General features: G+C 75.2%; 54 protein-coding genes, 2 tRNA genes and 1 riboswitch (1 of these 57 only partly in view). Of the genes, 30 read left to right on the top strand and 26 right to left on the bottom strand.

The window, feature by feature from the left end; genetic code table 11:
- Positions 1-110 precede the first annotated feature (110 nt).
- Positions 111-929: a tyrosine-protein phosphatase gene (locus tag ACGFXC_RS01355; protein WP_393708329.1), complete on the bottom strand. Its 819-nt coding sequence runs from the start codon at positions 927-929 to the stop codon at positions 111-113.
- Positions 930-1,273: 344 nt separating this feature from the next.
- Positions 1,274-1,438: riboswitch (cyclic di-AMP (ydaO/yuaA leader) on the top strand.
- A gap of 4 nt (positions 1,439-1,442) precedes the next feature.
- Here ACGFXC_RS01355 and ACGFXC_RS01360 point away from each other — a divergent pair.
- From ACGFXC_RS01360 to ACGFXC_RS01395, 8 genes are all read left to right on the top strand, one after another.
- Positions 1,443-2,450: a LysM peptidoglycan-binding domain-containing M23 family metallopeptidase gene (locus ACGFXC_RS01360; RefSeq protein WP_393708330.1), complete on the top strand. Its 1,008-nt coding sequence runs from the start codon at positions 1,443-1,445 to the stop codon at positions 2,448-2,450.
- Positions 2,451-2,613: 163 nt separating this feature from the next.
- A complete protein-coding gene (locus tag ACGFXC_RS01365; protein WP_393708332.1) occupies positions 2,614-3,399 on the top strand; it encodes an SGNH/GDSL hydrolase family protein in 786 nt (261 codons plus the stop codon).
- Positions 3,400-3,582: 183 nt separating this feature from the next.
- Positions 3,583-4,824, top strand: a complete 1,242-nt coding sequence (locus tag ACGFXC_RS01370) for an MBL fold metallo-hydrolase (RefSeq protein WP_393708334.1) — start codon at positions 3,583-3,585, stop codon at positions 4,822-4,824.
- Between the two features lie 354 nt (positions 4,825-5,178).
- Entirely contained in the window at positions 5,179-6,942 is a 1,764-nt protein-coding gene (locus tag ACGFXC_RS01375) for an ATP-binding protein (RefSeq protein WP_393708335.1), read from the top strand.
- Between the two features lie 47 nt (positions 6,943-6,989).
- Positions 6,990-7,454 (top strand): roadblock/LC7 domain-containing protein, encoded by a 465-nt coding sequence (locus ACGFXC_RS01380; protein ID WP_393708337.1) that lies wholly within the window; start codon positions 6,990-6,992, stop codon positions 7,452-7,454.
- Positions 7,451-7,873, top strand: a complete 423-nt coding sequence (locus ACGFXC_RS01385) for a DUF742 domain-containing protein (RefSeq protein WP_393708339.1) — start codon at positions 7,451-7,453, stop codon at positions 7,871-7,873. Before ACGFXC_RS01380 ends, ACGFXC_RS01385 begins: the two co-directional genes overlap by 4 nt.
- Positions 7,851-8,456, top strand: a complete 606-nt coding sequence (locus tag ACGFXC_RS01390; RefSeq protein ID WP_393708340.1) for an ATP/GTP-binding protein — start codon at positions 7,851-7,853, stop codon at positions 8,454-8,456. The genes ACGFXC_RS01385 and ACGFXC_RS01390 overlap by 23 nt, the downstream gene beginning before the upstream one ends.
- Entirely contained in the window at positions 8,453-8,998 is a 546-nt protein-coding gene (locus ACGFXC_RS01395) for a GAF domain-containing protein (protein ID WP_393708342.1), read from the top strand. The genes ACGFXC_RS01390 and ACGFXC_RS01395 overlap by 4 nt, the downstream gene beginning before the upstream one ends.
- Before the next feature lie 27 nt (positions 8,999-9,025).
- On the opposite strand, the gene ACGFXC_RS01400 is transcribed toward ACGFXC_RS01395, so the two are convergent.
- Together ACGFXC_RS01400 and ACGFXC_RS01405 are read right to left on the bottom strand one after the other, a co-directional pair.
- Entirely contained in the window at positions 9,026-9,925 is a 900-nt protein-coding gene (locus tag ACGFXC_RS01400) for a transketolase family protein (RefSeq protein ID WP_393708344.1), read from the bottom strand.
- An 11-nt stretch (positions 9,926-9,936) separates the two neighbouring features.
- Positions 9,937-10,638, bottom strand: a complete 702-nt coding sequence (locus ACGFXC_RS01405) for a transketolase (RefSeq protein WP_393708346.1) — start codon at positions 10,636-10,638, stop codon at positions 9,937-9,939.
- A 137-nt stretch (positions 10,639-10,775) separates the two neighbouring features.
- Here ACGFXC_RS01405 and ACGFXC_RS01410 point away from each other — a divergent pair.
- A tRNA-Pro gene (locus tag ACGFXC_RS01410) sits at positions 10,776-10,852 on the top strand.
- A gap of 130 nt (positions 10,853-10,982) precedes the next feature.
- Here ACGFXC_RS01410 and ACGFXC_RS01415 read toward each other — a convergent pair.
- Both ACGFXC_RS01415 and ACGFXC_RS01420 read right to left on the bottom strand, forming a co-directional pair.
- Positions 10,983-12,209, bottom strand: a complete 1,227-nt coding sequence (locus ACGFXC_RS01415; RefSeq protein WP_393708348.1) for a cytochrome P450 — start codon at positions 12,207-12,209, stop codon at positions 10,983-10,985.
- A 201-nt stretch (positions 12,210-12,410) separates the two neighbouring features.
- A complete protein-coding gene (locus ACGFXC_RS01420) occupies positions 12,411-14,480 on the bottom strand; it encodes a phosphocholine-specific phospholipase C (protein WP_393708350.1) in 2,070 nt (689 codons plus the stop codon).
- Between the two features lie 292 nt (positions 14,481-14,772).
- On the opposite strand from ACGFXC_RS01420, the gene ACGFXC_RS01425 reads away from it, so the two are divergent.
- Complete coding sequence (locus tag ACGFXC_RS01425; RefSeq protein ID WP_393708352.1) at positions 14,773-16,611, top strand: ABC transporter ATP-binding protein; 1,839 nt, start codon at positions 14,773-14,775, stop codon at positions 16,609-16,611.
- Between the two features lie 35 nt (positions 16,612-16,646).
- On the opposite strand, the gene ACGFXC_RS01430 is transcribed toward ACGFXC_RS01425, so the two are convergent.
- The 5 genes from ACGFXC_RS01430 to ACGFXC_RS01450 all read right to left on the bottom strand — a co-directional run bounded on the left by ACGFXC_RS01430 (position 16,647) and on the right by ACGFXC_RS01450 (position 20,817).
- Complete coding sequence (locus tag ACGFXC_RS01430; RefSeq protein WP_393708354.1) at positions 16,647-17,291, bottom strand: DUF305 domain-containing protein; 645 nt, start codon at positions 17,289-17,291, stop codon at positions 16,647-16,649.
- Positions 17,292-17,355: 64 nt separating this feature from the next.
- Complete coding sequence (locus ACGFXC_RS01435) at positions 17,356-17,766, bottom strand: DUF6153 family protein (protein WP_393708355.1); 411 nt, start codon at positions 17,764-17,766, stop codon at positions 17,356-17,358.
- Between the two features lie 87 nt (positions 17,767-17,853).
- Positions 17,854-18,630, bottom strand: coding sequence for a class I SAM-dependent methyltransferase (locus tag ACGFXC_RS01440; protein ID WP_393708357.1), 777 nt, complete (start codon positions 18,628-18,630; stop codon positions 17,854-17,856).
- A gap of 162 nt (positions 18,631-18,792) precedes the next feature.
- Complete coding sequence (locus tag ACGFXC_RS01445) at positions 18,793-19,983, bottom strand: NUDIX domain-containing protein (protein ID WP_393708358.1); 1,191 nt, start codon at positions 19,981-19,983, stop codon at positions 18,793-18,795.
- Between the two features lie 210 nt (positions 19,984-20,193).
- Positions 20,194-20,817, bottom strand: coding sequence for a LysE/ArgO family amino acid transporter (locus ACGFXC_RS01450; RefSeq protein WP_393708359.1), 624 nt, complete (start codon positions 20,815-20,817; stop codon positions 20,194-20,196).
- Positions 20,818-20,886: 69 nt separating this feature from the next.
- Between ACGFXC_RS01450 and ACGFXC_RS01455 the strand changes: the two genes are divergently transcribed.
- From ACGFXC_RS01455 to ACGFXC_RS01465, 3 genes are all read left to right on the top strand, one after another.
- Positions 20,887-21,792 (top strand): LysR family transcriptional regulator ArgP, encoded by a 906-nt coding sequence (locus tag ACGFXC_RS01455; protein ID WP_393708361.1) that lies wholly within the window; start codon positions 20,887-20,889, stop codon positions 21,790-21,792.
- A 134-nt stretch (positions 21,793-21,926) separates the two neighbouring features.
- Positions 21,927-23,009 carry a magnesium/cobalt transporter CorA gene (gene corA, locus ACGFXC_RS01460; protein ID WP_393708363.1) on the top strand — a complete coding sequence of 361 codons (1,083 nt, stop codon included), beginning with the start codon at positions 21,927-21,929 and terminating at the stop codon, positions 23,007-23,009.
- A gap of 117 nt (positions 23,010-23,126) precedes the next feature.
- Complete coding sequence (locus tag ACGFXC_RS01465; RefSeq protein ID WP_393708365.1) at positions 23,127-23,555, top strand: VOC family protein; 429 nt, start codon at positions 23,127-23,129, stop codon at positions 23,553-23,555.
- On the opposite strand, the gene ACGFXC_RS01470 is transcribed toward ACGFXC_RS01465, so the two are convergent.
- The 3 genes from ACGFXC_RS01470 to sigK all read right to left on the bottom strand — a co-directional run bounded on the left by ACGFXC_RS01470 (position 23,556) and on the right by sigK (position 26,352).
- Complete coding sequence (locus ACGFXC_RS01470) at positions 23,556-24,692, bottom strand: class I SAM-dependent methyltransferase (RefSeq protein WP_393708367.1); 1,137 nt, start codon at positions 24,690-24,692, stop codon at positions 23,556-23,558. It lies immediately after the preceding gene.
- A 356-nt stretch (positions 24,693-25,048) separates the two neighbouring features.
- Positions 25,049-25,768, bottom strand: coding sequence for an anti-sigma factor domain-containing protein (locus ACGFXC_RS01475; RefSeq protein WP_393708369.1), 720 nt, complete (start codon positions 25,766-25,768; stop codon positions 25,049-25,051).
- Complete coding sequence (gene sigK / locus ACGFXC_RS01480; RefSeq protein ID WP_393708371.1) at positions 25,765-26,352, bottom strand: ECF RNA polymerase sigma factor SigK; 588 nt, start codon at positions 26,350-26,352, stop codon at positions 25,765-25,767. The genes ACGFXC_RS01475 and sigK overlap by 4 nt, the downstream gene beginning before the upstream one ends.
- 248 nt (positions 26,353-26,600) lie before the next feature.
- Here sigK and ACGFXC_RS01485 point away from each other — a divergent pair, with 248 nt between their 5' ends.
- Positions 26,601-27,437: a chitosanase gene (locus ACGFXC_RS01485; RefSeq protein WP_393709575.1), complete on the top strand. Its 837-nt coding sequence runs from the start codon at positions 26,601-26,603 to the stop codon at positions 27,435-27,437.
- Here ACGFXC_RS01485 and ACGFXC_RS01490 read toward each other — a convergent pair.
- Positions 27,410-28,843, bottom strand: a complete 1,434-nt coding sequence (locus ACGFXC_RS01490) for a glycosyltransferase family 87 protein (protein WP_393708373.1) — start codon at positions 28,841-28,843, stop codon at positions 27,410-27,412. The genes ACGFXC_RS01485 and ACGFXC_RS01490 overlap by 28 nt on opposite strands.
- Before the next feature lie 311 nt (positions 28,844-29,154).
- On the opposite strand from ACGFXC_RS01490, the gene ACGFXC_RS01495 reads away from it, so the two are divergent.
- Both ACGFXC_RS01495 and ACGFXC_RS01500 read left to right on the top strand, forming a co-directional pair.
- Positions 29,155-30,264: a molybdopterin-dependent oxidoreductase gene (locus tag ACGFXC_RS01495; RefSeq protein WP_393709577.1), complete on the top strand. Its 1,110-nt coding sequence runs from the start codon at positions 29,155-29,157 to the stop codon at positions 30,262-30,264.
- The gene (locus tag ACGFXC_RS01500) at positions 30,261-30,659 is read left to right on the top strand and encodes a hypothetical protein (RefSeq protein ID WP_393708375.1); all 399 of its coding nucleotides are present in this window, start codon (positions 30,261-30,263) and stop codon (positions 30,657-30,659) included. Before ACGFXC_RS01495 ends, ACGFXC_RS01500 begins: the two co-directional genes overlap by 4 nt.
- A gap of 28 nt (positions 30,660-30,687) precedes the next feature.
- Here ACGFXC_RS01500 and ACGFXC_RS01505 read toward each other — a convergent pair whose 3' ends face one another.
- Genes ACGFXC_RS01505 through ACGFXC_RS01515 form a run of 3 tightly spaced genes read right to left on the bottom strand, consistent with a single transcriptional unit; the run spans position 30,688 to position 32,710 of the window.
- Positions 30,688-31,335: a class I SAM-dependent methyltransferase gene (locus ACGFXC_RS01505; RefSeq protein WP_393708377.1), complete on the bottom strand. Its 648-nt coding sequence runs from the start codon at positions 31,333-31,335 to the stop codon at positions 30,688-30,690.
- Positions 31,332-31,964 carry a DUF2064 domain-containing protein gene (locus ACGFXC_RS01510; protein WP_393708379.1) on the bottom strand — a complete coding sequence of 211 codons (633 nt, stop codon included), beginning with the start codon at positions 31,962-31,964 and terminating at the stop codon, positions 31,332-31,334. Before ACGFXC_RS01510 ends, ACGFXC_RS01505 begins: the two co-directional genes overlap by 4 nt.
- Positions 31,961-32,710, bottom strand: a complete 750-nt coding sequence (locus tag ACGFXC_RS01515; protein WP_393708380.1) for a glycosyltransferase family 2 protein — start codon at positions 32,708-32,710, stop codon at positions 31,961-31,963. The genes ACGFXC_RS01510 and ACGFXC_RS01515 overlap by 4 nt, the downstream gene beginning before the upstream one ends.
- 123 nt (positions 32,711-32,833) lie before the next feature.
- On the opposite strand from ACGFXC_RS01515, the gene ACGFXC_RS01520 reads away from it, so the two are divergent.
- Both ACGFXC_RS01520 and ACGFXC_RS01525 read left to right on the top strand, forming a co-directional pair.
- On the top strand, positions 32,834-33,559 hold the full coding sequence (locus tag ACGFXC_RS01520; protein ID WP_393708382.1) for a response regulator: 726 nt from the start codon (positions 32,834-32,836) through the stop codon (positions 33,557-33,559).
- Entirely contained in the window at positions 33,556-34,719 is a 1,164-nt protein-coding gene (locus tag ACGFXC_RS01525; RefSeq protein ID WP_393708384.1) for a sensor histidine kinase, read from the top strand. The genes ACGFXC_RS01520 and ACGFXC_RS01525 overlap by 4 nt, the downstream gene beginning before the upstream one ends.
- A 336-nt stretch (positions 34,720-35,055) precedes the next feature.
- Here the strand turns inward: ACGFXC_RS01525 and ACGFXC_RS01530 are convergent, their stop codons facing one another.
- Positions 35,056-36,120: an NAD-dependent epimerase/dehydratase family protein gene (locus ACGFXC_RS01530; RefSeq protein ID WP_393708386.1), complete on the bottom strand. Its 1,065-nt coding sequence runs from the start codon at positions 36,118-36,120 to the stop codon at positions 35,056-35,058.
- A 178-nt stretch (positions 36,121-36,298) separates the two neighbouring features.
- Between ACGFXC_RS01530 and ACGFXC_RS01535 the strand changes: the two genes are divergently transcribed.
- Positions 36,299-36,652 carry a DUF805 domain-containing protein gene (locus ACGFXC_RS01535; RefSeq protein ID WP_393708388.1) on the top strand — a complete coding sequence of 118 codons (354 nt, stop codon included), beginning with the start codon at positions 36,299-36,301 and terminating at the stop codon, positions 36,650-36,652.
- A 184-nt stretch (positions 36,653-36,836) separates the two neighbouring features.
- The gene (locus ACGFXC_RS01540; RefSeq protein WP_393708390.1) at positions 36,837-39,056 is read left to right on the top strand and encodes an NADP-dependent isocitrate dehydrogenase; all 2,220 of its coding nucleotides are present in this window, start codon (positions 36,837-36,839) and stop codon (positions 39,054-39,056) included.
- A 72-nt stretch (positions 39,057-39,128) separates the two neighbouring features.
- Here ACGFXC_RS01540 and ACGFXC_RS01545 read toward each other — a convergent pair whose 3' ends face one another.
- From ACGFXC_RS01545 to ACGFXC_RS01560, 4 genes are all read right to left on the bottom strand, one after another.
- The gene (locus ACGFXC_RS01545; protein WP_393708391.1) at positions 39,129-40,052 is read right to left on the bottom strand and encodes a formylglycine-generating enzyme family protein; all 924 of its coding nucleotides are present in this window, start codon (positions 40,050-40,052) and stop codon (positions 39,129-39,131) included.
- A gap of 30 nt (positions 40,053-40,082) precedes the next feature.
- Complete coding sequence (locus ACGFXC_RS01550; protein ID WP_393708393.1) at positions 40,083-41,501, bottom strand: sulfatase; 1,419 nt, start codon at positions 41,499-41,501, stop codon at positions 40,083-40,085.
- 200 nt (positions 41,502-41,701) lie between these two features.
- Positions 41,702-42,181 carry a hypothetical protein gene (locus ACGFXC_RS01555; RefSeq protein ID WP_393708395.1) on the bottom strand — a complete coding sequence of 160 codons (480 nt, stop codon included), beginning with the start codon at positions 42,179-42,181 and terminating at the stop codon, positions 41,702-41,704.
- Between the two features lie 160 nt (positions 42,182-42,341).
- Positions 42,342-43,127 carry a hypothetical protein gene (locus ACGFXC_RS01560; RefSeq protein WP_393708397.1) on the bottom strand — a complete coding sequence of 262 codons (786 nt, stop codon included), beginning with the start codon at positions 43,125-43,127 and terminating at the stop codon, positions 42,342-42,344.
- 670 nt (positions 43,128-43,797) lie between these two features.
- Here ACGFXC_RS01560 and ACGFXC_RS01565 point away from each other — a divergent pair.
- Complete coding sequence (locus ACGFXC_RS01565; protein WP_393708399.1) at positions 43,798-44,604, top strand: transcriptional regulator; 807 nt, start codon at positions 43,798-43,800, stop codon at positions 44,602-44,604.
- A gap of 26 nt (positions 44,605-44,630) precedes the next feature.
- Here the strand turns inward: ACGFXC_RS01565 and ACGFXC_RS01570 are convergent, their stop codons facing one another.
- Positions 44,631-45,470, bottom strand: a complete 840-nt coding sequence (locus tag ACGFXC_RS01570) for an arylamine N-acetyltransferase (protein ID WP_393708400.1) — start codon at positions 45,468-45,470, stop codon at positions 44,631-44,633.
- A 336-nt stretch (positions 45,471-45,806) separates the two neighbouring features.
- Here ACGFXC_RS01570 and ACGFXC_RS01575 point away from each other — a divergent pair, with 336 nt between their 5' ends.
- Together ACGFXC_RS01575 and ACGFXC_RS01580 are read left to right on the top strand one after the other, a co-directional pair.
- Complete coding sequence (locus ACGFXC_RS01575) at positions 45,807-47,417, top strand: glycoside hydrolase family 71 protein (RefSeq protein WP_393708402.1); 1,611 nt, start codon at positions 45,807-45,809, stop codon at positions 47,415-47,417.
- A gap of 186 nt (positions 47,418-47,603) precedes the next feature.
- The gene (locus tag ACGFXC_RS01580; protein WP_393708404.1) at positions 47,604-48,761 is read left to right on the top strand and encodes an aminotransferase class V-fold PLP-dependent enzyme; all 1,158 of its coding nucleotides are present in this window, start codon (positions 47,604-47,606) and stop codon (positions 48,759-48,761) included.
- On the opposite strand, the gene cobF is transcribed toward ACGFXC_RS01580, so the two are convergent.
- The gene (gene cobF, locus ACGFXC_RS01585; RefSeq protein ID WP_393708406.1) at positions 48,748-49,500 is read right to left on the bottom strand and encodes a precorrin-6A synthase (deacetylating); all 753 of its coding nucleotides are present in this window, start codon (positions 49,498-49,500) and stop codon (positions 48,748-48,750) included. The two genes, ACGFXC_RS01580 and cobF, sit on opposite strands and share 14 nt — an antisense overlap.
- Positions 49,501-49,518: 18 nt before the next feature.
- Between cobF and ACGFXC_RS01590 the strand changes: the two genes are divergently transcribed.
- The 4 genes from ACGFXC_RS01590 to ACGFXC_RS01605 are packed head-to-tail and all read left to right on the top strand — an operon-like array spanning position 49,519 to position 52,776.
- Positions 49,519-50,274, top strand: a complete 756-nt coding sequence (locus tag ACGFXC_RS01590) for a (Fe-S)-binding protein (protein WP_393708408.1) — start codon at positions 49,519-49,521, stop codon at positions 50,272-50,274.
- Positions 50,271-51,740, top strand: coding sequence for a lactate utilization protein B (locus ACGFXC_RS01595; RefSeq protein WP_393708410.1), 1,470 nt, complete (start codon positions 50,271-50,273; stop codon positions 51,738-51,740). Before ACGFXC_RS01590 ends, ACGFXC_RS01595 begins: the two co-directional genes overlap by 4 nt.
- Positions 51,737-52,381 carry a lactate utilization protein C gene (locus ACGFXC_RS01600; RefSeq protein WP_393708412.1) on the top strand — a complete coding sequence of 215 codons (645 nt, stop codon included), beginning with the start codon at positions 51,737-51,739 and terminating at the stop codon, positions 52,379-52,381. Before ACGFXC_RS01595 ends, ACGFXC_RS01600 begins: the two co-directional genes overlap by 4 nt.
- A 5-nt stretch (positions 52,382-52,386) precedes the next feature.
- Positions 52,387-52,776 carry a VOC family protein gene (locus ACGFXC_RS01605; protein ID WP_393708414.1) on the top strand — a complete coding sequence of 130 codons (390 nt, stop codon included), beginning with the start codon at positions 52,387-52,389 and terminating at the stop codon, positions 52,774-52,776.
- A 59-nt stretch (positions 52,777-52,835) separates the two neighbouring features.
- On the opposite strand, the gene ACGFXC_RS01610 is transcribed toward ACGFXC_RS01605, so the two are convergent.
- Positions 52,836-53,342 (bottom strand): DUF309 domain-containing protein, encoded by a 507-nt coding sequence (locus tag ACGFXC_RS01610; protein ID WP_393708416.1) that lies wholly within the window; start codon positions 53,340-53,342, stop codon positions 52,836-52,838.
- Positions 53,343-53,451: 109 nt separating this feature from the next.
- On the opposite strand from ACGFXC_RS01610, the gene ACGFXC_RS01615 reads away from it, so the two are divergent.
- From ACGFXC_RS01615 to ACGFXC_RS01625, 3 genes are all read left to right on the top strand, one after another.
- Positions 53,452-53,525, top strand: a tRNA-Pro gene (locus ACGFXC_RS01615).
- Between the two features lie 153 nt (positions 53,526-53,678).
- A complete protein-coding gene (locus ACGFXC_RS01620; protein WP_393708417.1) occupies positions 53,679-54,041 on the top strand; it encodes an STAS domain-containing protein in 363 nt (120 codons plus the stop codon).
- A gap of 19 nt (positions 54,042-54,060) precedes the next feature.
- Positions 54,061-54,489 carry an ATP-binding protein gene (locus ACGFXC_RS01625; protein WP_393708419.1) on the top strand — a complete coding sequence of 143 codons (429 nt, stop codon included), beginning with the start codon at positions 54,061-54,063 and terminating at the stop codon, positions 54,487-54,489.
- A gap of 33 nt (positions 54,490-54,522) precedes the next feature.
- On the opposite strand, the gene ACGFXC_RS01630 is transcribed toward ACGFXC_RS01625, so the two are convergent.
- Positions 54,523-54,643 carry the end of a hydrolase gene (locus tag ACGFXC_RS01630; RefSeq protein WP_393708421.1) on the bottom strand. The gene runs 476 nt beyond the window's last position, so only the last 121 of its 597 coding nucleotides appear in the window; the start codon falls outside the window, past its right edge; the stop codon is at positions 54,523-54,525.

Consider the following 54,643-nt stretch of genomic DNA (forward strand, 5'->3'; position numbering starts at 1 on the left):
GTCGACTCGGGGTCCGGCGCGGGCGGCCGCGCGGGGGCCCGGGGCCGCACCGGGCCCCGGCCGGGCCGGGCCCCCGGAGGGCGGGCCCCCCGGCCCGGCCGGGGCCCGGTTCAGTCCAGCAGCCGGTCGCGCAGCCGTTCCAGGGCGGCCGGGGTCAGGCCGAGCCCCTCGGCGAGGTAGCGCTCCGTTCCGCCCCACCGCTCGTCGATCGTCCCGAAGGCCGCGAGCAGGTACGCGGCGCGCGCGTCGAAGAGCGGCGCCAGCAGTTCCATCACCTCGGGGGAGCGGTCCTCGGCCGCGTCGCCGTCGCGCCGCACGCGGTAGCGGTTGTGCGGGGCGTTCGACTCCAGGTAGTCCGCCACGATCGCCTCGCGCCCGACGCCGAGCGCGAGCAGGGTCACCGCGATGGACACGCCCGCCCGGTCCTTGCCCGCCGCGCAGTGCATCAGCGCCGGAACGCTGTCCTCGGCGAGCGCGTGCACCACCCGGGCGTGTTCGGCGGTGCGGGAGGCGATCATGGTCCGGTAGGACTGGGCCATCCGGGCCGCCGCCCTGCCGTCGCCGAGCGCGGTGCGGAGCTGGCCGAGGTCCCCTTCGCGGACCATCTTCCAGAACTCCCGGCCGTCGGCCGGGTCCGTCAGCGGGATGTTCACGTTGCGGACACCCGGCAGTTCGACGTCCGGGCCCTCCAGTGCCATGTCCGCCCCGTTGCGGAAGTCGAAGACGGTGTGCAGACCGAGGGTCCCGAGGAACTCGGCGTCGGTATCGGTGGCATGTGCGAGATGTCCGCTTCGGAACAGTCGTCCCGGCCTGACCCGCCGCCCGTCGGCGCCGGCCAGGCCGCCCACGTCGCGGAAGTTGCGGACGCCGGTCAACTCCGGTGCGGGACCGGGCCCGCCGGGCAGGGGCTGGGGTATCTGCTGGGTCACGTGTGCTCCTCCGCGTGTTCCTGGTGGTCCTGGTGGTCCGGGTGGTGGCGAGTGTCCGAATTGATGGCTTTGGGGCCAACTTGCCATGGACGGAAGCCAGATCGCGCCGGGCCCCGTGAGCCAGATCATACGGTGACCGTCCGTGCCTGATCGCGAAATGCGAATTCCCTTGCCAGGGCGGCTGTTGCGCCTCCGGAATGGACGCAGGGTGACGGGAATTCCGTTGATCCCTCATACCTGCGATTGCGTCAGGGAATTCGCGGCTTGTTGTGCACGGCCCCGCTCGATTACCTTCGCGATCGATCCGGGTGGACCGCCTAATCCTGCCGCCGCCCGGGAACCGCACCCGACCATCGACGCTCGCGGCAGGAGCGGGGGAACCAGGTAAGCCGCCGTTCCGGATCATTTCCGGACGGCTCGGGGTGAAGTCGTACGCGTGGACCGCGGGTACGGCCGGAGATCTCCAGTCCGAACCCGACAGCTCACCTCGCAGGCGACGGAGAGGAATTCGCCATGCCCGCACAGGGTAAGCACCGCCGCCCGAAGTCCCGATCCCTGTCCCGCGGTCTCGCCGTGGCCGGCACCGGCGGCGCCGCCCTCGCGCTGCCGCTGCTGGGTGCCGCCGGCGCGCACGCCGCGACCCCGGCCGCGACGCCCGCACAGGCCGGGCTGTCCGCGCCGCTCCCCACGGCCCTCCCGGCCGCCACCGCCGCTCCGGCCACCACCGCCGCTCCGGCCGTCTACACCGTCGTGCCGGGCGACTACCTGTCGAAGATCGCCGCCGAGCGCCACCTCTCCGGAGGCTGGGAGAAGCTCTACGACGACAACCGCGAGGCCGTCGGGGCCAACCCCTCCCTCATCCACCCGGGCCTCAGGCTGACGCTCGGCGCCCCCGCTCCCGCCGCCGCCCCGAAGGCCCCTGAGGCCCCGGCCGAGGGATCCTCGACCAAGGCTCCGGCGGCCGACGAGGCGCCGTCCGGCAAGGCCGCCGCGGGCGACACCGCCCCGGCCCCGAAGGCCGCCGCCCCGCAGGGGCAGCGCAGCCGGGTCCCCGCCCAGCGTCCGGCGCCCGCCGCGTCCCCGGCCCCGGCCGAGTCCACCGCCCCCTCGAACGGCTCCGGTTTCGTCGCCCCGGTCGGCGGCGGCACCTCCACCCCGTACCACCAGAGCGGCAGCATGTGGTCCTCCGGCTACCACACGGGCGTCGACTTCATAGCGAGCACCGGCACCACCGTCAAGGCGGTCGGCGCGGGCACCGTCGTTTCCGCTGGCTGGGGAGGTGCGTACGGCAACCAGGTGATCATCAAGCACGCCGACGGCAAGTACTCCCAGTACGGCCACCTCTCCCAGCTGTCCGTCTCGGCGGGCCAGAGCGTCACCGCCGGGCAGCGCATCGGCCTCTCCGGCGCCACCGGGAACGTCACCGGCCCGCACCTCCACTTCGAGATCCGCACCGGACCGTCGTACGGCTCGGACATCGACCCGCTGGCCTACCTCCGCTCCAAGGGCGCGAACGTCTGACGGCGGCCGCCGCGGCGGCACGAACGCGCGCGGGGCCGGGGCCAGAGGGGGGTCCCGGCCCCACGTGTACTTATTCCTTATCTCCCGCGTGGTATAGATCACGGTCCGTCAACCCCTCATTACGTTGGCGTAGGTTGGTTGCGGGGGTGAAGGATGGTGTCCCGTGGCAGCGACGACGACGACACTCAAGACCATCGGCTCGTACGCGGCGATCGGGGACAGCTTCACCGAGGGGGTGGGGGACCCGGGACCCGGGGATTCGTATCTCGGCTGGGCGGACCGGCTCGCGGTACTCCTGGCCGACCGGCGCGACGAGCACGACTTCCGGTACGCGAACCTCGCGGTGCGCGGCAGACTCCTCGACCAGATCGTGGCCGAGCAGGTCCCCAGAGCCAAGGAGCTCGCCCCCGACCTCGTCACCTTCTGTGCGGGTGGCAACGACATCATCCGGCCCGGCAGCGACCCGGACGACGCGGCGGAGCGGTTCGAGGCGGCCGTCGCCGACCTCACCGGTTCCGTGGGCCTCGTCATGATCACCACCGGTTTCGACACCCGGGGCGTACCGGTCCTGAAGCACCTGCGGGGCAAGATCGCCACGTACAACGCCCACGTGCGCGCCATCGCCGACCGCTACGACTGCCCGGTGCTCGACCTCTGGTCGCTGAAGTCCGTACAGGACCGCCGGGCCTGGGACGGCGACCGGCTCCACCTCTCTCCCGAGGGACACACCCGCGTCGCCCTGCGCGCCGCGCAGGTCCTCGGCTACGAGGTCCCCGCCGATCCGGACCAGCCGTGGCCGCCGACCCCGCCGCGCGGATCGGTGGACGTCACCCGGGACAACATCCAGTGGGCGCGCGAGTACCTCGTGCCCTGGATCGGCCGCCGGCTGCGCGGGGAGTCCTCCGGCGACCACGTCGCGGCCAAGCGCCCCGACCTGCTGCCGCTCTAGCGCGGGCGGGGACGCGGACGGGGCGGGGACGGGCGGGGGCCCGGGAGGCCGGCGCGGGGGCGGGCGCACGCACCCCGCGCGACACGCGGCCCCGAGACGGAATCCTCGGGGCCCGGTGTGCGTTGGGATGGTCGTAGACGTACCACCGTGCCACTCCATCCTGCACCTTTCCCAGGAGGCGCCTTGACCGGCTCCCTTCCCTTGCGTCCCCGGCTGCGCGCCCTGCGGCCCGAAGCCTTCGGCGCGGATCCGTCCGGCGCCCGGCTGGAGCGGATCCTGCGCTCGCCGAACTTCGCCGACGGCGTGTTCCAGAACCCCGTGGGGGCCCGGACCAGGCCCTCCGGGTCGATGGTCGAGTTCGCCAAGATCTACTTCCACAAGGAACAGCGGCTGCGGCGCAACCCCGGCGCGCCCATCCCGGTGTACCCGACCACCCTGGCCGAGCTGGCCAAGCCGCCGGTCAGCGGGCTGCGCCTGACCTGGATGGGACACTCCAGCGTCCTCGCCGAGATCGACGGGCGCCGGGTGCTCTTCGACCCGGTGTGGGGCGAGCGCTGCTCCCCCTTCCCCTTCGCCGGACCCAAGCGCCTGCACCCGGTACCCGTACCGCTGGCCGCCCTCGGCGCGGTCGACGTCGTGGTCATCTCGCACGACCACTACGACCACCTCGACCTCCCGACGATCAAGGCCCTGGCCGGTACGGACACGGTCTTCGCCGTTCCGCTCGGCGTCGGCGCGCACCTGGAGCGCTGGGGCGTGCGCCCCGACCGGCTGCGCGAACTCGACTGGAACGAGACCACCGAGGTGGCCGGGCTCTCCCTGACCGCCACGCCGGCCCGGCACTTCTGCGGCCGAGGCCTGCGCAACCAGCAGTTCACCCTGTGGGCCTCCTGGGTCGTCGCGGGCGGGGAACACCGGATCTTCCACAGCGGAGACACCGGCTACATGCCCAGTACGCCGGACGGCACGGCGAGCTTCGCGAGCATCGGGGCGGAGCACGGCCCCTTCGACGCCACGATGATCCAGATCGGCGCGTACTCCGAGTACTGGCCCGAGATCCACATGACCCCCGAGGAGGGGATGCGGGCGCACCTGGACCTCCAGGGCGGCGAGCCGCACGGGGTGATGCTCCCGATCCACTGGGGCACCTTCAACCTCGCGCCCCACCCGTGGGACGAGCCCGGCGAGGGCTCCGTGAGCGCCGCCGACCAGGCCGGCCAGAAGATCGCCCTGCCGATCCCGGGCCAGCCCTTCGAGCCCGGCGCGGCCGACGCCCCGGAGACGGCCTGGTGGAGGCCGTTCGTCGCCGGGGGCCCGGTGGTGGCGAGCGCCCCCGCCCGGGCGCAGGTTCCGGCCGGACCCGTCGCACCGGGTCCCGACCCGGCCCCGGCCGGGCAGGGCGAGCCGGAGGCCGTGGGCTCGTAGCGGCCCGAGCGCCTCGCCCGCGGAAGACGGTGGGGGCGGGGCGGAGGCGGGAGCGAGCCGTGGGGTCCGGGAGCTCGGTGGGGGGCCGGGGGCGCCCGGGCCGACTGGGGCGCGGGGGGTGGCGGGGGCGTGAGGGCGGCCGTGCGCGCCGTACGCCCCCGGGGTGTCCTCGCGTACGCGCTCCCGGCGCATTCGGGCTGCCGTACGAGCGCTCCACCGGGAGCGGGAAGCACCCCGCCGAAGTTCCCCAACTGGGCTCCGGCTGCGGGAGGGTGCGGTCTAGCGTGGGTATCCGGTGATCAACACCGGACCCCGGGACCCCTGGGGGCCGGGCCCCACGTACCGAGGACGCCGATGTCCGGACCCCGCGCCGCCCGTCACTCCCCGTCGAGACACGCCGCCACCGGACCCGGCCGGCAGATACGCCCCCAGCTGCTGCGCGCGGCCCTCCTGCCGACCCTCGCCGCCGGGTTCAGCGGAGCCGCCGCGGTGATCTTCACCCTCCAGCTCGGCGGGGGCGCGGGAGCGCGCGACGCCCGGCTGTGGCCGGTGCTCGCCGGCTGCGCCCTGCTCGTCGTGGGAGCCCTCGCCGCCGCCCTCCTCGGAGCCCAGCGGGCCGCCAGGACCGTCCGCGACCGCTGCGAGGCCCTGCGCCGCTCCAGCGTGCGCGGCCGCCAGGAGCTGCGCACGGCCGCCGAGCGGCTGGAGCGCGGAGAGAGTCCGGGCCGGCCCGTGCGCGGCGCCGCCGGCGGCCCGCCGCCGGCCACCGACCCGGCCGGGGTGGACGAGTTCTGGCTGCTTTCCCAGGAGCTGCGGGGCGCCCGCGAACACGCGCACACGACGCTGGTGCGGCTCGCCGTCCCGGTCCCTCCCAGCGACAGCGACCGCAAGGTCGAGGTGTTCGTCAACCTCGCGCGCCGCCTCCAGTCGCTCGTGCACCGCGAGATCGCCCTCCTCGACGACCTGGAAGACACCGTCGAGGACCCCGACCTGCTCAAGGAGCTCTTCCACGTCGACCACCTCGCCACCCGGATCCGCCGCCACGCCGAGAACCTCGCCGTCCTCGGCGGGTCCGCCTCCCGGCGCCAGTGGACCCGGCCCATCGACCTGAGCGAGGTGCTGCGCTCCGCCGTCGCGGAGGTCGAGCAGTACACCCGGGTCAAGGTCGTGCCCCCGGCGGGCGGCACCGTGCGCGGACACGCCGTCGCCGACGTGGTGCACCTGCTGGCCGAACTCGTCGAGAACGCCACCGTGTTCTCGGCGCCCGACACCGACGTCGTGGTGCGGGCGGAGCAGGTCACCGCCGGGGTCGCCGTCGAGGTGGAGGACCGCGGGCTGGGCATGCCGCCCGAGGAGCAGCACCGGATGAACGCGCTGCTCGGCGACCCCGACCAGGTCAGCGTCCGGCACCTGCTGGCCGACGGGCGGATCGGCCTCTACGTGGTGGCGGCGCTGGCCCGCCGCCACGGCATCGCCGTCGAGCTGAAGTCCAACATCTACGGCGGGGTGCTCGCCGTCCTCGTCCTGCCCCGGACCCTGCTGGGGGCACGCGCCCCGGGCACCGCCGACGCGGCGGGCGGGTCGCGGGCCACCTCCTGGGGGACCGGCGGGAGCGGCGCGCTCCCACCGCTGGAACCCGTACGGGTCCCCGCGCCGGTCCCCTGGCCGGAGGGGGAGCGCGCCGGGGGCGCGGAGGCGGGACCCGGCCCCGACGCGGAACCGGACCGGTGGCCCGGCGCGTGGCGGGCGCAGCCCCCGGCCGGGGACGACGCCCGCGCGGGGGCCGCGCCGGCGCACGTACCGCCGCCGGCCGCCGCGCCGGCGCCCGCCGACGTACCTCCACCGCCCGCCGTACCTCCACCGCCCGCCGTACCGTCGCCGCGGGCCGGGTCCGCCGCCGCGGCTGTCGCGCCACCCGGTCCCGCGCTGCCGGAGCACGGCGACGGGGAGCGGCCCACGCTGCCCCGCCGCCTGGCCCAGCACCACCTCGCGCCCCAGCTCCGCGAGGCCCCCGCCCCCCGGCGGACCCCGGAAGGCGAACAGCCCCTGCACGACCCGGGTCTGATGGCGGCCTTCCAGCGCGGCTTCGGACTCGCCCAGTCCGAGCAGCAGGCATGAACCGGGCCCCGCGCCCGGACCCCCACCCCAGCAAGGAGCACATCCCCATGGCCGGCGAAGTGGCGACCACGACGAGCACCCTTTCGAACCTCTCGGACGTCTCGAACCTCTCGGACCTCGACTGGCTGCTCGGCGGCCTGGTCCAGCGGGTCCCCTACACCCGCAGCGCGGTGCTGCTGACCGCCGACGGGCTCGTCAGCTGCGTGCACGGCCTCGATCCGGACAGCGCCGACCACCTCGCGGCCCTGGCCTCCGGGCTCTACTCGCTGGGCCGCAGCGCCGGCGTCCGCTTCGGGGACGGGCCGGAGGTCCGGCAGGTGGTGGTCGAACTGGACACGGCCCTCGTCTTCGTCTCCGCGGCGGGCTCCGGGACCTGCCTGGCGGTGCTCGCGGACCGCGAGGCGGACGCGGGGGTGCTCGGCTACGAGATGGCGATGCTGGTCAAGAGCGTCCGCCCCTACCTGGCCGCCCCGCCGCGCCGGCCCGCGCACGCCGTCGACGCGGAGCGATGAGGGCCCCGACGCGGGGGGAGAGCGGCTGCGGCGCACCGCGCGAGACGCCCTGGCTGGACGGTTCGGCGGGCCGGGTGACGCGCCCGTACACGGCGAGCGGCGGCCGCACCCGAGCCGCCGTCCACCTCGACCTGCTGTCCCTGGTGACCGCCACCGGGACCCGCCCGCGCGCCGCGCTCGGAGCCGAGCACGCCCTCGCGCTGCGGATCTGCGCGGGCACGGCGGCCGTCACGGTGGCCGAGGTGGCCGGGCAGCTGCGGCTGCCGGCGGTGGTGGTGAAGGTGCTGCTGTCCGACCTGATGGAGTGCGGGGCCGTCTCGGTGCGGGCGCCCCGGTTCCCGGGCGGCAGCGGCGGGTTCGCCGACGACGACCAGACCCTGCTCCGGGCGGTGCTCGATGGCCTGCGCCGGCGGCTGTGACGCCCCGGCCCCGCCCGCGACCCTGAAGATCCTGGTCGCGGGCGGGTTCGGGGCGGGGAAGACCACCTTCGTGGGCGCGGTCAGCGAGATCGAACCGCTGTGCACGGAGGAACTGCTGAGCGGGGCGGGCGAGGGCCGCGACCCGCTCGACGGGGTGGAGGCGAAGACGACGACGACCGTCGCGCTGGACTTCGGCCGGCTCACCCTCGACGGGCGGCACGTCCTGTACCTGTTCGGTACGCCCGGCCAGCGGCGCTTCTGGTTCCTGTGGGAGGAGCTGTGCGCGGGCGCGCTGGGGGCGGTGGTGCTCGTCGACACCCGCCGCCTCGCGGACTGCTTCCCCGCCGTGGACTTCTTCGAGCGGCGCGGGATCGCCTTCGTCCTCGCCGTCAACGAGTTCGACGGCGCCCACCGCTACACCGCCGAGGAGGTCCGCGACGCGGCCGGTCTCGGCCCGCACGTCCCCGTCGTACGGTGCGACGCGCGGCTGACCCGGTCCGCCACCACGGCCCTCGCGGCCCTGGTCCACCACCTGCTGTCCACCGCAAGGCACGACCGTCCGGATCCGGGGGAACCGTCATGACGTACTACGAATCGACCGGCCACCTGTTGCTGACCCCGGTGGACCGGGAGGCCCCGGCGCGCACCGTCCGGCTGCGCGAACTGGGCCTGGGGGAGCGGGCGGACACGGAGCTCGACGCCTTCGCGGCGCGGGTCGCGCGGACGCTGGGGGCTCCGTACGCGGGCGTCAACTTCATCGGGGAGGAACGGCAGTTCTTCGGCGGCCTGCACCACGGCGCGGGCGCCGCCCAGGGCGGTTACCCGGCGCGGGTCCTGCCCCGGGACCACGGCTACTGCCCGCACGTGGTGGTGCGGCGCCGGGCGCTGGTCCTGGAGGACGTACGGGACTTCGCGCGCTTCGCGGGCAACGCGGTGGTGGACGGCAGCGGGATCCGTTCCTACCTGGGGGCGCCCCTGACCGACCGGCGGGGCATCGTCCTCGGTACCGTGTGCGCGGTGGACGTGGTGCCGAGGCGCTGGGGGACCGAGGGGCTGGGCACGGTCAAGGCGCTCGCCGCCGAACTGGTGGCGCTCGTCCACCGGCGCGAGGACGGGCACGCCTGACGGCCCCGCCCGGCCCCTGCCCCGCGTTCAGCGCAGGAACCCGGTGATCCGCTGCCGCAGCGAGGCCGCGTCCAGTCCGTGCGCGGCGACGTGCTCGGCCATCGTCCCGTACCGGCGCAGCTCGGCCCGGCCCACCCCGAGCGGCAGGATCCGGTGCGGGACCTCCAACAGGGCCTGCCCGGCGGCCGCCGCGGAGGTGCCGGCCAGGTAGGGCTCGACCAGTACGACGTCCGGCGCGGCGCGCCCGACGGCGGAACGCAGGGCCGCGTCGTCGAAGGGCCGCACGGTGGCCGCGTAGAGCACGGTGACGTCGAGCCCCTCGGTCGCGGCCAGGACCCCGTCCAGCAGCGGCCCGACGGCGACGACCACGCCCGCCCCGCCCTCGCGCACGGTCTGGAAGCGCAGGCCGGCGCCGACCGGCCGCGCCTCGGCGTTCGACTGGTCGGTGAGCCGGACGTACACCTTCTCGTCCCCGGCGGCGTACGCGTGCCGCAGCAGCGCCTCGGCCTCGTCGGGGTGACCGGGCACGTGGACCGTCCAGCCGTCGAGGGTGTCCAGCAGGGCCACGTCACCGGGCGCCATGTGGGTGAACCCGCCGGCCGGCCAGTCGTAGCTGGCGGCGGAGCTCACCAGGACCCCGCCCGTGCCCTGGTGCCCGAAGTCGAGCTTGACCTGCTCGAAGGCGCGCTCCACGAGGAAGCTGGCGAAGGTGTGGACCACCGGCCGCAGCCCGGTCAGGGCCAGCCCGCCGCCCACGCCGAGGAGCAGCTGCTCCCGGATCCCGACGTTGACCACCCGGTCGGGGTGGCGCTCCTGGGCCGGACGGAACTGGGCCATGGAGATCTCGGCGAGCACCAGGGCCAGCCGCCGGTCCTCGTCGAGCAGCTCCGACGTGACGGAGACGAACCGTTCGCGCATGGTGTCCATGACGCCCCTCCTCAGAACTTCTTCTCGACGCGGGCGACGACGGCGTGCGGCCGGCCCGGATGCGGTGCGGTGAAGGCGGCGTGCAGAGCCTCGTGGTCCCGGCCGTCGACGGTGAGCGCCGACCAGCCGGAGGCCTCGAAGCGGGAGGCGATCCCGCCGGGCCAGCCGTGGGTGGCGGAGTCGTTGTCGATCACCAGGGTGTGCAGCCGGTCCAGTCCGGCCGGGCCCGCGTACGCGATGGCCTCGTGGTTGCTGCCCTCGTCGAGTTCGGCGTCCCCGATCAGCACCCACACGGCCGGATCGTCCAGCCCCTGGGCGCGCAGCCCGAGCGCACTGCCGACGGCGAGCGGCAGCCCGTGTCCGAGGGAGCCGCTGGCGATCTCGACCCCGGGGACCAGGACCCGGTCGGGGTGGTGCCCGAGCGGGGAGTCGTAGGACCCGAATCCGCTCAGCCACTCGACGGGGAAGAACCCCTTGGCGGCGAGCACGGCGTAGTAGGCCATCGGCCCGTGCCCCTTGGACAGCAGGAACCGGTCCCGCTCCGGATCCCCGGCGGTCCCGGGCCCCACGCGCAGCACCCGGTCGTAGAGCACCCACAGCGCGTCGAGCGTGGAGGTGGCGGCGGGCCCGTGCTTCTCGGCCCCTGTCATGAGCGCGATGAGCCGGCCCAGATCCTCGTAACGGAAATCGACGTCCGCGGTTGCCTGTGACATGCGGCAATCCTGCTTCCTCAAGCCGACTTGAGGTCAAGCGCCCCCCGGCCCACGAAACCCGCGCGCGACCACCCCGGGAAGTGCGGTATTGTTCTCGTGCTGGTCCGCCCAGGGGAAACCCCAGGTCAACGGACCATCGGGACGTGGCGCAGCTTGGTAGCGCACTTGACTGGGGGTCAAGGGGTCGCAGGTTCAAATCCTGTCGTCCCGACCATGTGGAAACACAGGTCGGAGGCCGTTCTCTCACTGACGAGAGGACGGCCTTTCGTGCGTCCGGGGTCGTGGGGGTGGCGGCCGCTCCGGCTGTTGTCGCACGCGTCGATGCGTATCCTCTGCCGTTCGGGTCAGGGGGTGGGTTGGGGGACCGGGGTGAAGAGGAGGGGGAGGGAGACCGGGCCGCGGGTGTAGAGGCCGGATTCCCGGTAGCGCGAGCCCGGGGCGTGGCGGACGCCGTCGAGCAGGGGCAGGAGCAGCGCGGCGACGGTTTCCATCTCGGCGCGGGCGAAGGCCGCCCCGACGCACTGGTGGAGTCCGGCGCCGAAGGCGAGGTGTTCGGCGGCCGCGCTGAAGGAGCGGGCGGTGCCCAGGTCCGGGCGGTGGATGTCGAAGGCGTCGGGGTCGGTGAAGGCCTCCGGGTCGCGGTTGGCCGCGCCGATCATGCAGAAGACGGTGGCGCCCGCCGGGACGGTGGTGCCCGCGAAGACGGCGGCCCGTTCCGCCCGGCGGGGAACGAGCTGGACCGGCGGGGTGAAGCGCAGGGTCTCGGCGATGGCGGCGGGGAGCAGGCCTGGGTCGCGGCGGACCTGCGCCAACTGCTCCGGGTGGTCGATCAGGTGCTTGAAGAGCAGGGCGAGCGTCTTGTCGGCCGGTTCGGTGGCGGCGGCCAGGACGTTGATGATCAGTGCGGTCACGTCGCGGTCGCTCATGGCGACGCCGTCGAACTCGGCGGTGCACAGCCGGGATATCAGGTCGTCGCCGGGGTGGCCGCGGCGGTGCCGGATGACGGGGAGCAGATGGGCCTCCAGCCGCTCCGCGCAGTCCAGGCAGTGCCGTCGGCGCTCGGGGGTGAGCGTCAGGGCGGTGATGAACTCGGCGACGCCGGCGTGCCAGAGGGCCACCTGCCGCCAGTGCGCCCGCTCCAGCCCGAGGACGTCCAGCGTCACGCGGACGGCCAGTGGTTTGCCGAGGTCGTTGACCAGGTCCATCCGCCCCCGGGGCAGGAAGGGGGCCATGAGTTCGGCGGCGTTGGCGTGGACGGCGCGGATCTGGTCTGCGAGGGCCTGCCCGGTGAATGCGCGGATGACTATCTTCCGCTTGGCGGTGTGCTCGGCCCCGGTCATCTGGGCGAGGACCGGCCCGCGCATCACCGGCTCGGCGCGTGCCTGGAGCGTCTCGGTGGAGAACGCCTCGTGATCGGTCAGGACCCGCCGCACGTCCCGGTGGCGGGAGAGGAAGTAGCTGTCGATCGCGGGCTCGTGGTGCACCGGCGTGCGTTCCCGCAGCCGCGCGAAATGGCGGTAGGGGTCGGCCGCGAACTCCTCGGACAGGACGCTGAACTGGGGCTGTGCCACGACGACGGGACCTCTCGGCTGCGCTGCGCGGTGCGGGGAGCGGCCGATCATCCCATCGTGGCGGCCGCTCGCCAAACCGCGGCCTCGTGGCCGGGGCCCGGGGCGGGGGGGCGGGGGGGGGCCCGGCGGGGCCCGCGGGGGGGGGGGGGGGGGGGGGGGGGGGGGGGGGGGGCCCCGGCCCCCCGCGGCGGGAGGTGCGGGTTACGAGGACTGCTCGGTGAGGATGGCCGGGTCCGACAGACCGGCCGCCCCGGTCTCCACCTTGCCGGCGAAGCGGCGCTGGAAGTCGGGGGTCTCGGACGCGGTGACGCTCACGTCGTACCAGCGGCGGGTGTTCTTCAGGGAGACCGTGTACGTGACGGTCGCGCCCTTGGCCACGGTCAGGCGCTTCGGGCCGCCGCCGTAGGCGTTGGTGACCGTGAGGGTGGCGGTCGTCGCGCCCGCGTTGGTGAGGGTGAGGTCCAGGTTGCCGGTGGCGGCGTTGTGGCGGGCGGTGACCTCGGGACCGGCGGTGGTGCCCGGGTTGCGGAAGCCGCGCAGGAAGCCGTTGGGCCCGTGCACGGTCAGGTCGGTGACGCCCGCCGAGTAGCGGGTGTTCCAGGTGTCCGCGATCGACTTGCCGGCCTCGGTGGTGTAGGTCCAGGGAGCGTCGGTGCGGTTGGCGGAGGTGACGTAGAACTGCGCGCCAAGGTCCGTGCCGCCGCTGAAGGTGAGCCGGAACTTGGCCTCCGCGATCAGCGCCGCGCCGTCCACGTACGGGGCGTACTTCAGCGGGCGGGTTGGGATCGCGCCCTTCTCCTGGCGCGGCATGGCCGCCACGGCCGGCGGGGTGGCCATGAAGTCGGGGTGGCGGTCGCGGTCCTGCGGCTCCCACATGCCGGTGTCGGGCAGCGGCGCCCGGCCGGTGTCCTTGCGGGCGAAGTCGAAGGCGGAGGTGAGGTCGCCGCACACCGCGCGGCGCCAGGGCGAGATGTTGGGTTCCTGCACGCCGAAGCGCTTCTCCATGAAGCGGATCACGGACGTGTGGTCGAAGGTCTCGGAGCAGGAGTAGCCGCCGGTGCTCCAGGGCGAGACGACGAGCATCGGCACGCGCGGGCCCAGGCCGTAGGGCCCGGCGACGTAGCCGGCCTTGCCGGGGAAGACGTCGAGGGTGGTGGAGACGGTCGACAGGCCTTGACCGGAGTTCGCGGGGGCGTACGGCGGCACGACGTGGTCGAAGAAGCCGTCGTTCTCGTCGTAGGTGATGAACAGGGCGGTGCGGGCCCACACGTCCGGGTTGGAGGTCAGCGCGTCGAGGACCTGCGCGATGTACCAGGCGCCGTAGTTCGAGGGCCAGTTGGCGTGCTCGCTGAAGGCCTCGGGGGCGGCGATCCAGGAGACCTGGGGCAGCGTGCCCGCGGTGACGTCGGCGCGCAGCCGGTCGAAGTAGCCCTCGCCGGTGCGGGCGTCGGTGCCGGTGCGGGCCTTCTCGTGGAGCGGCTCACCGGGCTTGGCGTTCCGGAAGCTGTTGAAGTAGAGGAGCGAGTTGTCGCCGTAGTTGCCGCGGTAGGCGTCGTTGATCCACCCCCAGGAACCGGCGGCGTCGAGCCCGTTGCCGATGTCCTGGTAGACCTTCCAGGAGATCCCGGCCTGCTCCAGGCGCTCGGGGTAGGTGGTCCAGCCGTAGCCGGCCTCGGCGTTGTTCAGGACGGGCCCGCCGCCCTTGCCGTCGTTGCCGGTGTGGCCCGACCACAGGTAGTAGCGGTTGGGGTCGGTCGAGCCGATGAACGAGCAGTGGTAGGCGTCGCAGATGGTGAAGGCGTCGGCGAGGGCGTAGTGGAACGGGATGTCGTCGCGCGTCAGGTGCGCCATGGTGGCGGGGGTCTTCGCGGGCACCCAGTTGTCGTACTTGCCCTTGTTGAAGGCGCTCTGGCCGCCCGCCCAGTCGTGGTTGAGGCCCTGGAGGAACTCCATGCCGAGGTCGTCGGACGGGGGCCGGAACGGCAGCGTCTCCTTGCCCGCGTTGTCCGTCTGGTGGAAGACGGACTTGCCGCTCGGCAGGGTCACCGGGCGCGGGTCGCCGAAGCCGCGGATGCCGCGCAGGGCGCCGAAGTAGTGGTCGAAGGAACGATTCTCCTGCATCAGGACCACGATGTGCTCGACGTCGGCGATCGTGCCGGACGTGCCCTGCGCGGGGATGGCGGCGGCGCGCGCGATGCTCTCGTTCAGCATCGTCAGGGCGGCGGTGCCGCCCGCGAGCTGCAGGAAGCGACGGCGGTTGAGTTCTGCCATGGTGGAACGACCTCTGCGGTTGCGGGTGGTTGAGCGCCCCCAGCAGAGCGCGCCCGGGGTACCGGACAGGGAGCCTCGCGTGACGGGCGCGGATACGCCAGGCGAACGGCAGCCGGATTCCGGCGGAGTCCGGCCAGAACGCCGCCCGGCGGGGTGTGGTCCGGACCGGGTGCGGGAGGCGGGGGCGGTGCGGGCACCGGGCGAGGAAGGCGCGAAAACGCTTGGACCGGGCGGGCGTCCGTGCGGGACACTCCGGATTCTGACCTGAACGTCCGACAAGGCAAGGGTTGGGATGGGAACGCCCGAATCGCACGAAAGTTCACCCCGCAGGGGCCCCGTGCTCCTCGCGCTCCGCTTCTACGGACGGGAACTGGCCAGGCTCCGCCTGCTGACCGGACCGGCCATGCTGTTACCGGCACTCGGAAACATCGGCATCAACTACATCGCACCGCTGGTCGTCGCGAAGCTCGTCGGCCGCATCGCGGGCGGCGGGGACACCGGCTTCGCCGCGACCCTGCCCTACGTCCTCGCCTTCGCGGGCGTCCTGCTGTTCTCGGAGGGACTCTGGCGCGTCGGGCTGCACTGCCTCAACCGCCTCGATGCCCGCGGCATCGAGAACCTGTACGTGATCGGCATGGACGAGCTGTTCGCCAAGGACGCCGCGTTCTTCCACGACAACTTCGCCGGCTCGCTCACCAAGCGCGTCCTCAGCTTCGCCACCCGCTTCGAGGAGTTCGTCGACACGCTGACCTTCTCCGTCATCGGCAGCCTCGTCCCGCTGCTGTTCGGATCGATCGTGCTGTGGCGATACGAACCGCTCCTCGTCGTCGCGCTCCTGACGCTCATCACCCTGACGGGGCTCTGCGTGATGCCCCTGGTCCGGCGCCGCCAGGCGCTCGTCGACGCGCGCGAGGAGGCCATCGCCCGGGTGTCCGGGCACGTCGCCGACAGTCTGACGAACATGGAAACGGTCCGCGCGTTCGCCGCCGAAGGGCGCGAGGCCGCCGAACACCGCTCCCGCGTCGCCCGGTCGCGCCTGCTCATGCTGCGCTCCTGGGACTACGGAAACCTGCGCATCGACACGCTGGTCGCGCCGATGTCCGTACTGACCAACGCGCTGGGCCTGCTGCTCGCCGTCACCCTCGGCGGAGGAGAGCACGGCGTGGAGGCGGTCGTCGTCGCCTTCACCTACTTCTCCAACGCCACGCGGATCATGTTCGAGTTCAACCAGATCTACCGCCGGCTGGAGAGCTCGATGACGGAGGCCGCGCAGTTCACCGCGCTGCTCCAGACCCCGCCGACCGTACTCGACCCGCCCTCGCCCGAGCCGCTGCGGCGCGCCTGCGCGGAGGTGCGCTTCGAAGGGGTCACCTTCGCCCACGGGGGCGCCAAGCCGCTGTTCGAGGGGCTCGACCTGACCGTGCCCAGTGGCCACCGGGTCGGTCTCGTCGGCCGGTCCGGCGGGGGCAAGACCACGCTCACCCGGCTGCTGCTGAGGATGACCGACATCGACGGCGGCCGGATCCTGATCGGCGGCCAGGACATCAGCCGGCTGCGCCAGGCCGACCTGCGCGGCCTGATCGGCTACGTGCCCCAGGACCCGGCGATGTTCCACCGCACGCTGCGGGAGAACATCGCCTTCGCCCGGCCGGACGCCACCGACGCCGAGATCCGCCGGGCGGCGCGGGCAGCGCACGTCACGGAGTTCGCGGACGCCCTCCCGGAGGGCTTCGACACCATGGTGGGCGAGCGCGGCATCAAGCTGTCCGGCGGCCAGCGCCAGCGGGTCGCCCTCGCCCGGGCGATCCTGCGCGACGCCCCGGTGCTGCTGCTCGACGAGGCGACCAGTGCCCTGGACTCCGAGAGCGAGGTACTCGTCCAGGAGGCGCTGTGGCGGCTCATGGAGGGGCGGACGGCGCTGGTGGTGGCGCACCGGCTGAGCACCGTCGCCGGGATGGACCGCCTGGTGGTCCTCGACCACGGCCGGATCGTGGAGCAGGGCACCCACCACGAACTCCTCACCGCGGACGGCGCCTACGCGAAGCTCTGGCAGCACCAGTCGGGGGGCTTCCTCGACGACGACCCCGCACCGTCCGGCGCGACGCCGGGGGACGAGGCCGCCCGGCGGTGACGTGGGCCCCGCCCCCCGGCGGGGCCCACGGCCGGTCAGTCCTTCGTGAGCAGGGTGTTCATGCGGGTGATCTCGGCGCTCTGGGAGCCGATGATGGCGGCCGCCATGTCCTTCGCGGGCCCGTGGGCGCCGTCGCGCTGTTCGGTCCGGGCCATGGCCACGGCGCCTTCGTGGTGCTTGACCATCAAGGTGAGGAACGCCCGGTCGAACTCCTGGCCCGAGGCCTTGGTCAGCTGGTCCATCTCTCCGCCGGTCATCATCCCGGACATGGCGTGCCCGCCGTGGCCGGCGTCGGCGGCGGGGACCTGTTCGCCCCAGGAGCCGAGCCAGCCGGAGAGGGTCGCGATCTCCGGGTCCTGAGCCTTCTTGATCTCCTCGGCCAGGGCCTTGACCTCGGCCGATCCGGAACGGGTGGCGGCCAGCGCGGCCATCTCCACCGCCTGGCGGTGGTGCGGGATCATCCCCTGGGCGAAGGCTGTGTCGGCGGCGTTGTTCCCGCCCGGACGGGGGGAGGCGGCGCCCAAGGACGGTGCGGCGGAGGCGGAGTGGCCGTCGTGCGCGGGGCTCTCGCCCGCTGCGGAGCCGGAGCCCGAGCCGCCGCAGGCGGCGAGGACGAGGGCGGCGGCCGCGGTCGCGGCGAGGGCGCCGGCGCGGCGGACCGGGGAACGGTGGGTGGTCATGGTCGTGCTTCTCCTGTGCTGGGAACGTGAGGACGGGCTCGTCGGCGCGCACGCCGGAGCCGTCTCATATGCGCAGGAGCTGGAGTTCGCTGAGGGAGGGAGGGGCCCGCCCGCACACCGCCGGGCCCCCCGGGAGCCCGTGCGCGGCCGCGTTGGCGGCGGCCGGGGTGCCGGGGGCCGCCGCCGGGGCGGTCAGGACGGGGGCGCCGGCGGTACCGGGCGCCGCGCAGGCGGGATCCGCGTGCCGGCCGTGGCCCGCGCCGTCATCGGCGCAGGCGCAGGGAGCCCCGGGTACGGGAGCGGACGCCGTGGGGGAGGAACCCGCCCGGGCGTGCGCGGCGTGCCCGGCGGCCGAGGGGGCCGGGCCGGGGCCCAGACCGTGCATGGCCAGGATCCCGGTGAGCAGGGCGAAGAGCAGGAGCAGGCGCGCGGGCGGCCGCAGGGCCCCCGCCGCCGATCCCGCCCGTGTCCTCATGCCCGCATCGTAGGTGACCGCGTCCGGATACTCCAAAGGGGTAGGGGGTATGTGGCCGCCGCTACGGGGTGCCGCTACGGGGTGCCGCTACGGGGTGGCGCGTACGAGGACCAGCGAGCCCTCGTAGGTCGGCAGCCGGCGCAGGTGCCCGTGGCGGTCGTCCCAGGCACCGGAGTCCAGATCGCGGCGCAGGGAGTCGGTGAACCGGCGCCGGACCCCGTCGTCCACGAAGCTCCACGCCGAGCAGGCCTGGCGGGCCGCCGGGTCCAGCAGCATCTCGGGGCGGCCGTAGTACGCCTCGTTGAAGCCGTCGGTGCAGTCCAGCGGGATGGGCACGGACTCCACGGTCCCGGTGCCGCCGAGGGCGGCGGCCATGTCCTCGATCGGCGGATAGCGCCGGGCCTCGGTGTCCAGCACCTCGGGCGCGTACGCGTAGAGCCAGAAGTCGCGCACGAGCTTCGGATCGCAGGTGAGGATGACGACCGGGCCCCGCGTCACGCGCCGCATCTCGCGCAGCCCGGCCTTGACGTCGCTCCACTGGTGCACGCTGAAGAGGGTCATCGCACCGTCGAACTCGCCGTCGGCGAAGGGAAGTTCCTCGGCGATCGCGTCGACCGCGCGGGACAGCCCGGCCGGACGCCGGTCCCGCATCGCGCGGGAGGGCTCGACGGGCGTGACCGCGCGGGCCGCTCCCTCGTACGAGCCCGCGCCCGCCCCCACGTTGACGACGTTGCGGGCGCCGCCGAGGGCCTCGGCGATGAACCGGGCGATGCGGGGGTCCGGGCGGCGGTGGTCGGAGTATCCGGAGGCGGTGCGGCCGTAGTCGACGTCCCCGGCGCTGCCGTCCGCTCTGCGCTCGTTCATGGGCCTACCTCGCATGGTGAAGGAGTCGGAGGAGCGGCACGGCGCGATCCGCCCTGCCCGTTCCTCACCATCGTGCATCTGCCATGCTGATTTCGGCAACGACCTGGCAACTGCTTGGCCGAATAGCCGAAGAGGGTTGCATCTGTTTGTCGGATGTGTCGGTCAGGAGGGGTCGTGGGCCGCGCCCGCCCGGCCCACGGGACGGCCCTCGTGGAGCTCCAGCGGGCCGCTGCCCGACGCCAGGGCCCGCAGGCAGGCCTTGATCTGGCGCCGCAGCTTCGGTTTGACCAGGCCCCGCAGGTCCCCGCGCTGCGCGGTGCGCCAGTCCAGCAGCTCGACGGGCCGCAGCCGGATCCGGGCGAGGACGTCGGGGCCGAGGACCCCGCCGTCGTACAGGAAGCGGATCCGGGCCGGGAAGCCGGGCCGGTGGGCCCAGTTGACGGCGAGGAGGCGGCCGGGTTCCAGGTCCAGGCCGATCTCCTCGCGGACCTCGCGTGCGGCGGCGGCGCGCGGGGTTTCGCCGAGGTCGCTGTCGACGCCGCCGCCGGGCAGCAGCCAGCGGCCCGGTTCGCCGTAGCCGGGGCGGACGAGCAGCACCCCGCCGGCCCGGTCCGTGAACAGGACGTTCGCGGCGGTGAGGGCCTTGGGGCGGGCGGCGCGGTGGGCGGCCTCGTCGTAGCCGCCGGCGTTCTCCAGGGCCACCCGCACCGCCGGGTCGAGGCCCGCGGGGGAGCCGGGCTGGGGGACGCCGTCGACGAGGTGGGCCAGGGAGCCGGTGCGCAGCGCGGCCACGGCCGCGCTCAGCCTCGCCCCGACGCGGTCGGGCAGCCGCCGGACGGCCTCGTCGGGGGTGAGCCAGTGGGCGGCGGCGCCCCGGCCGCCCGAGCGGGGCAGGGCGGCGGCCGCGCGGTCCTGGGCGAGGGGGCCCACGAGGTGGACGTGGACCACGCGCGAGCGGCCGGGCGGGCCGGGCGGGCAGGAGTCCACGGCCAGCAGCCGGCCGACGACGGCGGCCGGCCCCAGCGCCCCGAGCGCGCGGGCGAGCCCCGCTTCGGGCGTCTCGGTGCCCCGCACGGCGGCGCCGGGCAGTTCCGGGCGGTCGTGGGGAGAGGGGGTGAGTACGAGGACCCGCCCGAGGGAGTCCAGGACGACCGCGCTCGCGGTGACGAGCGGAGCGGACCGGGCCGGATCGCCCGCGCCCACCTCGTCGGCGGCCCCGCGCGGCCGGGCGGCGCGCGAGGCGGGAGCCGTCCCCGCCGGTCCGGACGCGGGGGGCCCGGACGCGGGCCGCCCGGCCGGAGGCGCTCCCGGCGGGGACGGAGCGGGTGCGGCCGGGGACGGGCGGTCGTGCACGGTACGGCTCCTCTGACGGCGGCGGGCCGGGCGCCCGCCCACCAGGCATCCCTACCACGCCCGCCGCCCCCCTCCGCGCCGCCCCGGCCGGACCGGCCCGCCCGGCTCCGGGCACCGGCGCGACCGCCGGCTCCCGGTCCCCGCCCGCCCGCCGGCCCCAGGCCCCCCCCGGGCCAGGCCCGCCCCCCGGGTCTGGTGCGGGCCTCGGGGTCAGGCGCGGGTCAGGAGGAGGGCGCCCATCGTGACCATCGTGGCGGCGACCAGGCCGTCCAGCACCCGCCAGGCCCCCGGCCGGGCGAGCACGCCGCCGAGCAGCCGGGCTCCGTAGCCGAGGGCGCCGAACCAGATCAGGCTCGCCAGCGCCGCCCCGATGCCGAAGGCCCACCGCAGGTCGCCCCGGCCGGCGGCGAGCGAGCCGACCAGCAGGACGGTGTCCAGGTACACGTGCGGGTTGAGCCAGGTCATGGCCAGGCAGGTCAGTACCGCCGTCCGGACGGAACCGGCCGGGGCGCCGCCGGGGGTGAGGGCCGCGTCCGGGGCGGGCCGCAGCACCCGGCGCGCCGCGAGCACCCCGTAGGAGACGAGGAAGAGGCCGCCCGCGACGGCGACGGCGGTCAGCGCGGCCGGCCAGGCGGTGACGAAGGCGCCGACCCCGGCCACGCCGAGGGTGATGAGGACCGCGTCGGACACGGCGCAGATGGCCACCACGGCGAGCACGGCGTGCCGGCGCGCTCCCTGACGCAGGACGAAGGCGTTCTGGGCGCCGATCGCGACGATGAGGGAGAGGCCGGTGCCGAAGCCGGCCAGCGCAGCTGTGGTGATGCCGTTGTTCATGTGCCGACCGTAGGCAGCGCGTGGCGTATCAGTACAGCTAAAGATTTTTACGTACCCTTAGCGTTCGTGATGGAAGAGCTTCCCCTGGAACAGGTACGGACCCTCCTCGCGGTCGTCGACGAGGGCACCTTCGACGCCGCCGCCGCGGTCCTGCACGTGACGCCCTCCGCCGTCAGCCAGCGCGTCAAGGCCCTCGAACAGCGCACCGGGCGGGTGCTGCTGATGCGGACCAAGCCGGTCCGCCCGACCGAGTCGGGGCAGGTGGTGATCCGCTTCGCCCGGCAGCTGGCCCGCCTGGAGCTGGACGCGCGCACCGAACTGGGCCTGGGCGCCGCCGGCGGCCCGGTCCCCGTACGCCTGCCGATCGCGGTCAACGCGGACTCGCTCGCCACCTGGTTCCTGCCCGCGCTGACCCGGGTGCCGCAGGATCCGCCCGTCTGCTTCGAGCTGTACCGGGAGGACGAGGCCCATACGACGGCCCTGCTGCGCGAGGGCCGCGTGATGGCGGCCGTCACCTCCTCGCCGGACCCGGTCGCCGGCTGCACGGTGCGCCCCCTGGGGCTGGCGCGCTACCTGCTCGTGGCCAGCCCGGCCTTCGCCGCCCGGTACCTGACGGGCCGCCTGGACCGGGACCTGCCCGGGGCGCCGCTGATCGTCTTCGACCGGCGCGACGCGCTCCAGGACGCCTACGTACGGGGGCTCACCGGCGGCGCCGCGGGCGCCTCCCCGGCCCGCCACCAGGTGCCCACCTCGGAGGGCTTCCGCGACGCCGTGGCCGCCGGACTGGGATGGGGGCTGGTGCCGCAGCCGCAGGCCGAACCGCTGCTGGCGAGCGGGGCGCTGCTGGCACTGGCGCCGCGCCGCCCGCTGGACGTACCGCTGTACTGGCAGCAGTGGAAGCTGGACTCGCCGGCCCTGGCCCTCGTCGCCGGAGTGGTCGCGCAGAGCGCGCGCGAGGCGCTGCGTCCGGTCTAGCGGCCCGGTGCAGCGGCCCGTCCGGCGGCCCGGGCCCCGGCCCGTGCGGCGGTGCCCGCAGGCGTGCCCGCCGCCCGGGGCGCGCGATGGCAGACTGGCCGCTGATCCGCCCGAAGGGGAGTACGTCCTTGTCCATGTTCAGCAACCTGCGCCGGGCCGTGCGACGCGGCTACCGCAGGGCCGTCGACCTCAGCCACCCCGCCCGCTCCCCGCTCGGCAGCGCCGTCGTCAACTGCCTCGTCTACCGCGACGGCATCCGCCAGGAGGACTGCGCCGAGGTCGAGGAGGCGCTGCGCCGGGTCCGCAAGAGCGGCGACGGCTTCGTCTGGATCGGCCTGCACGAGCCCTCGCAGGAGGAGCTGGCCGGGCTCGCCGCGCTGTTCGCCCTGCACCCCCTCGCCGTCGAGGACGCCGTCAACGCCCATCAGCGCCCGAAGGTGGAACGCTACGACGACACCCTCTTCGCGGTCTTCAAGACCGTCCGCTACGTGGAGCACGAGGAACTGACGGCGACCAGCGAGGTCGTCGAGACCGGCGAGCTGATGGCCTTCATCGGCGAGGACTTCGTCCTCACCATCCGGCACGGCGGCCGCGGCACGCTCGGCCCCGTCCGGGAGGCCCTGGAGGCGCAGCCGGAGCAGCTGGCGAAGGGTCCGGCCGCGGTGCTGCACGCCATGGCCGACCACGTCGTCGACGACTACGTCGCCGTCACGGAAGCCGTGCAGAACGACATGGACGCCGTCGAGACGGCCGTGTTCAGCGAGGACGGCGGCCGCGGGGACGCGGGCCGGATCTACCAGCTCAAGCGCGAGCTGCTCGAACTGCGCCGGGCCGTGGCCCCGCTGGGCCGGCCGCTCGACATCCTGGCCACGCAGCCGATACCGGTCATCCCGTCCGAGGTCCGCGCCTACTTCCGAGACGTCCACGACCACCTCGTCCGCGCCACCGAGCAGATCGGCGCCTACGACGGCCTCCTCGACTCCGTGCTCCAGGCACACCTCGCCCAGGTGACGGTCGCCCAGAACGAGGACATGCGCAAGATCACGGCATGGGCGGCGATCGTCGCCGTCCCGACCATGGTCTGCGGCGTCTACGGCATGAACTTCGACCACATGCCCGAGCTCCACTGGACGTACGGCTACCCGCTGGTCCTCTGCGTCATGGCGGTCGCCTGCTTCGTCATCCACCGGGGCTTCCGGCGCAACGGCTGGCTCTGACGCCCGCGGGTCCGGCCCGCGGGTCCGGCCCGCCGTCGGCGCCGCCGTCACCGGTGTGTCCTAGCCTCGGGAGCGAAGGGCCCCACGGGCCGCACCAGCACGCGGAAGGCGGTCACGATGGCCCCGCCGGCACAGAAGATCACCACGTTCCTGATGTTCGAGGGCAGGGCGGAGGAGGCGATGACCCTGTACACCTCGCTGTTCGAGGACTCCGAGGTCATCGACATCACCCGCTACGGCGCCGGGGGACCGGGCGCGGAAGGCACGGTGGCCAAGGCCACCTTCGCGCTCGCCGGACAGCGGCTCATCTGCATCGACAGCTACGTCAACCACGCCTTCGGCTTCACCCCGGCGGTCTCGCTGTACGTGGACTGCGGGTCCGTCGAGGAGATCGACCGCCTCTACGGGGCCCTGGCCGAGGGCGGCGAGGAGCTGATGCCGCTGGACTCGTACGGCTTCAGCCCCCGGTTCGGCTGGGTCAACGACCGCTTCGGCGTCTCCTGGCAGCTGAACCTGCCCGAGGGGGCCGACGGGGCGTCCGCCTGATCAGGGGCGCACGCCGCGGGCCAGGAAGTGGTCCGCGGCGTCCTCGTACTCCGCGAGCCGCCAGCCCGTCGCCTCCAGCGCCGGGCGGAGGTTCGGCTCGCCGAGCGGGTCGTCGGGGCTGAGCGGGCGGCCGTGCCGGGCGGCGCGTTCGGCCCGCCCGGAGGGGTGGAACAGCAGCAGCTCACCGCCGGGCGCGCACACCCGGGCCCACTCGGCGAGGGCGGTACGCGGCTTCGGCAGGTGGTCGAGCAGCCCGGCGGCGAGGATGCCGTGCACCGACCCGGCGGCCAGCGGGAGACGGGCGCAGTCGGCCAGCAGCAGCAGCCGGCCGGGGCCGCCGCGGCCGATGCGGGCGGCGGCGGTGAGCATGGCCGGGGTGAGGTCGACCCCGAGCACCGTGCCCGAGCCGCCGACCAGCGCGCGCAGCGCGGGAAGCGCCCGGCCGCTGCCGCAGCCCAGGTCGATCGCCGTCTGGCCCGGGGCCAGCCGCATCCGGGCCACGGCCGCCTCGTAGGCCGGGGTCTGGTAGGCGAACCTCTCCTCCCAGGCATCGGCCCGCGGAGTGAAGAAGGTCCGGGTGGCGGTGTGCTCCGCCCGGCCCGCCACCAGTGCCGCGAACCGGCCGAGCAGGGCCGCCACGCCCGGCTGCGGGGCGGCGAGCCCCCAGGCGCCGGCGCCGACGCGCAGGGCCGGCCCGCCGGTGGCGCCGCGCAGGGGGTCGGCGGCGGCGGGCTCCCGGGGGCCGGGCTCCCGGGAGCCCGCCGGCCGGGCCGCCGCCGCCGCGGCGCGCGCCAGCAGGGCGGCGCCGTCGCCGAGGGCCAGGACGGGAACCTCGGCGGCGAGCGCCTCCCGCAGCAGGGGCAGGGCGCCGGGGGCGTCCCCGGTCAGCACGAGCCCCTCGACTCCGTCGAGCCTCTCCGGCAGCGGTTCCCCCGCCCACGGGTCGCAGCGCCGCACCTCGGGCCCGCCCGCCGCGGCGCGGCCGAGCGCGTGCTCCAGTTCGGCATCGAGTTCCGCCCCGGCCCGGGCCCGCGGCCCGGGGGTGGATGAGGCGGCCCGGGCGCGTTCCGGCGCGGTCGGGGGTGCGGCGGGCCGCCGGGCGGGGGCCTGGGGGTGGTGGATCACGACGAGGGCCATCGGCGCCTCCTTGCGTCGGTGCGTCCGGGCGGGCGATGCCCGGCGGGCGGAGCCGTACGTGCGAGCTCCTGCGGCCCATCAGGGTCGCATGTGCAGAAGGATGCCCTGTCCGCCCCCGCATGTGCCAGGGGCCCGCGCGCCGAACACCGCGGACGGCGCGCGGGGGTATCCCTGACTCCACGGGGCCGGCCCGACGCGGAGCCGCCCACGTCGTTCCGGGCACCGTGGCGCACCCAGTGAAACAAGCCGGCGACGGGCCGCGGCACTGGTCCCGCGCACGGAAAACCCCCGGTCACGGGCCGCGGACCCTGGTCGATGCTCCAAGCGGCCGGGGCCCGGCCGCGGGCCCCGGCCGGTCAGCGGGGAAGGGCCAGCAGCATCAGCGGGGCGCTCGTCGGCCGCTCGGAGCCGCCCGCCGGCTCCTCCGTGAGGCCGACCGCCGTGGCCCGGCCGACGGGGGCCGAGAGGACGGCCGTGCCATCGCCGCCCAGCAGCCCGGCCGGCCGCATCGTGGCGCCGTCCGCGAACCACAGCTGGTAGGTCCGGCCCGCCGGGGCGCCGGGCAGTCCGGAGCTCAGGAACGCCGCACGGTCCCGGGAGGCGGACACCACCACCTTCGCCGTGGCGCCGTCCGCGGACCGGCCGGTCGCCGTACGGGCGTCCGGGGCGGTCAGCACCGCGGTCAGGCCGTCGAGGGCCTCGGCCGCCCGCCCGGCCCGCTGGTGTTCCCACACGGCCGCCCCGCCCAGGGCCAGTACTCCGGTCAGGCAGGCCGCGAGCGCCACCGGCAGGGCGCGCCGGCGCAGGGTGACCATGCCGCGCCGCTGCGGGGGCAGCTGGCGGACGCCCTCGATCCGGTGCAGGACCGTCGCCCGCATGCCGGGCGGGGCGGGCAGGGCCACGGCCGCGCCGAGCCGGGCGGCCGTCGCGGTGAACTCCCTTGCGTCCTGGGCGCATTGCGGGCAGCGCTCCATGTGCCGCTCGAAGGCGTCCCGTTCGGCCGGCTCCAGGGCGTCCAGGGCGTACGCCCCCGCCAGGGCGTGCAGCCGGCCGGTGTCGGTTGCGCTGCGGCTCATGCCGTGACCCCCATGCAGTCGCGCAGCCGGATCAGTCCGTCGCGCAGCCGTGTCTTGACCGTGGGCAGCGGGGTGTCGAGGGCCTCGGCGACCTCCCGGTAGGTGAGCCCGCCGTAGTAGGCCAGGTCGACGGCCTGGCGCTGGAGTTCGGTCAGCCCGCGCACGCAGCGCCGTACCTGCTCGCCCTCCAGGCGGATCTCCACCTGCTCGCTGACCTCGTCGTACGGGCGGGTGTGCTCCCGCGCCGCGGTGTCCAGTTCACGGGCCGTCGCGGCCCGTGCCGAGCGGACCCGGTCCACGGCCCGGCGGTGCGCGACGGTCAGCACCCACGTCATGACGGTGCCCTTGTCGGGGCGGTAGCGCGGGGCCTGCCGCCAGACCTCGATCAGCACCTCCTGGGTCACCTCCTCGGACTGGGCGCGGTCGCGCAGCACCTTGACGACGATCCCGTGGACGGGGCCCGCGATCACGTCGTAGAGGGCCGCGAAGGCTTCCTCGTCGCCGCGCGAGACGCGTTCCATGAGGGCCGGCAGGTCGGGGGCGGACCGCTGCCGCGGCGCGCCGAAGGGGAGGGGCTGCCTCACGCGGGACCCCTCCGCCCGTGGCCTGCGGGGCGGCGTCGCGTACGGGTCATGGGGCGGTCCTCCGGGAGGGTGGCGGCGGCGGTCATGGAGGACTTCGGAGCGGACCCCCCGCGCGGATTGGTCTGTTCCGGAGTTCTTCCGCAGGACTGTTCCCGGCCCTCAGAGTCTGGTAGTAAAGTTTCCTAACGAAGTCGGGAAAGACTCAACCACCGTACGGAGGCCCTGTGTTCACTCCCCATCGCAAGACGATGACGATCGGCGCCCTGCTCGGCGCCGCACTCCTCGCCGCCCCGGTCGCCGCGCACGCGACCGCCGTCCCGGCGGCCGCACCGGCGGCGGCACCGGCGGCGGCACCGGCGGCGGCCGTCGCCGCGGCCACCGGACTCGACGATCCGGCGAAGAAGGACATCGCCATGCAGATCGTCTCCAGCGCCGAGAACTCCTCGCTCGACTGGAAGGCCCAGTACAAGTACATCGAGGACATAGACGACGGCCGCGGCTACACCGCCGGCATCATCGGCTTCTGCTCGGGCACCGGCGACATGCTCGACCTCGTCGAGTACTACACGCAGGTCAAGCCGGGCAACGTGCTCGCCAAGTACCTGCCCGCCCTGCGCAAGGTCGACGGCAGCGACTCGCACGCGGGCCTCGACCCGAACTTCACCAAGGACTGGGCCAAGGCCGCCGCCGACAGCGAGTTCAAGAAGGCCCAGGACCACGAGCGCGACCGCGTCTACTTCGACCCCGCCGTCAAGCAGGGCAAGGCCGACGGCGTCGGCACCCTCGGCCAGTTCACCTACTACGACGCCATCGTCATGCACGGCGACGGCAGCGACTCCACCAGCTTCCGCAACATCCGCAAGCGCGCCCTGACCAAGGCCAAGCCCCCGGCCCAGGGCGGCAACGAGACCACCTGGCTGAACGCCTTCCTCGACGCCCGCGTCTGGGCGATGAAGCAGGAGGAGGCGCACAGCGACACCAGCCGCGTCGACACCGCGCAGCGCGTCTTCCTGAAGAAGGGCAACCTCAACCTCAACACCCCGCTGGACTGGAAGGTCTACGGAGACTCCTTCCACATCGGCTGACCCGACGCCGCCACCCGCCCGGGACGGGCCCGCTCGTCGTCCCGGGCCCCGGCGCGGCGGCGCACCGCCCACCCGGCGAGCACCGCCGCGCCCGCCAGCGCGTACGCCACCTGCACCGTCGCCCCGCCCAGCGTCCGGCCGCCCGCGTACACCACCGCACCCGCCGCGGCCACCGCCAGCCACTCGGCCCGGCCGTCCAGCGCCACCAGCGCGACCAGCAGCAGCGCGTACCAGGAGTACCCCGGGGTCATCAGCAGGAACGCCGTACCCGTCACCAGCAGCGCCCCGCTCCACGGCCGCTGCGGATCCCCGCGCCGCCACACGTACGCCACCACCGCCAGCGTTCCGAGCACCACCGCCGGGACCGCCCAGGAGTCCGGGAGCACCAGCCGCAGCAGCGCGTACCGGGCGCCCGCGCCCGGATCCCCGTACCCCTCCTCCTCGGCGTAGCCGCCCAGGTAGCCGAAGACCGACGAGCGGGACGCCAGCACGTACGGCAGGTACGACAGCGCGACCACCGCCGCCGCGGGCAGCAGCAGCACCGCCGCGTCCCGCCACCGCCGTACGCCGGCCAGCGCACCCGGCAACAGGACCGCCGGCAGCAGCTTCGCCGCGACCGCCAGCCCGAACAGCGCGCCGCCCGCCGCCCGTCGGCGCACCACCACCCCCAGCGCGGCCACCGACAGCAGCACGGCCAGCCCGTCCACGTGCGCGTTGTTCACCGCCTCCACCGCCACCGCCGGACACCACGCCCACAGGGCGGCCGTACGCGGATCCGCACGCCGCCGCCGCAGCACGAGCAGCAGCGCCCCGCTCACGCCGAGGGCCGCCAGGGCCCCGCCGGCCTGCAGCGCCTTGTGCCGGACCCCGGGCGGGGACAGGAAGTGCACCAGCGCGAAGTAGCCCTCGGCGACGGGCGGATAGATGGTGTGCACCCCGGGCCGGTTGATGCGGGTGCAGACCCCCGGACCGACGGGAGCCCGGTCGGGGCGGGCGCAGTCGGCCCGGTCCTGCGGGAACAGCCAGTCGTCGCGCAGCCGTCCGAGCGCCGGATCCGCCGGGGCGTGGTCGTACGGGGAGATCCCGGCGGCCTGCACCCGGCCGTCCCACGCGTAGCGGAAGGAATCCGTACTGGTCAGCGGCGGCCCCGCGAGCCCGGCCCCGGCCACCGCCAGCGCCCCGGCCAGCACGAGCGGGACGACGGCGCGGGCCGGCACCCGGCGCAACGACAGGACGGCCGCTGCGAACAGCGCCCAGGCGGCGGCGTACCGCAGGAGCAGACCGGCCTGGTCGGTGAAGTAGCCGTCGTAACGGACGGCGGCCACGAGCGAGGCGGTCAGGGCGGCGAGCAGCGCCACGGTGACGGCGACCTGCGTCCGGGGGGAGCGGGGGCGGGGGCGGTTCATGGGCACCACCCTGGCAGCGCGGGCCGCCCGGGAGCCGCCGACCGGCCCGACGTCCGCGTTTCGTAAGGTGTCCGACGGCCCGCACGGGGCCGCGGGACGCTGAGATGGGGAGCATGACTCCCGGCCCCCCGCCCCCCACCGACCCCCCGCCCCCGGCCGGTTCCCCCGGCGCCGACGCGCACCGGCGGCCCCCGCTCCCGGGGGCCGCGCTCCCGGGGGCCGCGCTCCCGGGGCCCGCGCTCCCGGGGGCCGCGCTCTCCGGACGGCTGCTCCCCGGACGGCTGCTGCTCCGACGGCTGCTCTCCGGGCGGCTGTTCTCCGGCCGCCTGCACGACGCCCGGACCGCCACCGCCGTCGGGCGCCCGCTCGGCCTCGCCTTCGCCGTGTGCTTCGTCACCGGGCTGATCAGCCACTACCTCCAGCACCCGCCCGCCTGGGCCGCCGGATCCCTGCCCACCCGGCCCGTCTGGGGCTACCGGCTCAGCCAGGGCCTGCACGTCGCCACCGGACTCGCCGCGATCGTGCTGCTCCTCGTCAAGCTGTGGACCGTCTACCCACGGCTCTTCGCCTGGCCGCCGGTCCGCGGCGTCCGGCACGCCCTGGAACGGCTGTCGGTGGCCGTGCTGGTGGCGTCCGCCGTCCTGGAGGTCTTCACCGGACTGCTCAACACCGTCCAGTGGTACCCGTGGCCCTTCGGCTTCGTCGAGACCCACTTCGCCCTCGCCTGGGTCGCGTCCGGGTCCCTCCTGCTGCACGTCGCCGTCAAGGCCCCCGAGATCAGGGCGCATTGGACCGCCCGCTCGGCGGGCACCCTGCGGCTCCCCGCCGAGGACGGGCCGGACCGCCGTTCGCTGCTCCTCGGCACGGCCGCCGCCGTCGGCGCCGTCACCCTGACCACCGCAGGGCAGTCCTTCACCCCGCTGGCCGCCCTCGACCTGCTCGGCCCCCGCCACCCCGGACGCGGCCCGCAGGGGCTCCCCGTCAACAAGACGGCCGCGGCCGCCGGGATCGCGGCCGGGCCGCTCCCGCACTGGCGGCTGGAGGTGCGCGGACCGCACCCGTACGCGCTGACGCTCTCTCAGCTCCGGGCCCTGCCGCAGACCGTGGCCCGGCTGCCGATCGCCTGCGTCGAGGGCTGGAGCGCCCAGGCCACCTGGAGCGGGGTGCGCCTGCGCGACCTCCTCGACCGGGCGGGCGCCCCGCCGGACGCCGGGCTGCGCATCACCTCGCTGGAGACCGGCGGCGCCTACCGGGTCACGGAGATGGGCCGCGAGCACGCCCGGGACCCCCTGACCCTGCTCGCGCTGGAACTGGGCGGGCAGGTGCTCTCGCCCGACCACGGCTACCCGGCACGCATCATCGCCCCGAACCGGCCCGGCGTGCTCCAGACCAAGTGGGTCACCCTGCTGGAGGTGCTGTGAACGCCGCCCGGTACCTGCTCGGCGCGCTCGGGCTGCTCCTGATCGCGGCCGGGGCCCGCCTCCTGGCGGGCCTGCCCGACCCGCTGGACGTGCTCGTCTGGCTCGGCGGCGCGCTCGTCCTGCACGACGGGATCATCGCGCCGCTCGTGCTGTGCGCCGGGCTGCTCGTCGCGGCGGTCCCCGCGCGGGGAGCCGTCCGCGGGGCCCTGCTGACCGGGGGCGCGCTGGTGCTGGTGACCCTGCCCGCGCTGCTGCGGCCCGGCACCCCGGCCAACCCGTCGGTGCTGCCGCTGCCCTACGGGCGCAACCTGCTTCTGGTGCTCGGCGCGGTGGCGGCCGGCACCGCCGTCGGCGTCCTGGCGCGCCGGGTACGGCGGAGCCGGCCGCGCGGCTGAACGCCCGGCCGCTCCGCCGGCCGCCGGATCACGGGGAGCGGCGCAGTTCCACGAACGCGCGGCCGGCGGTGGTCCACCGCCGGGTCCCGCTCCAGCCCGTCGCCGCGGCGTGCGCGGTCAGGGCCCGGACGCCGGTGCGGGCCCAGGTGAAGGGGGTGCCCACGGCGCCGCGGCCGTCGGCGACCCGGACCTCGCAGTGCTCGTCCACGTCGACGTCCTCGCACTCCACGATCAGCGTCCCCGTGGCGGCGAGCACCTCGGCCATCCGCGAGAGCAGGGCCGCCGGATCGCCGCCGATACCGATGTTCCCGTCGATCAGCAGGGCCGTGTCCCAGCGCCCCTCGCCGGGCAGCGGGTCGAAGACCGACCGGTGCAGGGCGCTGCCGCCCGCGCGGGCCGTACGGGCCACCGCCTCCGGGCTCACGTCGATGCCCAGCGCCCGGTGGCCCCGGGCCGCCAGGGCCGCCACCAGCCGGCCGGGACCGCAGCCGATGTCGAGGACGGTGCCCCGGCAGCGCGCCAGCACCGTCCGGTCGGCGCGGTCCGGGGCCTCGCACCACCGCTCCACGTCCAGCGGGAGCAGCCAGCCGTCGCCCCGGCGCAGGAACAGCGGCCCGCGGCCGTTGCGCAGGGCCAGGGCGTACGGGTCGGCCGTCCAGGCCGGCGCGGCGGTCACCGTCCCGCCCGCGCGGCCGGCGCGGACAGGGCCGCCAGCCGGGCCGCGAACGCCCCCGCGGGGGCGTCGGCCGCCACCGCGCGGGCGTCCTCGGCGGTGTCCACGTCGCGCAGCAGCGGCAGCCGGCCGATGCGCAGCCCGGCCGCCCGGAGCCGCTCGTACTGCACGGCCCCCGTGCTCGGGAGCGACATCGGCACGCCGCGCAGCAGCGCGGGATCCGGCCGCCGCAGGCCCAGCGCCCAGAAGCCCCCGTCCACGGCGGGCCCGAACCAGGCGTCGTACGCGTCCCAGTCCACGCTCAGCAGGGCCGGCGTGACCTGGGGGGTGTCCATCCCGATCAGCAGGGCGGGCCCGGAGCAGGCCCCGAACGCCGCCGCGAGGCGCTCGTCGAGACCTCCGGCCACCTGCGGCAGCACCTCGAAGCCGGCCGGCAGCCAGGGTCCGGGCCGCCCGTCCAGTACGAGGACCCGCCGTGCGGCGGGGGCCGCGGCGACGGCGGCCAGCGAGTCGGCCAGCGCGGCCTCCGCCAGCGCGGCCGCCTCGTGCGGGGTGAACGCCGGGCTCAGGCGGGTCTTGACCCGCCCCGGGAGGGGTTCCTTCGCGATCACCAGCAGGGTCGTGTCCGTCATCGGGCACCCCCGGCGGTGGCGGCGCGGTCGCGGCCGCCGTCGCCCGCCGGCTCGGCGGACCCCGGGGGAGCGGCCGGTCCGGCCGGCTCGGCGAGGACCCGGCTCATGTCGCGCACGGCCTGCCACGTGCCCCGCCAGGTGCCGGTCACCTTCGACTTCCCGGTGCGCGGCAGGTACGGCACGTCCACCTCCCGCACCCGCCAGCCCGCGTCGGCGGCGCGCACCACCATCTGCAACGGGTAGCCGGAGCGCCGGTCGGTCAGCTCCAGCCCCAGCAGATCGGTGCGCCGGGCGGCGCGCAGCGGGCCGAGGTCGCGCAGGCGCAGCCCGGTCCGCCGGCGCAGCAGCCGGGCCAGCACCAGATTGCCCACCCGGGCGTGCAGGGGCCATCCGGCGAGGCCCCGCGTCCGGCGCCGGCCGAGGACCAGGCCGGCCTCACCGGCGGCCACGGCCGCCACGAAGGGGACCAGCAGTCCCGGGTCCAGGGAGGCGTCGCAGTCGCAGAAGCAGACGACCTCCGCCTCGGCGGCGAGCAGCCCGGCGTGGCAGGCGGCGCCGAACCCGCGCCGGGACTCGGTCACCACGGTGGCACCGAGCGCCCGGGCGATCTCCGCCGAGCCGTCGGTGGACCCGTTGTCCACGACCACGGCCCGCCAGCCGGCCGGGATGCGGGCGAGCACCCAGGGCAGGGCCCCCGCCTCGTTCAGACAGGGGAGGACGACATCAACACTCACGGTCACGGTCACGGGATCACCGTAGGAATCCCGGAGCCCGAACGGGGTCCCACACTCCTTACGAAACGCGGACGTCACCCCCCGTGGCCCGGGGGAGGGGTCCGGTTGCGGTGGGCGGATGGGACGCTGGACGGCATGAACAGCATGGAAGCGCCGCCCGCGAGGGTGCTCGTCGTCGATGACGACCCCACCGTGTCGGAGGTCGTCGCGGGCTACCTGCGGCGCGCCGGGTTCGCGGTCGAGGAGGCGGGCGACGGGCCCGCCGCCCTCGAGGCCGCCGCCCGGACCCGCCCGGACCTGGTGGTCCTGGACCTGATGCTGCCGGGGATCGACGGGCTGGAGGTGTGCCGGCGGCTGCGCGCGGCCGGACCCGTACCGGTGATCATGCTGACCGCGCGCGGGGACGAGGACGACCGGATCACGGGCCTGGAGGTCGGCGCCGACGACTACGTCACCAAGCCGTTCAGCCCGCGCGAGCTGGTCCTGCGGGTCACCTCCGTACTGCGGCGCAGCCGTGCGGCGGGCGGCCCGGGCGCGCCGGTGCCCGAGCTGCTGACCGGCGGCGGACTCGCGCTCGACCCCGCCACGCACCGGGCCACCCGCGACGGCACCGAACTCGCTCTGACACTGCGTGAGTTCGACCTCCTGGCGCACTTCCTGCGGCATCCGGGCCGGGCGCACGGGCGGGAGGAGCTGATGCGGGAGGTGTGGGGCTGGGACTTCGGGGACCTGTCGACGGTGACGGTGCACGTACGGAGGCTGCGCGCCAAGATCGAGGAGGATCCGGGCCGGCCGCTGCTGATCCGGACCGTCTGGGGCGTCGGCTACCGCTTCGAGCCCGCCGGGGAGGTGGCGGCGTGAAGGACGTCCTGCTCATCGCGTTGTTCGCGCTCGGCGGCGCCGCGTGTGCCGGGGTGCTGGGGGCGGGCGTCCTGCGGCTCGTGCGGCGCCGGTCGGTGGCGGTGTCCCTGACGGTGATCGCCGGAGTCACCGTCACGGCCATGCTGGCCGGGACGCTGGCCGTGGCCCAGGCGATGTTCCTCTCCGCCCACGACCTGGGGGTGGTCACCCTCGTGGCGGCCATGGCGGCCGTGGTCTCGCTGGCCACCGCACTGCTGCTGGGCCGTTGGGTGGTCGCCCGGAGCCGGGAACTGTCGCTGGCCGCGCGGGACTTCGGCGACGGCGGCAGGTTCGCCGCGCCGCCGGGGCAGACCACCGCCGAGCTGGACGCGCTGAGCCGGGAACTGGCCGCGACGAGCGACCGGCTCGCCGCCTCGCGGGAGCGGGAACGCGCGCTGGAGGCCTCGCGGCGGGAGCTGGTGGCCTGGATCTCGCACGACCTGCGGACGCCGCTGGCCGGGTTGCGGGCGATGTCGGAGGCGCTGGAGGACGGTATGGCCGCCGATCCGGCCCGCTACCACCGGCAGATCCGGACCGAGGTGGAGCGGCTCAACACGATGGTCGGGGACCTGTTCGAACTGTCGCGGATTCACGCGGGGGCGCTGGCGCTGAGCCCGAGCCGGATGTCGCTCTACGACCTCGTCGCGGAGGCGCTGTCCGGGGTGGACCCGCTGGCGCGGGAGCACGGGGTGCGGCTGGTGGGGGAGGAGGTGGAGCGGGTGCCCGTGGAGGTCGACGCCAAGGAGATGACCCGGGTGCTGGCGAACCTGCTGGTCAACGCGATCCGGCATACGCCCGCCGACGGGACGGTGGCCATCGCGGCCGACACCGGGGTCCGGGACGGGGTGGTGGTCCTGTCGGTGACGGACGGCTGCGGCGGCATCCCGGCGGAGGACCTGCCGAGGGTGTTCGACACGGGCTGGAGGGGGGCGCCGGCGCGGACGCCGCTGCCCCCGGCGGGCGCGGGGGCCCCGGCCGGGGCCGGGGCGGGGCTGGGGCTGGCGATCGTACGGGGCATCGTGGAGGCCCACGCCGGCCGGACCGCCGTCCACAACGTCCCGGGCGGCTGCCGCTTCGAGGTCACCCTCCCCCTCCCCTGGCCCAGCCCGGCCACAACCTGACCCCCCAGACGCCCCACCCCACCCGGGGCCGAGGCCACCCCACCCGGCACCCGGGGCCGTTACGAGCGCACCCGTCACCACGGGCACGTACCCGAGGCCGGGGTCGGGGTGGGGTGTCGTCCGGGGCTAAAACGAGATGATTTCGGCGCGTGGCCCCGCCCGCCGCTCCGACCACCCCGGGGCGCCGAACATCGAAGCCCGCCCCGGACGACACCCCGCCCCGGCCCCGGCCGCCCCACAGCCCCGGCCCGCCCCGCAGCCGCCCCGGCCCCGCCCGCCCCACAGTCACGCCGCCCCCGCCCCCGCCCGGCGGGGCCGGCCGGCCCCGCCGCCCCCTCACACCGCGGCGGCAGCCGAAGGCCGTTGCGGGGCGGTGGCCAGCTCCGCCATGCCGGCGGCGAACGAGGTGCGCGGGCGCCAGCCGAGGTCCGCGCGCAGCCGGCCCGAGTCGGCCGTGATGTGGCGGACGTCGCCCAGCCGGTACTCCCCGGTGACCACCGGAGCGGGACCGCCGTGGGCTGCGGCGAGCGCCCCCGCCATGTCGCCGATCGTGCGGGGTTCCCCGCTGCCCGTGTTGTACGGGGTGCAGCCGCCCGGCGCGAGCGAGCCGAGGGCCTCCAGCGCGGTCACGTTGGCCTCCGCGACGTCCCGGACGTGGACGAAGTCCCGCCGCTGGGCGCCGTCCTCGAAGACCCGCGGAGCCTCCCCCCGGGCCAGCGCGGAGCGGAAGAAGGACGCCACCCCCGCGTAGGGGGTGTCGCGGGGCATCCCCGGGCCGTACACGTTGTGGTAGCGCAGCGACACCGCCCGGCCGTCCACGCTCCGAGCCCACGCGGCCGCCAGGTGCTCCTGGGCCAGCTTCGTGGTGGCGTACACGTTGCGCGGGTCGGCCGGGGCGTCCTCGCCGACCAGGCCGGGGGTGAGCTCCGCCCCACAGCCGGGGCACAGCGGCTCGAAGCGGCCCGCCTCCAGATCGGCCCGGCGGCGCGGCCCGGGCCGCACGGCCCCGTGGCGCGGGCAGGCGTAGCGGCCCTCCCCGTAGACCACCATGGAGCCGGCCAGGACGAGCCGGTGCACGCCCGCCCGCGCCATGCCCGCGAGCAGGACCGCCGTGCCGAGGTCGTTGACGCCCACGTACTGCGGGGCGTCGGCGAAGTCCTTGCCGAGGCCGACCATCGCGGCCTGGTGGCAGACGGCGTCCACCCCGGCCAGGGCGGCCCGGACCGCCTCGGGGTCCCGCACGTCCCCCTCCAGGAAGCCCGCGTCCGGCAGCGGTGGCGGGACGGCGTGGGCGGCGGGGAGCAGGGCGTCCAGCACCACGGGTTCGTGGCCGTGCCGGCGCAGGGCGGTGACGATGTGGGAGCCGATGAACCCGGCTCCGCCGGTGACGAGTACGCGCATACCGGGGACGCTACGGAGCCGTCCGGCCGGACGGGGTCCGCCACGCCCTTCCGTAAGACTTCCGTCATCCTCCAAGTCCCCTTGGCGCGATGTGGCTTGAACGCGCCGTAGGGAGGGCATAAGTCCGGCCCGGCCCCTTCCCGTGGAGGGGCCGCAGGTTCCGTCCTCAGGGGGGCTCGTGAACTACTACACCGACGTCATCAAGCGGTACGTGGACTTCGACGGCCGCGCCCGCCGCCAGGAGTACTGGATGTTCGTCCTCTGGAACATCCCCATCGTCATCGTCCTCACGGTGATCGACTTCATGCTCGGCAGCTACCCGGTCATCACCTGGATCTACACCATCGCCGTCTTCCTGCCGTCCCTGGGCGTCTCCGTGCGCCGCCTGCACGACACCGGGAAGTCCGGCTGGTGGTACCTGGTGAGCCTCATCCCGTTCGTCGGCTGGATCTGGATGCTGGTCCTGATGGCGAGCGAGGGGCACCCCGGCGCCAACGCGTACGGGACCAACCCCAAGGAGCTGCGGGCCTGAGCCCGCCCCCTCGGGCGCCGCCCCCGCCGGCCACGGCGGGGGCGGCGCCCTTTCGCGTGCCCGGGGTGACGCGCGTCTCGTCCGCGATGCGGCAGGGGGCTGTCCAGACCGGCCCGATCACGAGATATCTTGATGTCGAGCAATGTTGCAGACGAGAGACGCAGACTGTGGAGCGGAGCATCCGGTGACTGACTCGACCATCATCTACACGCACACTGACGAGGCCCCGGCCCTCGCGACGTATTCCTTCCTGCCTGTGATCCAGGCGTACGCGTCGACGGCCGGTGTGAATGTCGAGACCCGTGACATCTCCCTGGCCGGTCGGATCATCGCCAGCTTCCCCGAGCACCTCGAGGAGAGCCAGCGGATCGCCGACGCCCTCGCCGAGCTCGGCGAGCTGGCGAAGACGCCCGAAGCGAACATCATCAAGCTGCCCAACATCTCGGCTTCGATCCCGCAGCTGAAGGCCGCGGTCGCCGAGCTCCAGAGCCAGGGTTACGCCCTTCCGGACTACCCGGACGACCCGAAGACCGACGAGGAGCGCGAGATCCGCGCCCGCTACGACAAGGTCAAGGGCAGCGCCGTCAACCCGGTCCTGCGCGAGGGCAACTCCGACCGCCGCGCCCCCGCGTCGGTCAAGAACTACGCCAAGGCCCACCCCCACCGCATGGGCGCCTGGACCCCCGAGTCGAAGACGAACGTCGCCACCATGGGCGCCAACGACTTCCGCTCCACCGAGAAGTCCGCCGTGATGGCCGAGGCCGGCACGCTCCGCATCGAGCACGTCGCCGCCGACGGCACCACCACGGTCCTGCGCGAGTCCGTACCGGTCCTCGCCGGTGAGGTCGTGGACGCGTCCGTCCTGCACGTCGACGCCCTGCGCACCTTCCTCAACGACCAGATCGAGCGGGCCAAGGCCGAGGACGTCCTGTTCTCCGTCCACCTCAAGGCCACCATGATGAAGGTCTCCGACCCGATCATCTTCGGCCACGTGGTCCGCGCCTTCCTGCCGAACACCTTCGCGCGCTACGGCGAGACCCTCGCCGCCGCCGGTCTGTCCCCCAACGACGGCCTCGGCACCATCCTCAACGGCCTGGGCGCCCTGCCCGACGGCGACGCCATCAAGGCGTCCGTCGCCGCCGAGATCGCCGAGGGCCCGGCCCTCGCGATGGTCGACTCCGACAAGGGCATCACCAACCTGCACGTGCCGTCCGACGTCATCGTCGACGCCTCGATGCCGGCCATGATCCGCACCTCCGGCCACATGTGGGGCCCGGACGGCAACGAGGCCGACACCCTGGCCGTCCTCCCGGACAGCAGCTACGCGGGCGTCTACCAGGCCGTCCTCGACGACTGCCGCGCGCACGGCGCCTTCGACCCGGCCACCATGGGCTCGGTGCCGAACGTCGGCCTCATGGCCCAGAAGGCCGAGGAGTACGGCAGCCACGACAAGACCTTCGAGATCGCCGCCGCAGGCACCGTCCGCCTCGTCGACGCCGCGGGCACCACCGTCCTGGAGCAGGACGTCGCCGCCGGCGACATCTTCCGCGCCTGCCAGACCAAGGACGCGCCGATCCAGGACTGGGTCAAGCTCGCCGTCACCCGCGCCCGCGCCACCGGCGTCCCGGCCGTCTTCTGGCTGGACGAGGGCCGCGCCCACGACGCGCAGCTGATCGCCAAGGTCAAGACGTACCTGGCCGACCACGACACCGACGGCCTCACCCTGGAGATCCTCTCCCCGGTCAAGGCCACCGCGTACTCCCTGGAGCGCATCCGCCGCGGCGAGGACACCATCTCGGTGACCGGCAACGTGCTGCGCGACTACCTGACCGACCTCTTCCCCATCCTGGAGCTGGGCACCAGCGCCAAGATGCTGTCGGTCGTCCCGCTGATGAATGGCGGCGGCCTCTTCGAGACCGGCGCCGGCGGCTCGGCCCCCAAGCACGTCCAGCAGCTGGTCAAGGAGAACTACCTGCGCTGGGACTCCCTCGGTGAGTTCCTCGCGCTGGCCGTCTCCTTCGAGCACCTCGCGACCACCACCGGCAACGCCCGCGCCCAGGTGCTGGCCGACACCCTGGACCGCGCGACCGGCACCTTCCTCAACGAGGACAAGTCGCCGAGCCGCAAGCTGGGCGGCATCGACAACCGCGGCAGCCACTTCTACCTCGCCCTCTACTGGGCGCAGGAGCTGTCCCGCCAGATCGACGACCCGAAGCTCGCCGCGGCCTTCGAGCCGGTCGCCAAGACCCTGGCGGAGTCCGAGGCGGCCATCGTCGGCGAGCTCATCGCCGTCCAGGGCTCCCCGGCCGAGATCGGCGGCTACTTCCAGCCCGACCCGGCCAAGGCGGCCGAGGTCATGCGTCCCTCCGCCACGCTGAACAAGGCCCTCGCCCTGCTCGGCTGACGCCCACGGCACCAGCGGTTCCGCCCCGGCCGGCCTCGTGCCCGGCCGGGGCGGACCCGTGTCCGGGGGACCTCACACCGGGCGCGGCCCGGCGGCCACCCGGAAGCCGATGTGCCCCGCCGAACTGTCCGGGGTGTTGCGGGTGCGGGCGGCGACCCGGTAGCGGTTGCAGTACGAGTCGTGGCACATGTGGGAGCCGCCGCGCATCGTCCGCTCCGGGCCGCCCGGCACGAACCGGTCGGCGCTCCACTCCCACACGTTGCCGACCGCCTGGTACAGCCCGAACCCGTTGGGGCGGAAGGACGCGGCGGGCGCGGTGCCCGCGTACCCGTCGGCCCGGGTGTTGCGGTCGGGGAAGTCCCCGTTCCAGATGTTGCACATGTACCGGCCGTCCGGACGCAGGTCGTCGCCCCACGGGTAGCGCCGCCGCTCCAGCCCGCCGCGGGCCGCGTACTCCCACTCGGCTTCCGTGGGGAGCCGGGTGCCGGACCAGGCGCAGTAGGCCTGCGCGTCGTTCCAGGACACGTGGACCACGGGATGGTCCTGCCGGGCGGCGACGGAGGAGCCCGGCCCCTGCGGGCGCCGCCAGTCGGCGCCGGGGACGGCCCGCCACCAGGGCGTGCCGGCCACCGCCGGGGACACGGCGGCGACTCCGGGCGCCAGGAACCCGGCGAAGACGAAGCTGAATCCGAAGGACTCCGCCTCCGTGACGTGGCCCGTGGCCTTCACGAAGGAGGCGAACCGGGCGTTGGTGACGGTGGTCGGGGCGATGCGGAAGGCCCCGACCACCGCCTCCCGGACGGGACCCTCCCCGTCCGCCGGGAACCCGTCCGGGTCTTCGGACCCCATCAGGAACCGGCCGCCCGGCAGGTCCAGCAGATCGCGGACGGCCCGCCGCACGGCCGGGTCGGTCGCCCGCGCGGGCGAGGGCGCGGCGGGTGACGCCGCCCGCGGGGCGCCTTCGCGGACGGGCGCGCAGCAGGACTTCGGTGCCATGGGTCTCTCCCGGTGGGGCCGGTGGGGTGGTCAGCCGGTGCGGTCGGCGGCCAGCCGCGCGGCCAGCTCCGGTATGCCGAGGGCCCGCTCCCGGGCCGGTGTGGCCTGGTGGAGCAGGTTCGTCAGCTGGTAGGGGTCCGCGACCAGGTCGTAGTACTCGCGGAAGGCGACCTGCCCGGTGCCCGAGACCGCGCCCGTCGCGTCCGTGTGCAGGTCGTAGTACTCCGTGTATTGCCTGTCCTTGGCCACGTACGAGGCCCAGGTCCCCGGCCCGTCGCCGCCGGTGCCCTGCTTCCACCACTGGACCAGCAGGTGGTCCCGGTCGGCGGCGCCGAGCAGCGAGTGTCCGTCCTGCCCGGCGGGCCGGGGGACACCGGCGGCCTCCAGGATGGTCGGCGCGATGTCGATGTTGGCGACGATGCGGTGGTCGGTGGTCCCCGCGGCGAGCCCGCGGGCGGGCCAGGAGAGGTAGAACGGCACCTCGTGGGAGGGGGAGTAGGGCACCGACTTCTTCAGCCAGCCGTGGTCGGCCCAGGTGTAGCCGTTGTCGCCGGTGAAGATGACCAGGGTGTTCTCCAGCTGCCCGAGGGCCGCCAGCTTCTCGCGGATGGCCTGCACGGCGTCGTCGACCGACAGCAGGCTGCGCAGCTGGCGGGCGCGCACCTCGCGGGCGTCGTCGAGGGTCGCGGCGGCGCCCTGGATGAAGGGCGGCTTGTCGGAGCGGTCGGGCTCCGGCACGGAGGGGCGGCCGTTCCACGCGGGGACGGGTGTGCCGGCGTACTTGGGTGCCGGGACGTTCGGTGCGTGGGAGGCGTACGGGGTGACGTACGCGAACCACGGGCGGCTGTCGGTGGCGGCCGCGTCGAGGAAGGCGAGGGTCCTGTTCCTGACGATGTTGGTGGTGTAGCCGTCGATCCGCTGGACGGTGCCGTTCACGTTCCAGCGCGCGTCGTTGTAGGCGGGCTGGAGCAGGGCCCACTCCTCGAAGTGCGGCGGATTGTCCTCCAGGGTCCAGGAGTTGAGGTACTTGCCGAAGAGCCCGGTGCGGTAGCCCGCCTCCTTCAGGTGGCGCTGGAGGGTGGTGGACTGGTCGAGGCTGTGCGAGGCGGCGTTGTTGCGGACGCCGTGGTGGTGCGCGTGGCGGCCGGAGAACACGGAGGAGCGGGAGGGCGCGCACAGCGGGGTCGCGGAGTGCCCGTGGGTGAAGGTGACGCCCCGGCCGCCGAGCCAGTCGATGGTCTTGGGGATGGCCCAGTCGGTGTGCTTGGGCTGGTCGTCGGTGACGATCAGCAGGATGTTGGGGCGGGCGCCGACCGGGGCGGCGCCCGGCGTGCCGGCCGCCCGGGCGAGGCCCGGGGCGGCGGCCGAGGCGGCTACGGCCGCGGCGCCGGCGAGGAAGCCGCGGCGGGCCACCGGGGCGGTGCGGGAGGTGCTGTCGTGCTCGCTCACGAAGGGGTCTCCTGTACGCGCGGGGGAAGGTGACGTACGTACCGGGGCCCGGGGCCGGAACGCACGGACCGCCGGAACCCGCAGGTCAGACCCTAGGATTCGGCGCTTCCCCACTCAATGACCCGCGCATGGCAGTCGTGTGGCACGCGTGTGAAGCGAACCGTTCGCGAAAGCCGGGGTGTTGGCGCAGCCGGACGCCGTCAGAGGTGGTGCACCCGGCCCTGGCCCACGCCGAGCGGGTGACGGCCGGAGGCCAGGATGCGCACTCCGGGCGCGCGGCCCAGCAGGGTGCGCAACCAGGAGACCGCCGCGGCGCTCAGCCGGTCGCTGTCGTCGAGCACCAGCAGCATGTCCCGCTCGGCCAGCCACGAGGCGGCGTCCGCGCCGCCGCGGGGTGGTAAGGGCCTGCCGGGTGCGCGGCCCAGTGCGGCCAGCAGCTCTCCCACACTGCCGTCCCGAGCGACGGGAACCACCGCCGTCCCGTCGCAGAAGTTGGACGAGAGCCGGTGCGCGATGTCGCGGACGAGCAGGCTCCGCGGTTCGCGGAAGCGGCCGGTGACGGTGAGCACCCGCCCCCGGCGCACGGCGGTGAGCAGCATCGACAGCTCTGCGGACGTGGTCGTCGGTGTGCCCGCCGCGCTGGGCGGCCGGGAGTCCCCCATCATCACGATGCCCCCCATTGCATGCGTGACCGAACGCGGCAGGAGGGTTCTTTCGCGCCGCGTGACGACGATTATGCGCCAATTCCAGGGCATCGCTAGGGGAATGCCACAATCCGCGCGGGCGACCGGCCGGCTCGTCGGGGGGACCGTCAGGGAACGCGGCCCGGGCGCCGCTGTGTCAGAGCTCTCCGCGGGTGATCAGCGCGTACAGGGCGAGCAGGCCGGCCGCCTCCGCCGGGCCGGGAACAGCCGAGGCCAGGTGCTCCAGCGCCGGGTCCGACCGTACGGACCCCCCGCCCGGCGGGCGCCCACCGCCGACGGGCGGCACCGCCGCGAGCGGCCGGGGCCGCAGACGCGGCGGAGGCCCGCCCGGACGGCCCGGCCCGCCCGGCCCGCTCGCAGCCGCCGTGGTGGCGGCGGCCCGGCCGAAGGCGCCCAGCGCCGCCGCGACCCGGGGTGACGCCCCGCCGTGGAGGCCGCCCAGGGCGCAGGCGGCGGCGAACAGCGCCCCCCGCCCGGCGGCTTCGCCGTCGGTCTCGGCCCGCTCCACGAGGCAGTCGCACAGCACGCCGACCGCCGCGGAGCGGCCCGCGACGAGACGGATCGCGAGGGCGGCCAGCGCCTCGCCCGTGCGGGCGGAGCCGGGCGGGGCCGAGGGGTCCCGCCCGGCGGAGTCCTCGGACAACAGCCCCATCACGTAGACCAGTTCGATCGCGGCGGCGGCGGTGAGGGCGTCCTCCTCGAAGCCCCCCACGGCCCGCGCGGCCGCCAGTACCAGTGCCGGGCCGGCCGACCGCCCGGGCCGGACCCTGCCGAGGAGCTCCGCGCAGACGGCGCCCGTCGCCTCGGGCAGGGTGCGTACGGCCGCCCGCAGCAAGGGGTCCACGGCCGTCCGGGCCAGGTCGGGCGGGGACGGGTCGCTCGGGTCACCGGCGTCCGGCGGGTCCGTCGCGTACGGGTCCACGGGTCCGCACCTCCTCTTCGGCCGGTGGTGCGCGGGCGGCGTACCGGAGCGGCCGGCGCGCACGGCTCCGCCCCTCCGTGATCTCGTGTGCTCCCGTACGCCAGGGGCGCGTGGTGCGACCCTGTGCACGGTGTGCACAGGTTGCAGTGAGGCGCAGGACGGCCGTATCCGGTACATCTACCCCACCCTGTTGAATGTCCGGCCGTATTGAAGCGATGGACACGTGTACGACCCGGCGACCTGGGCGGTTGTGATGACCGGGCGTGAACCGAACGGACGACTCCGCACCCTCCTCACCGACGCCCGCTGGGGCGGGCAGGACTTCGCCCGGGCCGTGAACGGCCTCGCGGCCGAGACCGGCCTCACCTTGCGCTACGACCGCACCTCCGTCTCGCACTGGCTGTCCGGGAGCCGCCCGCCGGCCCACGTCGTCGCCCTCGCCGCCGAGGCGCCGCGGCCTCGGGCACGCCGTTCCCCCCGTCGGACGGTACGCCCCCGGCGGCGGGCCGCGCGGCGCCGCTCACGGTGGGGCCCTTCGACGGGACGCCGGTCTACTCCGCCGCCTGGCGGCCCCGGCAGGAGCCGGCGACCGCGCCCTCGGCCCCGGCCCGGCCGGCCCCGGCCCCGCAGGACCCGCCCGGGACCCGGCTCGGGCACCCGCACGGCCGACATGACCTTCGGCAGCGGCCAGGTCCGCCCCGCCCTGACCGCCTACCTCAGCACCACCATCGCCCCCTGGCTGCGCGCCGAAGCGCCGCCCGCCGTCCGCCACCGGCTGCTGGGCAGCGCCGCCCGCCTCGCCTACACCGCGGGCTTCCTGTGCTTCGACGGCAATGAGCAGGGCCGCGCCCAGGCGTACTACCGGGGCGCCCTGCGGCTCGGCCGGGAAGCGGGGGACCCGGGCTGCTACGCCCCCGTGCTCCGGGCGATGAGCGTCCAGGCCCATCACCTCGGGCATCACGGACAGGCCTGGGAACTGGCCCGGGCGGCGGCCCGCGAGGCCCCCCGGCTGCCCGCCGTCCAGGCCGCGTTCGTCACCGGCCAGCTGGCGGTGGCGGAGGCGGCCCGCGGCGACCGGCGCGCCGCCCTGGCGCACCTGGCGGGCGCCGAGCGGCTGCTGGACCGCGCGTCGGGCCGGGGCGCGCCGATCGGCGACTACCACCGGGCGGCCTTCCACCACCAGCAGTCCGAGGCCCTGGCCGCGCTGGGCGACGTCACGGGCGCCGTTTCCGCGCTGCTGTCCTCCCTGCGGCACCGCCCGGCCGCCGAACACCGGGCCCGGGCCGTCACCACCGCCCGGCTGGCCGAACTCCAGCTGGACCAGGGGCACCTGGAGCGCGCCTGCGCCACCTGGCACGAGCTCCTCGACCTGGCGGCCCCGCTGGAGTCGGCCCGGGTCGGCGACGCCCTGCGCCGGCTGCGCGGCAACCGCTCGGCCCGCGCCCTGCTGGTCCGCGTGGCGGGCCCGGTCCCCTGAGGAAGCGCCCCCCGCAGGGGTGCGCCTCACCGCCCCTGCGCGGCCGCCCAGTCCTGGTGCGCGGCGCGGACGCGGTGCCACAGCGCGGCCCGCGCGGGGGCGTCGACGTCGCTCAGGTCCAGCCGGAACACGCCGGTCAGGACGTCGTACCAGTCGTCGGCCGAGTCGATGGTCCGCTCGTCCGTGCCCTGGGCACCGGTCCGGCGCAGCACACAGCCGCGCAGTACGTCCACGCCCTTGGCGTCGCGGAGCTGGGCGGTGAGCACCCGTACGAAGGCCGACTCGGGGGAGGTGGACAGCCGTTCGTGCTCCGCGGCGAAGGAGGCCAGCTCCACGGGGTCCGGCGCGAAGTCCATCGCCGTGAACGAGCCGCGGGGGTCATGGGTGAACCGCCAGCCGCCGGGCACCGCGACCGACGGGGCCAGCGCGTAGGTGAACGGCCCCTGCACGTACGTTCCTTCGCGCAACGGCAGCGGCTCGTGCAGCGCGTCGCCGAGCCCGGTGTCCACCAGCCACCGCTCCCCGTCGAGCGCCACCGTGAGCGCGAGGTGGTTGCCGCCCGCGCCCGCGGGGTCCCGAGGGCCGGCCTGCACTCCGGCCCGGTGCAGGGTGACGTCGTAGCCGAGGGCCGTCAGCAGCGCGCCGAACGCCCCGTTGAGGTGGAAGCAGTAGCCGCCGCGCCCGCGCACGATCCGGGCCGCGGATCCGGCGGCCCCGATGCCCGTGGGCCGCCCCAGGTGGATGTCGAGGTTCTCGTAGGCGACCCGCTCCACCTGGGCCCGGTGCAGGGCCCGCAGCGCTCCGGCCGTCGGGGCGGCCGGCCGGTCCACCCCCAGCACCGCCAGGTACCCGTCGACGTCGATCATGCTTCCCCCAGCCTCCGCACGGATGATCAGCATAGTCACGCGCGGGGTGCGGCGGCCGGGGCCCGTCCGGCCGCCGCACCCTGCGGTCGGCGTAGGCCCGGTGGTCCCGCTGACGTACGCGCCGGGCCCCGGCTCCCGGGAACGGTTGTCCGGGAGGGCGGTCATCGGCTCTACTGCTGTGCGGCCCCCGCACCGGGGCCGAGGCGTGGGAGGGGCTGCGAGATGACAGCGGACGGGCGGCCGGAGCGCGGTGCGGACGGCAGGACCGCGGGGGAGGCCCGCCGCGCGGGCCCGGTGTCCCACCGCCGGCGTTCCCGGTCACGGGGACGCCGCCCCATGCTCGCCTTCCTGCTGTCCGCCCTGCTCGTCGGCGCCTGCGTCGTCGCCGGGGTCGCCTGGCAGCCCTTCCGGGCCGCCGCCGGACAGGACGGCGCCGCGCCGGACACCGGCGCACCCCGGCCCACGGCCCCGCCCGCCCCGTCCGCTTCCCCCGGACCCACCGCGGCCACCGGCAGCCCCGCCCCGGCCGCGTCCGCCCCCACGGCCCCCGCCCCGGGCCCCGCCGACGCCGGTCCCCGCCCCGCCGGAGCCCTGCCCTTCGACCTTCCCGGGCCGGCCGCGCTGCGCTCGGCCGCTGCGGGCGGCAAGCTCGTCTTCGCCCACTACTTCACCCCGTACCCGCTCTCCCTCGACAACGTGAGCGCCGACGCCGACTACTACACCCGCAACTACCTCGACCCCGCGGGCGAGAACGGCAAGCACGAGCGGTACGGCGGGCTGCTGCGCGACCGCCCGCTGCCCGTCGCGCCGAAGGGCGGCGACTGGGAGTACGCCAACCTCCAGCAGGAGGTGCGCACCGCCCGCGACGCGGGCCTGGACGGATTCACCCTCGACCTGCTCTCCCTCACAGGCAAGAACCGCGAACGCGCCGACCTCCTGATGAAGGCCGCCCACGCGGTCGACCCGGCCTTCCGGATCATGCTGATGCCGGACATGACCTCCCTGAAGACCGACGACCCCGCCGTCCTCGCCGAGGCCCTCGCCGTCCTCGCCCGGGCCCCCGCCGCGCACCGGCTCGGCGACGGCCGCCTCGTCGTCTCCCCGTTCAAGGCGGAGGAGAAGGACCCCGCCTGGTGGAGCCGGGTGCTGGACACCCTGCGCGGCCGGTACGGCGTCCGCACCGCCTTCGTACCGCTCTTCCTCGACTTCGACGCCCACCATCAGGCCTTCGCGGCGCTCAGCTACGGCTTCTCCGAGTGGGGCAGCCGCAGCTACGTGGGCCAGGAGGGCGCCACCGCGGCGGTGGACCGCAGCCACGGCCTGGGCAAGGTCTGGATGCAGCCGGTGTCCGTCCAGGACGCCCGGCCGAACCAGGGGATCTACGACGAGGCGGGCAACACCGCGACCCTGCGCGCGACCTGGACCCGCGCGATCGACGACGGGGCGGACTGGGTCCAGCTGACCACCTGGAACGACTACTCGGAGGGCAGCCAGTTCGCGCCGTCCCGGCACAACGGCCACGCCTACCTGGATCTGAGCTCGTACTACCTGACGCGCTTCAAGACCGGCCGGTGGCCGCGGATCGTCCGCGACACCCTGTACCTCACCTCGCGCACCCAGTTCGCCGCCGCCGACCCGACCGGCGGCCAGTCGCTGCTGATGTCCCCGCGCAAGGGCAGCGCCGCCCCCCGGGACACGGTGGAGGTGCTCAGCTTCCTGACGGAGCCCGCGACCGTACGCACGTCCGTCGGGCCCGTCGAGGGCGGCCACGAGACACCGGCCGGGGTGCACGCCCGGCTGCTGCCGCTGGAGCCGGGCACGAGCTCGGCGCAGGTGGTCCGGGACGGGCGGGCCGGGCCCGGGGTGGAACTGCCCTACCGCGTCGGCCCCGAGGTACGGGTGCAGGACCTCCAGTACTACGCGGCGAGCAGCGGCCGCGGAGCCTGACACCCGCGACGGCCGGCCGCGGCCCGCCGCTCCGGCCCGCGGCCGCCCCGCCCGCGGGCGCGGGGCCGGGAGGTAGGCCACTCTGGCGGAATCGGCCCTGTCGGAGCGGCGCGGCGCGGCCGCATGCTCCGGGGGACGACGCCCGCGGGCCCCCGGCGGGGCCCCGTACCGCACCCGGAGGTATCCGTGCCCGACCCGTCCGTCCCGCCCGCCCCGTCCGCCTTCCCCGGCGGCCCCGGTCTCTTCCGGCTGGACCCCGGCGTCGCCCACCTCAACCACGGCTCCTACGGCGCCGTCCCCCTGCCCGTGCAGGAGGCCCAGGAGGTGCTGCGCGCCGAGGCCCACGCCGACCCGGACGCCTTCTTCAACGCCGTCCCCGAACGGGTCGCGGCGGCCCGCGCCCGGATCGCCGCCCGGCTCGGCGCCGACCCCGACGGCCTCGCCTTCATCGCCAACGCCACCGAGGGCGCCAACCTCGCCCTCGACGCGGCCGGACTCGCCCCCGGCGACGAGATCCTGGTCACCGACCACGGCTACGGCACGGTCGTCGCGGCCGCCGCCCGCCGGGCCCCCGTCACCACCGTCGCCCTCGACCCGCAGCTGCCCGACGAGCACGCCGTGCGCGAGCGGGTGCTGGCCGCGCTCACCCCCCGCACCAAGGTGGCCGTCCTCGACCACGTCAGCTCGCCGACCGCCCGCCTGATCGCCGGTCCCGGACTCCTCGCCGAACTGTCCGCGCGCGGGATCACCACCGTCGTCGACGGGGCCCACACGCCCGGCATGCTGGCCGAGCCGATCGCCGCCGGCGCCGACTTCTGGTTCGGGAACCTGCACAAGTGGGGGTACGCCCCCTCCGGCACCGCCCTGCTCGCCGTGGCCCCCGGGCACCGCTCCCGGGTCCGCTCCCTGTCGCCGTCCTGGCAGGACGAGGAGGGGTTCCCGCGCTCCGTCGAGTACCGGGCCACCGCCGACTACACCGGCTGGCTGGCCGCCCCCGAGGGCCTCGACCTCATCGAACGGCTCGGCGCGGCCGACGTCCGGGCCCACAACGCCGCCCTCGCCGCCTACGGAGCGGCCCTGCTCGCCCGGATCCCCGGGATCACCCCGCTCCCGTACACCCCGGGGGTCGCGATGCGGTCCCTGCTGCTTCCGCCCGGCACCGCCGAAACCCAGGACGAGGCACGGGCCCTGCGCGAGGGGCTCGCCGCCAAGACCCGGATCCGGGTGCTGATCTGGCCCCGGCCGGGCGGCGGCGGCATCCGCGTCTGCGGGCAGCTCTACAACCGCGCCGAGGAGTACGAGCGCCTCGCCGAGGTGCTGCCCGGCTTCCTCAGGGACGCCTGAGCAGGTAGGTGTCCATGATCCAGCCCTTGCGGGTCCTGGCCTCGGTGCGCAGCTCCTCGATCCGCCCGGCCACGTCCGCCAGCTTGCCCGAGACCAGGATCTCGTCCGGCGTGCCGACGTAGGCGCCCCAGTAGATGTGGAGGTCCTGGTCGAGGTGGGCCGTGAAGGCGTGCCGGGCGTCCAGCATCACCACCACGTCGTCCACGTCCTGCGGCCAGCCCTCCGCGAGCCGCCGGCCCGTGGTGATCTGCACCGGGCGCCCGACCCGGTTCAGGTTGGTGCGGTGCCGCGCGAGCAGCGCCGAGACGCTGCTGATGCCCGGCACCACCTCGTGCTCGAACTCCACCCGGCCGCGCTCGCCCACCTCGTCGAGGATCGCGAGGGTGGAGTCGTAGAGCGAGGGGTCGCCCCACACCAGGAAGGCCCCGGTCTCGCCCTCGGCGAGGTCCTCGGCGATGAACCGCTCGAAGATCCCGGCCCGCGCGCTGCGCCAGCCGTCCACCGTCGGCGCGTAGTCGTCCGGGGTCCGGTCGCGGTCCGGGTCCCGGCCCTCCACCAGCCGGTGGCCCGCGCGGGCGTGCTCCGCGAGCATCGCCCGGCGCAGCCCCGTCAGGTCCGACTTCTCCTCCCCCTTCTCCAGGATGAGGAACGCGTCCGCCGCGCCGATCGCGCGGACCGCCTGAAGGGTCAGGTGGTCCGGGTCGCCCGCGCCTATGCCGATCACTGAGAACTTCTTCACCGGGCTATTCTGCCCGTCATGCGTGCCGCCCTGTTCGTCACCTGCGTCAACGACGCGCTGTACCCGCGCACGGGCGTCGCCGTCGTGCGCCTGCTGGAGCGGCTCGGCGTCGAGGTGGACTTCCCCGCCGCCCAGAGCTGCTGCGGCCAGCCCCAGTACAACACCGGGTACCGGCGCGAGAGCGAGCCCCTGCTGCGCCGCACCGCCGAGGCCTTCGCGGGCCACGCGTACGTGGTCACCCCCTCCGGCTCCTGTGCCGCGATGATCCGCGAGCAGTACCCGCGCATCGGCCGGAAGGCGGCCGGGGAAGGGCGCGGCGGCGAGCTCGCGGCGCTGGCGGAGGACCTCGTACCGCGGGTGTACGAACTGACCGAGTTCCTCGTCGACGTGCTGGGCGTGACCGACGTCGGCGCCTGCTTCCCGCACACCGTCACCTACCACCCCTCCTGCCACGGACTGCGCTCGCTCGGGCTCGGCGAGCGGCCGCGCCGGCTGCTGGCCGCCGTCAAGGGCCTGGAACTGATCGAGCTGCCCGGTGCGCAGGAGTGCTGCGGCTTCGGCGGCACCTTCGCCCTCAAGAACCCTGACGTGTCCGCCGCGATGGGCGCCGACAAGATCCGCAACGTCCGCTCCACCGGCGCGGAGGTGCTCTGCGGAGCCGACAACTCCTGCCTCGCCCACCTCGAAGGCACCCTGCGCCGCACCGGCAGCGCGCCGCGCGTCCTGCACCTGGCCGAGATCCTGGCCGCGACCGAGACGGAGCCCCCGCGATGACCGGCACCCACCTCGGCATGCCCGCCTTCCCGGACGCGGCCCGCGAGGCCGTGGGGGACCGGGTGCTCCGCGCCAACCTGCGCCACGCCACCCACACCATCCGCGACAAGCGCGCCCGCGCCGTCGCCGAACTGGCGGACTGGGACCGGCTGCGCGCCGCGGGCAAGGCGATCAAGGACCACACCCTGCGCCACCTCGACCGCTACCTCCTGCAGCTGGAGGCCGCCGTCACCGCTGCGGGCGGCACCGTGCACTGGGCGGCCGACGCCGAGGAGGCCAACCGGATCGTCATGGAGCTGGTCCTCGCGACGGGCGAGCGGGAGGTGGTCAAGGTCAAGTCCATGGCCACCCAGGAGACCGGCCTCAACGAGGCCCTGGCGGCGGCCGGGATCGCCGCCTACGAGACCGACCTCGCCGAACTCATCGTCCAGCTCGGCCACGACCGGCCCTCGCACATCCTCGTCCCGGCCATCCACCTCAACCGGGGCGAGATCCGGGACCTCTTCCGCTCCGAAATGGCCGCCTGGGGCCGGCCGGCCCCGGCCGGCCTCGGCGACGACCCGCGCGAACTCGCGGAAGCCGCCCGCCTGCACCTGCGCGAGAAGTTCCTGCGCGCCAAGGTCGCCGTCTCCGGGGCCAACTTCATGGTCGCCGAGACCGGCACCATGGTCGTCCTGGAGTCCGAGGGCAACGGACGGATGTGCCTGACCCTCCCCGACACCCTGATCTCGGTCGTCGGCATCGAGAAGGTGGTGCCGTCCTTCCGGGACCTGGAGGTCTTCCTCCAGACCCTGCCGCGTTCCTCCACCGCCGAGCGGATGAACCCGTACACGAGCATGTGGACCGGCACCTCCGACGGCGACGGGCCCACCGCCTTCCACCTCGTCCTCCTCGACAACGGCCGCACCGACACCCTCGCCGACGAGACCGGCCGCCAGGCCCTGCGCTGCATCCGCTGCTCCGCCTGCCTCAACGTCTGCCCCGTCTACGAACGCGCCGGCGGGCACGCCTACGGCTCCGTCTACCCGGGCCCCATCGGGGCCGTGCTCAGCCCCCAGCTGCGCGGCACGGGGAGCGCCATCGACGCCTCCCTGCCCTACGCCTCCACCCTCTGCGGGGCCTGCTACGAGGTCTGCCCGGTCGCCATCGACATCCCCGAGATCCTCGTCCACCTGCGCGAACGGGTGGTCCAGGGCGGCCCGGTGACCCGCGAGGGCGTCCGCGTCCGCATCCGGCCCGCGCACGGCCACACCGCCGAGCGGGCCGCGATGCGCGCCGCCCGGATCCTCCTCGACCACCCCGGCGCCCTGCGCGCGGGGGAGCGGCTCCTCTCCCGCGCCCGCCGGCTGCGGCCGCGCCGGCTCCCGGGACCGGGCCGCGCCTGGACCGACACCCGGGCCCTGCCCGAGATCCCGGCGGAGTCCTTCCGCGACTGGTGGGCACGAGAAGGGCGGACCCCGCGGTGAGCGACAGGGACCGCATCCTGGCCCGCATCCGACGGGCCCTGCCCGCCCCCGGCCCCGACGGCCGCGCCGACCCCGAACCGGCCGTGCCCCGCGACTACCTCCGCGTCCACGGGTCCCGCACCCCCGCCGAGCGCGTCGACCTGCTCGCCGCGAACCTCACCGAGTACCGGGCGACGGTCCACCGCACGGGCGAGGACGGCCTGCCCCTGCTGCTGGCCCGCCTGCTGTCCCGGCACACCGGCATCCTCGTACCGCCCGCCCTGCCCCCGTACTGGCTCTCCGCGGCCGATCCGGCCCGGATCCACGACCGGGCCTCCTGCACCCCGGCCGAACTGGACCGCGCCGGCGCCGTGGTCACCGGCTGCGCCCTGGCCATCGCCGAGACCGGCACGGTCGTCCTCGACGGCGGCCCCGACCAGGGCCGTCGGCGCATCACCCTGATCCCGGACCACCACGTCTGCGTGGTCCGCGCCCCCGGGCAGGTGGTGGACTCCGTTCCGCAGGCTCTGGAACGCCTCGACCCCACCCGCCCGCTGACCTGGATCTCCGGTCCCTCGGCCACCAGCGACATCGAGCTCGACCGGGTCGAGGGCGTCCACGGCCCCCGCACCCTGGACGTCGTCCTCCTCGGCGCACAATAGGGGCCATGCCCTCCCACATCGCCCTCACCGCACTCGTGGTCCACGACTACGACGAGGCCATCGACTTCTACACCCGCGCCCTCGGCTTCGACCTCGCCGAGGACACCGCCCGCCCCGACGGCTCCCGTTGGGTCGTGGTGCGCCCGCCGGGTGCCCGGGAGTCCGCCCTGCTGCTGGCCCGCGCAAAGGACGACGCCCAGCGCGCCCGCGTCGGAGACCAGACCGGCGGCCGCGTCGGCTTCTTCCTCCACACCGCCGACTTCGCCGCCGACCACGCCCGGATGAGCGCCGAGGGCGTCCGCTTCCTGGAGGAGCCCCGGCACGAGGCGTACGGCTCGGTCGCCGTCTTCGAGGACCTCTACGGCAACCGCTGGGACCTGCTCCAGCCGGCCTGAGCCCCCGGCACGGACCCGCCGGCCCGCCGGGGACCGCCGGGCCCGCGCCGGTACGCTGCTCAGCCGGTGCCGGGCCGGTCCGCGCCGGCCGGGCCCGCCGGGCCGGTGAGCCGGGGCGCCTCGGCCCCCGCGTCGACGGGGGCCCCGGCCTCCACCCGCCGGGCCAGTTCCCCGGCCCACCGGGCCAGCCCCGCCAGGTCCATCCCGTACGCCTGCCCGCACCCCGCCAGGGCCGCAGCCCCGCGCCGCAGCAACCGGGCCCCGCCCACCGCGTTCCCCCGCGCGGCGTGCGTCAGCCCCACCGCCAGCTGCGCCAGTCCCCGCCACAGCGCCTCGTCGGCCCGGGACCCGGACTTCCATGCGTCCTCGAACACCTCGTGCGCGTGGAAGGGCATCCCGGCGTCCAGCAGCCGCTGCGCCTCCGCCACCGTGGCGGCAGGCGTCCGCACCACCCCCTCGGGCTGGCGCTCCACACCCTGGGCCCCGTACGGCAGCGGCCGCCCCAGCCCGTCCCGTGGCCGCGCGCTGCGGGCCCGCCCCTCATCATCGCGATCCCGTCCGTTCACCCGCCCATCCTCGCGCCCCGCGATCACCCGTGCACGCGCACCCCCCGGCGTGCGGTAATGTTCTGCATGTGCCCGCCGCGAGGGGGAAAACCCCAGGTGGACGGCACAACGGGACGTGGCGCAGCTTGGTAGCGCACTTGACTGGGGGTCAAGGGGTCGCAGGTTCAAATCCTGTCGTCCCGACTCGAAAGAGTCGTGCTTGAAGGGTCGTTTCAGAGAAATCTGGAACGGCCCTTCACGCGTTTGCGGGGCCGTCCGGCAGGGCGGCGGAGCCCGCGCATGGTTCGGCCGCGGCCGGGCAGGCGTACGAGCAGTGGGACGGAAGGGTGGTGCCGGATGGTGCCGGGACAGGGCGACGAGCGGTTCACCGTCGCCGTGCGTGCGGTGGACGGGGTGGTGGTCCTCTCGCTCGCCGGTGAGCTGGACCACGACACGGCCGAGCCGTTGCGCGAGGCCCTCGACGGCGCGGTCGGGCAGGGCGGCCGCATGGTGGTGGACATGGCGGGGCTGGCGTTCTGCGACTCCACCGGTCTGAACACGCTGCTGCACGGCCGGATCTCCGTTCAGGAGGCCGGCGGGCGCCTTGAGCTGGCGGGGCTGAGCGGGCCGGTCGCGCGGATGTTCCGGATCACCGGGGCCGACGGGGTCTTCCCGGTCCACGCGGACGTCGATCAGGCCTTGCGGTCGCACCATCGATAGCGAGAGGGGTCGAGGGGCCATGGAGCTGCGCGGGCCGGCGGACCGGAACTGGCTGCTGGTCCTCGACGGGCTCCCCGACCCCGTCTCCCGCAGCAGGGAGTTCACCCGCCGGGCGCTGACCGCCTGGAAGTGGCTTCCGGCGGAGGGCGAATCCGTCCGGGAGGCCGCGGAGGACGTGCTCCTGCTGGTGTCGGAGGTGGTGGCCAACGCCTGCCTGCACGGTGGCGGGCCCGGTGCGCTGGTCCTGGACCGTACCGAGGAGCGGCTGCGCATCGAGGTGACGGACATCAACCCGGCGCCGCCGGAGCCGCGCGACCCGGCCCTGCGGGCCGATCCCGCGCGGCCGGGCGGGCACGGACTGCTGATCGTGGAGCGGCTCGCCCGGGCCTGGGGCTCCCGGCCGGGCGCGGCGGGAAAGTGCGTCTGGCTGGAAGTCCCCTGGCCGTAGGGCCGGACGCGACCGGCCTGCCCCGACCCCGGCTCAGGCCGGGGCGTCCAGGGCGGCGATGATCTCGCCGGTGGTGCTGACCCGGCCCAGGCGCGGGAAGATCTTGCCGAAGCTGTGGGCGTGCGAGTCGGCGTCCCGGTCGGTGGTGGCGTCC

Source organism: Streptomyces sp. NPDC048507 (genome assembly GCF_043199995.1).
In the GTDB taxonomy this organism is placed as follows: Bacteria; Actinomycetota; Actinomycetes; order Streptomycetales; family Streptomycetaceae; genus Streptomyces.

What these genes read in the sequence shown, in the direction of transcription:
- ACGFXC_RS01465 (WP_393708365.1), top strand. Translation starts at nt 23,127, where the DNA reads ATGGCCCCGCCGGCACAGAAGATCACCACGTTCCTGATGTTCGAGGGC.
- corA (WP_393708363.1), top strand. Translation starts at nt 21,927, where the DNA reads ATGTTCAGCAACCTGCGCCGGGCCGTGCGACGCGGCTACCGCAGGGCC.
- ACGFXC_RS01470 (WP_393708367.1), bottom strand. Translation starts at nt 24,692, where the DNA reads ATGGCCCTCGTCGTGATCCACCACCCCCAGGCCCCCGCCCGGCGGCCC.
- ACGFXC_RS01545 (WP_393708391.1), bottom strand. Translation starts at nt 40,052, where the DNA reads ATGGCACCGAAGTCCTGCTGCGCGCCCGTCCGCGAAGGCGCCCCGCGG.
- ACGFXC_RS01455 (WP_393708361.1), top strand. Translation starts at nt 20,887, where the DNA reads ATGGAAGAGCTTCCCCTGGAACAGGTACGGACCCTCCTCGCGGTCGTC.
- ACGFXC_RS01620 (WP_393708417.1), top strand. Translation starts at nt 53,679, where the DNA reads ATGGTGCCGGGACAGGGCGACGAGCGGTTCACCGTCGCCGTGCGTGCG.
- ACGFXC_RS01475 (WP_393708369.1), bottom strand. Translation starts at nt 25,768, where the DNA reads ATGAGCCGCAGCGCAACCGACACCGGCCGGCTGCACGCCCTGGCGGGG.
- ACGFXC_RS01555 (WP_393708395.1), bottom strand. Translation starts at nt 42,181, where the DNA reads ATGGGGGGCATCGTGATGATGGGGGACTCCCGGCCGCCCAGCGCGGCG.
- ACGFXC_RS01510 (WP_393708379.1), bottom strand. Translation starts at nt 31,964, where the DNA reads ATGACGGACACGACCCTGCTGGTGATCGCGAAGGAACCCCTCCCGGGG.
- ACGFXC_RS01485 (WP_393709575.1), top strand. Translation starts at nt 26,601, where the DNA reads ATGACGATCGGCGCCCTGCTCGGCGCCGCACTCCTCGCCGCCCCGGTC.
- ACGFXC_RS01440 (WP_393708357.1), bottom strand. Translation starts at nt 18,630, where the DNA reads ATGAACGAGCGCAGAGCGGACGGCAGCGCCGGGGACGTCGACTACGGC.
- ACGFXC_RS01390 (WP_393708340.1), top strand. Translation starts at nt 7,851, where the DNA reads ATGGCCTGCGCCGGCGGCTGTGACGCCCCGGCCCCGCCCGCGACCCTG.
- ACGFXC_RS01565 (WP_393708399.1), top strand. Translation starts at nt 43,798, where the DNA reads ATGACCTTCGGCAGCGGCCAGGTCCGCCCCGCCCTGACCGCCTACCTC.
- ACGFXC_RS01405 (WP_393708346.1), bottom strand. Translation starts at nt 10,638, where the DNA reads ATGTCACAGGCAACCGCGGACGTCGATTTCCGTTACGAGGATCTGGGC.
- ACGFXC_RS01425 (WP_393708352.1), top strand. Translation starts at nt 14,773, where the DNA reads ATGGGAACGCCCGAATCGCACGAAAGTTCACCCCGCAGGGGCCCCGTG.
- ACGFXC_RS01570 (WP_393708400.1), bottom strand. Translation starts at nt 45,470, where the DNA reads ATGATCGACGTCGACGGGTACCTGGCGGTGCTGGGGGTGGACCGGCCG.
- ACGFXC_RS01530 (WP_393708386.1), bottom strand. Translation starts at nt 36,120, where the DNA reads ATGCGCGTACTCGTCACCGGCGGAGCCGGGTTCATCGGCTCCCACATC.
- ACGFXC_RS01385 (WP_393708339.1), top strand. Translation starts at nt 7,451, where the DNA reads ATGAGGGCCCCGACGCGGGGGGAGAGCGGCTGCGGCGCACCGCGCGAG.
- ACGFXC_RS01420 (WP_393708350.1), bottom strand. Translation starts at nt 14,480, where the DNA reads ATGGCAGAACTCAACCGCCGTCGCTTCCTGCAGCTCGCGGGCGGCACC.
- ACGFXC_RS01435 (WP_393708355.1), bottom strand. Translation starts at nt 17,766, where the DNA reads ATGAGGACACGGGCGGGATCGGCGGCGGGGGCCCTGCGGCCGCCCGCG.
- ACGFXC_RS01605 (WP_393708414.1), top strand. Translation starts at nt 52,387, where the DNA reads ATGCCCTCCCACATCGCCCTCACCGCACTCGTGGTCCACGACTACGAC.
- ACGFXC_RS01450 (WP_393708359.1), bottom strand. Translation starts at nt 20,817, where the DNA reads ATGAACAACGGCATCACCACAGCTGCGCTGGCCGGCTTCGGCACCGGC.
- ACGFXC_RS01575 (WP_393708402.1), top strand. Translation starts at nt 45,807, where the DNA reads ATGCTCGCCTTCCTGCTGTCCGCCCTGCTCGTCGGCGCCTGCGTCGTC.
- ACGFXC_RS01375 (WP_393708335.1), top strand. Translation starts at nt 5,179, where the DNA reads ATGTCCGGACCCCGCGCCGCCCGTCACTCCCCGTCGAGACACGCCGCC.
- ACGFXC_RS01625 (WP_393708419.1), top strand. Translation starts at nt 54,061, where the DNA reads ATGGAGCTGCGCGGGCCGGCGGACCGGAACTGGCTGCTGGTCCTCGAC.
- ACGFXC_RS01490 (WP_393708373.1), bottom strand. Translation starts at nt 28,843, where the DNA reads ATGAACCGCCCCCGCCCCCGCTCCCCCCGGACGCAGGTCGCCGTCACC.
- ACGFXC_RS01430 (WP_393708354.1), bottom strand. Translation starts at nt 17,291, where the DNA reads ATGACCACCCACCGTTCCCCGGTCCGCCGCGCCGGCGCCCTCGCCGCG.
- ACGFXC_RS01595 (WP_393708410.1), top strand. Translation starts at nt 50,271, where the DNA reads ATGACCGGCACCCACCTCGGCATGCCCGCCTTCCCGGACGCGGCCCGC.
- ACGFXC_RS01520 (WP_393708382.1), top strand. Translation starts at nt 32,834, where the DNA reads ATGAACAGCATGGAAGCGCCGCCCGCGAGGGTGCTCGTCGTCGATGAC.
- ACGFXC_RS01360 (WP_393708330.1), top strand. Translation starts at nt 1,443, where the DNA reads ATGCCCGCACAGGGTAAGCACCGCCGCCCGAAGTCCCGATCCCTGTCC.
- ACGFXC_RS01380 (WP_393708337.1), top strand. Translation starts at nt 6,990, where the DNA reads ATGGCCGGCGAAGTGGCGACCACGACGAGCACCCTTTCGAACCTCTCG.
- ACGFXC_RS01395 (WP_393708342.1), top strand. Translation starts at nt 8,453, where the DNA reads ATGACGTACTACGAATCGACCGGCCACCTGTTGCTGACCCCGGTGGAC.
- ACGFXC_RS01400 (WP_393708344.1), bottom strand. Translation starts at nt 9,925, where the DNA reads ATGGACACCATGCGCGAACGGTTCGTCTCCGTCACGTCGGAGCTGCTC.
- ACGFXC_RS01590 (WP_393708408.1), top strand. Translation starts at nt 49,519, where the DNA reads ATGCGTGCCGCCCTGTTCGTCACCTGCGTCAACGACGCGCTGTACCCG.